General features: G+C 72.9%; 47 protein-coding genes, 1 tRNA gene and 1 pseudogene (2 of these 49 running past the window's edge). 19 read left to right on the forward strand and 30 right to left on the reverse strand.

Annotated elements, in window-relative coordinates:
- From ACZ4U4_RS00985 to topA, 3 genes are all read right to left on the reverse strand, one after another.
- Positions 1 to 214 carry the start of a DNA polymerase III subunit delta' gene (locus ACZ4U4_RS00985; RefSeq protein WP_467868028.1) on the reverse strand. The gene continues 1,028 nt to the left of window position 1, outside the view, so 214 of the gene's 1,242 nt are visible here — the first part of the coding sequence; its start codon is at positions 212 to 214; the stop codon falls past the left edge of the window.
- A 245-nt stretch (positions 215 to 459) separates the two neighbouring features.
- Positions 460 to 3,696, reverse strand: a complete 3,237-nt coding sequence (gene tmk / locus ACZ4U4_RS00990; RefSeq protein ID WP_467868030.1) for a dTMP kinase — start codon at positions 3,694 to 3,696, stop codon at positions 460 to 462.
- 186 nt (positions 3,697 to 3,882) lie between these two features.
- Complete coding sequence (topA, locus tag ACZ4U4_RS00995; RefSeq protein WP_467868032.1) at positions 3,883 to 6,747, reverse strand: type I DNA topoisomerase; 2,865 nt, start codon at positions 6,745 to 6,747, stop codon at positions 3,883 to 3,885.
- A 522-nt stretch (positions 6,748 to 7,269) separates the two neighbouring features.
- Between topA and ACZ4U4_RS01000 the strand changes: the two genes are divergently transcribed.
- Together ACZ4U4_RS01000 and ACZ4U4_RS01005 are read left to right on the forward strand one after the other, a co-directional pair.
- Positions 7,270 to 7,857, forward strand: coding sequence for a hypothetical protein (locus tag ACZ4U4_RS01000; RefSeq protein ID WP_467868915.1), 588 nt, complete (start codon positions 7,270 to 7,272; stop codon positions 7,855 to 7,857).
- A gap of 1 nt (position 7,858) precedes the next feature.
- Positions 7,859 to 8,308, forward strand: a complete 450-nt coding sequence (locus tag ACZ4U4_RS01005) for a DUF2752 domain-containing protein (protein WP_467868034.1) — start codon at positions 7,859 to 7,861, stop codon at positions 8,306 to 8,308.
- A 156-nt stretch (positions 8,309 to 8,464) separates the two neighbouring features.
- On the opposite strand, the gene ACZ4U4_RS01010 is transcribed toward ACZ4U4_RS01005, so the two are convergent.
- From ACZ4U4_RS01010 to bldG, 6 genes are all read right to left on the reverse strand, one after another.
- Complete coding sequence (locus ACZ4U4_RS01010) at positions 8,465 to 8,869, reverse strand: hypothetical protein (RefSeq protein ID WP_467868036.1); 405 nt, start codon at positions 8,867 to 8,869, stop codon at positions 8,465 to 8,467.
- Positions 8,870 to 9,168: 299 nt separating this feature from the next.
- Positions 9,169 to 10,707, reverse strand: coding sequence for a DUF7059 domain-containing protein (locus tag ACZ4U4_RS01015; protein ID WP_467868038.1), 1,539 nt, complete (start codon positions 10,705 to 10,707; stop codon positions 9,169 to 9,171).
- A gap of 120 nt (positions 10,708 to 10,827) precedes the next feature.
- Positions 10,828 to 11,412: a small secreted protein gene (locus ACZ4U4_RS01020; RefSeq protein ID WP_467868040.1), complete on the reverse strand. Its 585-nt coding sequence runs from the start codon at positions 11,410 to 11,412 to the stop codon at positions 10,828 to 10,830.
- Positions 11,413 to 11,617: 205 nt separating this feature from the next.
- Complete coding sequence (locus ACZ4U4_RS01025; protein ID WP_467868042.1) at positions 11,618 to 14,032, reverse strand: sodium-translocating pyrophosphatase; 2,415 nt, start codon at positions 14,030 to 14,032, stop codon at positions 11,618 to 11,620.
- Between the two features lie 603 nt (positions 14,033 to 14,635).
- Positions 14,636 to 15,055 carry an ATP-binding protein gene (locus ACZ4U4_RS01030; RefSeq protein WP_467868044.1) on the reverse strand — a complete coding sequence of 140 codons (420 nt, stop codon included), beginning with the start codon at positions 15,053 to 15,055 and terminating at the stop codon, positions 14,636 to 14,638.
- A gap of 109 nt (positions 15,056 to 15,164) precedes the next feature.
- Entirely contained in the window at positions 15,165 to 15,506 is a 342-nt protein-coding gene (gene bldG / locus ACZ4U4_RS01035) for an anti-sigma factor antagonist BldG (RefSeq protein WP_004571875.1), read from the reverse strand.
- An 81-nt stretch (positions 15,507 to 15,587) separates the two neighbouring features.
- On the opposite strand from bldG, the gene ACZ4U4_RS01040 reads away from it, so the two are divergent.
- Complete coding sequence (locus tag ACZ4U4_RS01040; protein WP_467868046.1) at positions 15,588 to 18,095, forward strand: DEAD/DEAH box helicase; 2,508 nt, start codon at positions 15,588 to 15,590, stop codon at positions 18,093 to 18,095.
- A gap of 215 nt (positions 18,096 to 18,310) precedes the next feature.
- Here the strand turns inward: ACZ4U4_RS01040 and ACZ4U4_RS01045 are convergent.
- From ACZ4U4_RS01045 to ssd, 7 genes and pseudogenes are all read right to left on the reverse strand, one after another.
- A pseudogene (locus ACZ4U4_RS01045) lies at positions 18,311 to 18,601 on the reverse strand (Rv3654c family TadE-like protein); the annotation flags it as partial.
- Positions 18,561 to 18,935: a TadE family type IV pilus minor pilin gene (locus ACZ4U4_RS01050; RefSeq protein ID WP_467868048.1), complete on the reverse strand. Its 375-nt coding sequence runs from the start codon at positions 18,933 to 18,935 to the stop codon at positions 18,561 to 18,563. The pseudogene ACZ4U4_RS01045 and the gene ACZ4U4_RS01050, both read right to left, overlap by 41 nt.
- 553 nt (positions 18,936 to 19,488) lie before the next feature.
- On the reverse strand, positions 19,489 to 19,674 hold the full coding sequence (locus ACZ4U4_RS01055) for a DUF4244 domain-containing protein (protein WP_391645903.1): 186 nt from the start codon (positions 19,672 to 19,674) through the stop codon (positions 19,489 to 19,491).
- A 192-nt stretch (positions 19,675 to 19,866) separates the two neighbouring features.
- Positions 19,867 to 20,670: a type II secretion system F family protein gene (locus ACZ4U4_RS01060; RefSeq protein ID WP_467868050.1), complete on the reverse strand. Its 804-nt coding sequence runs from the start codon at positions 20,668 to 20,670 to the stop codon at positions 19,867 to 19,869.
- Positions 20,667 to 21,746: a type II secretion system F family protein gene (locus ACZ4U4_RS01065; protein WP_467868052.1), complete on the reverse strand. Its 1,080-nt coding sequence runs from the start codon at positions 21,744 to 21,746 to the stop codon at positions 20,667 to 20,669. Before ACZ4U4_RS01065 ends, ACZ4U4_RS01060 begins: the two co-directional genes overlap by 4 nt.
- A complete protein-coding gene (locus ACZ4U4_RS01070; RefSeq protein WP_467868054.1) occupies positions 21,743 to 22,966 on the reverse strand; it encodes a TadA family conjugal transfer-associated ATPase in 1,224 nt (407 codons plus the stop codon). Before ACZ4U4_RS01070 ends, ACZ4U4_RS01065 begins: the two co-directional genes overlap by 4 nt.
- The gene (gene ssd, locus ACZ4U4_RS01075) at positions 22,959 to 24,104 is read right to left on the reverse strand and encodes a septum site-determining protein Ssd (protein ID WP_467868056.1); all 1,146 of its coding nucleotides are present in this window, start codon (positions 24,102 to 24,104) and stop codon (positions 22,959 to 22,961) included. Before ssd ends, ACZ4U4_RS01070 begins: the two co-directional genes overlap by 8 nt.
- A gap of 471 nt (positions 24,105 to 24,575) precedes the next feature.
- On the opposite strand from ssd, the gene ACZ4U4_RS01080 reads away from it, so the two are divergent.
- Positions 24,576 to 25,430, forward strand: a complete 855-nt coding sequence (locus ACZ4U4_RS01080; protein ID WP_467868058.1) for an HAD family hydrolase — start codon at positions 24,576 to 24,578, stop codon at positions 25,428 to 25,430.
- Between the two features lie 542 nt (positions 25,431 to 25,972).
- Here ACZ4U4_RS01080 and ACZ4U4_RS01085 read toward each other — a convergent pair.
- The gene (locus tag ACZ4U4_RS01085; RefSeq protein WP_467868060.1) at positions 25,973 to 26,830 is read right to left on the reverse strand and encodes a Fic family protein; all 858 of its coding nucleotides are present in this window, start codon (positions 26,828 to 26,830) and stop codon (positions 25,973 to 25,975) included.
- A gap of 101 nt (positions 26,831 to 26,931) precedes the next feature.
- Here ACZ4U4_RS01085 and ACZ4U4_RS01090 point away from each other — a divergent pair, with 101 nt between their 5' ends.
- The 6 genes from ACZ4U4_RS01090 (at position 26,932) to ACZ4U4_RS01115 (ending at position 33,839) form a co-directional block, all read left to right on the forward strand.
- Entirely contained in the window at positions 26,932 to 27,918 is a 987-nt protein-coding gene (locus tag ACZ4U4_RS01090; protein ID WP_467868062.1) for an ATP-binding protein, read from the forward strand.
- A gap of 514 nt (positions 27,919 to 28,432) precedes the next feature.
- Positions 28,433 to 30,400 carry an acetate--CoA ligase gene (acs, locus tag ACZ4U4_RS01095; protein WP_467868064.1) on the forward strand — a complete coding sequence of 656 codons (1,968 nt, stop codon included), beginning with the start codon at positions 28,433 to 28,435 and terminating at the stop codon, positions 30,398 to 30,400.
- Between the two features lie 263 nt (positions 30,401 to 30,663).
- Positions 30,664 to 32,058: a Na+/H+ antiporter NhaA gene (nhaA, locus tag ACZ4U4_RS01100; protein ID WP_467868065.1), complete on the forward strand. Its 1,395-nt coding sequence runs from the start codon at positions 30,664 to 30,666 to the stop codon at positions 32,056 to 32,058.
- 43 nt (positions 32,059 to 32,101) lie between these two features.
- Entirely contained in the window at positions 32,102 to 32,560 is a 459-nt protein-coding gene (locus ACZ4U4_RS01105) for a phage holin family protein (RefSeq protein ID WP_467868067.1), read from the forward strand.
- Complete coding sequence (locus ACZ4U4_RS01110) at positions 32,557 to 33,483, forward strand: alpha/beta fold hydrolase (protein WP_467868069.1); 927 nt, start codon at positions 32,557 to 32,559, stop codon at positions 33,481 to 33,483. Before ACZ4U4_RS01105 ends, ACZ4U4_RS01110 begins: the two co-directional genes overlap by 4 nt.
- Positions 33,484 to 33,626: 143 nt before the next feature.
- Complete coding sequence (locus ACZ4U4_RS01115) at positions 33,627 to 33,839, forward strand: hypothetical protein (RefSeq protein WP_384594303.1); 213 nt, start codon at positions 33,627 to 33,629, stop codon at positions 33,837 to 33,839.
- Between the two features lie 59 nt (positions 33,840 to 33,898).
- Here the strand turns inward: ACZ4U4_RS01115 and ACZ4U4_RS01120 are convergent, their stop codons facing one another.
- The 3 genes from ACZ4U4_RS01120 to nth form a co-directional block, all read right to left on the reverse strand.
- Positions 33,899 to 35,098 carry a MarP family serine protease gene (locus ACZ4U4_RS01120; protein WP_467868071.1) on the reverse strand — a complete coding sequence of 400 codons (1,200 nt, stop codon included), beginning with the start codon at positions 35,096 to 35,098 and terminating at the stop codon, positions 33,899 to 33,901.
- A 13-nt stretch (positions 35,099 to 35,111) separates the two neighbouring features.
- Positions 35,112 to 35,807: an NUDIX hydrolase gene (locus ACZ4U4_RS01125; RefSeq protein ID WP_467868916.1), complete on the reverse strand. Its 696-nt coding sequence runs from the start codon at positions 35,805 to 35,807 to the stop codon at positions 35,112 to 35,114.
- Between the two features lie 273 nt (positions 35,808 to 36,080).
- Positions 36,081 to 37,109: an endonuclease III gene (gene nth, locus ACZ4U4_RS01130; protein WP_467868073.1), complete on the reverse strand. Its 1,029-nt coding sequence runs from the start codon at positions 37,107 to 37,109 to the stop codon at positions 36,081 to 36,083.
- Positions 37,110 to 37,549: 440 nt separating this feature from the next.
- Between nth and ACZ4U4_RS01135 the strand changes: the two genes are divergently transcribed.
- Positions 37,550 to 38,224 carry a Crp/Fnr family transcriptional regulator gene (locus tag ACZ4U4_RS01135; protein ID WP_006604164.1) on the forward strand — a complete coding sequence of 225 codons (675 nt, stop codon included), beginning with the start codon at positions 37,550 to 37,552 and terminating at the stop codon, positions 38,222 to 38,224.
- A gap of 208 nt (positions 38,225 to 38,432) precedes the next feature.
- On the forward strand, positions 38,433 to 39,245 hold the full coding sequence (locus ACZ4U4_RS01140; protein ID WP_467868076.1) for a nucleotidyltransferase: 813 nt from the start codon (positions 38,433 to 38,435) through the stop codon (positions 39,243 to 39,245).
- Positions 39,246 to 39,270: 25 nt separating this feature from the next.
- On the opposite strand, the gene ACZ4U4_RS01145 is transcribed toward ACZ4U4_RS01140, so the two are convergent.
- The 4 genes from ACZ4U4_RS01145 to ACZ4U4_RS01160 all read right to left on the reverse strand — a co-directional run bounded on the left by ACZ4U4_RS01145 (position 39,271) and on the right by ACZ4U4_RS01160 (position 41,747).
- Positions 39,271 to 40,101, reverse strand: a complete 831-nt coding sequence (locus ACZ4U4_RS01145; RefSeq protein WP_467868078.1) for an MBL fold metallo-hydrolase — start codon at positions 40,099 to 40,101, stop codon at positions 39,271 to 39,273.
- On the reverse strand, positions 40,098 to 41,000 hold the full coding sequence (locus ACZ4U4_RS01150; RefSeq protein ID WP_467868080.1) for an NUDIX hydrolase: 903 nt from the start codon (positions 40,998 to 41,000) through the stop codon (positions 40,098 to 40,100). The genes ACZ4U4_RS01145 and ACZ4U4_RS01150 overlap by 4 nt, the downstream gene beginning before the upstream one ends.
- A 127-nt stretch (positions 41,001 to 41,127) precedes the next feature.
- Positions 41,128 to 41,592 carry a RidA family protein gene (locus tag ACZ4U4_RS01155; protein WP_467868082.1) on the reverse strand — a complete coding sequence of 155 codons (465 nt, stop codon included), beginning with the start codon at positions 41,590 to 41,592 and terminating at the stop codon, positions 41,128 to 41,130.
- Positions 41,589 to 41,747, reverse strand: a complete 159-nt coding sequence (locus tag ACZ4U4_RS01160; RefSeq protein WP_020129281.1) for a DUF4177 domain-containing protein — start codon at positions 41,745 to 41,747, stop codon at positions 41,589 to 41,591. The genes ACZ4U4_RS01155 and ACZ4U4_RS01160 overlap by 4 nt, the downstream gene beginning before the upstream one ends.
- A 313-nt stretch (positions 41,748 to 42,060) precedes the next feature.
- Between ACZ4U4_RS01160 and bagA the strand changes: the two genes are divergently transcribed.
- Positions 42,061 to 43,083, forward strand: a complete 1,023-nt coding sequence (gene bagA / locus ACZ4U4_RS01165; protein WP_467868084.1) for an ATPase BagA — start codon at positions 42,061 to 42,063, stop codon at positions 43,081 to 43,083.
- Complete coding sequence (gene bagB, locus ACZ4U4_RS01170) at positions 43,080 to 44,420, forward strand: ATPase BagB (protein ID WP_467868086.1); 1,341 nt, start codon at positions 43,080 to 43,082, stop codon at positions 44,418 to 44,420. Before bagA ends, bagB begins: the two co-directional genes overlap by 4 nt.
- A 171-nt stretch (positions 44,421 to 44,591) precedes the next feature.
- On the opposite strand, the gene ACZ4U4_RS01175 is transcribed toward bagB, so the two are convergent.
- Complete coding sequence (locus tag ACZ4U4_RS01175) at positions 44,592 to 44,933, reverse strand: WhiB family transcriptional regulator (RefSeq protein WP_467868087.1); 342 nt, start codon at positions 44,931 to 44,933, stop codon at positions 44,592 to 44,594.
- 397 nt (positions 44,934 to 45,330) lie between these two features.
- On the opposite strand from ACZ4U4_RS01175, the gene ACZ4U4_RS01180 reads away from it, so the two are divergent.
- Positions 45,331 to 47,523, forward strand: a complete 2,193-nt coding sequence (locus tag ACZ4U4_RS01180; RefSeq protein ID WP_467868089.1) for a transglycosylase domain-containing protein — start codon at positions 45,331 to 45,333, stop codon at positions 47,521 to 47,523.
- A 75-nt stretch (positions 47,524 to 47,598) separates the two neighbouring features.
- On the opposite strand, the gene ACZ4U4_RS01185 is transcribed toward ACZ4U4_RS01180, so the two are convergent.
- Positions 47,599 to 48,063 (reverse strand): GatB/YqeY domain-containing protein, encoded by a 465-nt coding sequence (locus tag ACZ4U4_RS01185; protein WP_467868091.1) that lies wholly within the window; start codon positions 48,061 to 48,063, stop codon positions 47,599 to 47,601.
- A 140-nt stretch (positions 48,064 to 48,203) separates the two neighbouring features.
- On the opposite strand from ACZ4U4_RS01185, the gene ACZ4U4_RS01190 reads away from it, so the two are divergent.
- Together ACZ4U4_RS01190 and ACZ4U4_RS01195 are read left to right on the forward strand one after the other, a co-directional pair.
- On the forward strand, positions 48,204 to 49,130 hold the full coding sequence (locus ACZ4U4_RS01190) for a metallophosphoesterase (RefSeq protein WP_467868093.1): 927 nt from the start codon (positions 48,204 to 48,206) through the stop codon (positions 49,128 to 49,130).
- Positions 49,131 to 49,237: 107 nt separating this feature from the next.
- Positions 49,238 to 49,311 (forward strand) — tRNA-Pro (locus ACZ4U4_RS01195).
- Between the two features lie 296 nt (positions 49,312 to 49,607).
- Here the strand turns inward: ACZ4U4_RS01195 and ACZ4U4_RS01200 are convergent.
- The 3 genes from ACZ4U4_RS01200 to ACZ4U4_RS01210 all read right to left on the reverse strand — a co-directional run bounded on the left by ACZ4U4_RS01200 (position 49,608) and on the right by ACZ4U4_RS01210 (position 53,342).
- Positions 49,608 to 50,486, reverse strand: a complete 879-nt coding sequence (locus tag ACZ4U4_RS01200; RefSeq protein WP_467868095.1) for a geranyl diphosphate 2-C-methyltransferase — start codon at positions 50,484 to 50,486, stop codon at positions 49,608 to 49,610.
- 15 nt (positions 50,487 to 50,501) lie between these two features.
- Positions 50,502 to 51,779: a family 2 encapsulin nanocompartment cargo protein terpene cyclase gene (locus ACZ4U4_RS01205; protein ID WP_467868097.1), complete on the reverse strand. Its 1,278-nt coding sequence runs from the start codon at positions 51,777 to 51,779 to the stop codon at positions 50,502 to 50,504.
- 150 nt (positions 51,780 to 51,929) lie between these two features.
- Positions 51,930 to 53,342 carry a family 2B encapsulin nanocompartment shell protein gene (locus ACZ4U4_RS01210; protein ID WP_467868099.1) on the reverse strand — a complete coding sequence of 471 codons (1,413 nt, stop codon included), beginning with the start codon at positions 53,340 to 53,342 and terminating at the stop codon, positions 51,930 to 51,932.
- A gap of 537 nt (positions 53,343 to 53,879) precedes the next feature.
- Between ACZ4U4_RS01210 and ACZ4U4_RS01215 the strand changes: the two genes are divergently transcribed.
- Entirely contained in the window at positions 53,880 to 54,548 is a 669-nt protein-coding gene (locus tag ACZ4U4_RS01215; RefSeq protein ID WP_467868101.1) for an O-methyltransferase, read from the forward strand.
- Between the two features lie 30 nt (positions 54,549 to 54,578).
- Here ACZ4U4_RS01215 and ACZ4U4_RS01220 read toward each other — a convergent pair whose 3' ends face one another.
- Positions 54,579 to 55,412: a class I SAM-dependent methyltransferase gene (locus tag ACZ4U4_RS01220; RefSeq protein WP_467868103.1), complete on the reverse strand. Its 834-nt coding sequence runs from the start codon at positions 55,410 to 55,412 to the stop codon at positions 54,579 to 54,581.
- Positions 55,413 to 55,521: 109 nt separating this feature from the next.
- On the opposite strand from ACZ4U4_RS01220, the gene ACZ4U4_RS01225 reads away from it, so the two are divergent.
- A protein-coding gene (locus ACZ4U4_RS01225; RefSeq protein WP_467868105.1) for a S9 family peptidase crosses the window boundary here: on the forward strand, positions 55,522 to 56,914 show its 5' portion. It continues 416 nt past the right edge of the window; 1,393 of the gene's 1,809 nt are visible here — the first part of the coding sequence; it begins with the start codon at positions 55,522 to 55,524; its stop codon lies beyond the right edge, outside the window.

Below are 56,914 nucleotides of genomic sequence, written 5' to 3' on the forward strand. Positions count from 1 at the left end.
GGGCCGCGGTGGAGCGGCCCGAGCCGGGCGGGCCGGTGAAGAGCCAGGCGTGCGTCATCCGGGAGGCGCCGCCGGGCACCCCGGGCTCCGGCTCACCGGGCGCGGCGGCTTCGGGGGCCCGGTCGGCGGAGACGAGGGCGTCCGCGTCCCGTGCGGCCGCGGCGAGTTCCTGCGTCACCCGCTCCTGGCCGACCACGTCGTCCCATACCGCCATCGCTGACCGCCGTCCCTCTCCCGCTCCGTGCCCGGGGCCGCCGGTCGCGGCCTCCGTCCCTGCTGGTCGTGCGCGAGCGTGCCGGGGTGCGGTGTCACCGCACGCGCCGCCGTCTCCCGCGCTCCGTCCATTGTGGTGCACCCCACCGACAATCCGGTCCGGCCGCCGGCCGCCCCGGTACGCACAACGCCCGTGGCCCGCAGCGGAGAGGCTGCGGGCCACGGGCGTTCCGGCGTCGGCGGGGGTCAGCCGCGGCGGCCCCGGCGGTCGTTGTCGTCCCGGCCGAACAGTTCGTCGGAGAGGGTCGGCAGATCGTCCAGCGGGGTCTCCTCCGCCCACTCCGGGCGGCGGCGGGTGCGCTGCGGGGGCTCGGCCGGGCGGCCGGTCTCCGGGTCCAGCTGCGGCAGCTCGCGGGTGCGCTCGGCGCCGGACTCGGCGGGCGTCGTGGGGTGCGCCCCGCCCCGCTCCTCGTCGCGGAAGAGCCAGGACGGCACCCGGTCCTCGGGCGCGGTCCCGCGCTCCTCGGGGCGGACCGCCGGGAGCACGCTGGTCTCCTCGGCGTCCGGGTCGAACGTGGCGCGCGGCAGCACCGTCGTCTCGTCCGCCGCACCGGGCACGGGGCCCGAGCCGGGCAGCGGCAGGGCGGCGGTCCGCTCGTTGTCGGAGCCCTCGGCGGAGTCCGTGGCGGAGTCCGTGGCGGAGCCGTTGCCGGAGTCGGGGCGCGCGCCCCGGTCCGGGCCGGAGCGGGAGGTGCCGCCGGACGGCTCGGCCGACGAGCCCGTCGACGTACCGCCCTCGCGCGCGGTCTGCTTCCGCAGACCGGCGACCGGCGTCTCCGTCGTCGGCGCATCGGCCGCGGCCCGCGCCTCCTCGGCCGCCTTCGCCTCCGCCGCGGCAGCCGCCTCGGCCGCCGCGATCCGGGCCTGCTCGGCGCGGAGCAGCGCCTCCTCGGCCTTGCGCTGCTTCTCCTTGCGGCGCTCCTCCGCCTCGGCGCGCAGCCGGGCCTCCTCCGCGGCGCGCAGCCGCAGCCGCTCCTGCTCCTCGGCGCGGGCCCGCTCCTCGGCCTCACGGCGCTTGCGCTCGGCCTCCGCCGCGAGCCGGGCCTCCTCGGCGCGCTGCCGGGCCTCCTCGGCCAGCCGGGCCTCCTCGCGGGCCTTGGCCTCCTCGGCCTCGCGGCGCTTGCGCTCCTCCTCCTCGGCGCGCAGCTTCGCCAGCTGCTCCTGGCGCTCGCGCTCCAGGCGCTCCTCCTCGGCCTTGCGCGCGGCCTCCTCCTCGGCCTTGCGCCGGGCCTCCTCCTCGGCCGCCTTGCGCGCCGCCTCCTGCGCCTCGACCTCGGCCGCCGACAGCGGCAGCACCTGGTCGAGGCGGTGGCGGACGACGGTGGTGACGGCCTCCGGCTCCTGGCCGGCGTCGACGACGAGGTAGCGGGCCGGGTCGGCGGCGGCCAGGGTGAGGAACCCGGCGCGGACCCGCTCGTGGAACTCCGCGGGCTCCGACTCCATCCGGTCGGGCGCCTCGGTGAACCGTTCCCGCGCGGTCTGCGGGGTGACGTCCAGCAGCACCGTCAGATGCGGCACCAGGCCGTCGGTGGCCCAGCGGGAGATCCGGGCGATCTCGGTGGGGGCGAGGTTGCGGCCGGCGCCCTGGTAGGCGACGGACGAGTCGATGTAGCGGTCGGTGATGACGACGGCGCCGCGCTCCAGGGCGGGGCGGATGACGCTGTTGACGTGCTCGGCGCGGTCGGCGGCGAACATCAGCGCCTCGGCGCGGTCCGAGAGGCCGGAGGTGGAGACGTCCAGGATGATCGAGCGCAGCCGCTTGCCGATGGCCGTCGCGCCCGGCTCCCGGGTCACCACGACCTCGTGGCCCTTGCCGCGGATCCACTCCGCGAGCGCCTCGACCTGCGTGGACTTGCCCGCGCCGTCGCCGCCCTCCAGGGCGATGAAGAAACCGGTGGGCGCGGGCGCCTGCTCCGGGTCGCCGCCGCGCAGCGCCTCCCGCAGATCGCGCCGCAGCGGCACCCCGTGGCGGTCGTCGACCTTGCCGAGCACCCAGGCGGCGACCGGCAGCAGCAACGCGCCGACCAGCATCAGCGCGAACGCGGCGCCGCCGTGGTCGAAGGCGAACGCACCGCTGCCGACCCGGTGCGGGCCGATGACCGCGGCCAGCAGCGGCGCGACGATCGCGGCGACCGCGACCGCGAGGCGGACGACGGCGTGCAGCTGCCCGGTGATCCGGGCGTGGTCGGCCTCCTCGGCCTCGTGCTCCAGCAGGACGTGGCCGGTGTTGGCGGCGATCCCGGCGCCCACCCCGGCGACCAGCGCCAGCAACGCCGCCGTCGTCGCGTCCGTCACCAGGCCCATGGCCAGCAGCGCCAGGCCCGTCGCGGCGACCGCGAGGGCCAGCAGACGGCGGCGGGAGAGCGCGGGCAGCACCCGGCGGGCGCTGCGGATTCCGATGACCGGGCCGCCGGTCAGCACCAGCACCAGGAGCGCGAAGAGGACCGGGCCGCCGCCGAGGTCGGCGGAGTGCAGCACGGCGAGGGAGACCGCGGCGGCGACGGCCGCGGCAACCGAGGCGCAGGCGAGCACCAGCAGCGGGGCGGCGCCGGTACGGCCCTTGTCCGCGCCGGTGGCCTTCGGGCGGCGCAGCCCCTCCAGCGGGGAGCGCGGCCGCGGTGTGGCACCGCCGGGCAGCTCGATGAAGTAGAGGACCGACACGGACGCGCCGAACAGGCCGGCCGCGACATAGGAGCCCAGCGCCGCCTGGTGGCTGTCGAACCACGCCACCCCGGCGCCCAGCAGCTTCCCGATGAGCGTGACGACGACGAGCGCGGCGGCGGCGAGCGGCAGCGAGACGAAGGTGGTGCGCAGCGACAGCCGCCGCAGCGCCGCCATGTTGTCGGGCAGCGGCCGGACGGCGGCGCCCTCGGGCGGCGGCGCGGGCAGCAGCCCCGGCGCCGCGCTCTCCCGCGCGACGGTCCAGAAGCGCTCGGCGACGCCGGTCAGGAACACCGTGACCAGCAGCCAGGCGAGTGCGTTCGCCCGCGTCCAGTCCAGCCAGAGCGGCGCGACGACCAGCAGGGCGACCCGTACGACGTCGGCGACGATCATCGTCCAGCGGCGGTCGAGCGGTCCGGAGGGCGCCGTCAGCGCCGACAGCGGGCCCAGCAGGACCGCCCCGAAGAGCAGGGTCGCCAGCATCCTGGCCGCGAAGACCGCGGTGACCGCGAGGGCCGCGCCCCGGTAGCCGCCGCCGAAGACGGCCTGGCCTCCCAGGGGTACGTACAGCGCCGCCTGGAGGGCGAGAAGGACGAGGACCAGCATGGACAGGGCATCGCCGATGGCCCCGACGAACTGGGCGCTCCACAGTCGCTTCAGTGGGGGGAAGCGCAACAGGGCTCGTACGGCGCGCTCGCGGGAATCCGCGGCAAGGGCGCCTGAAGTGGGGGTCTGGGCCGTTGGCTGCTCGGCACGCGTCATCCGCCCAGCCTATCGGCAGGCCGCGTTCGTGCGGGCCCCGCCCGAACAAAGGGGCGGGCCCGGCAGGCCGTCGCCCGCCTTGCCCGCCCTTGTCCTCGTACGGCGCGAGGGCCGCCCCGGGGCGCGCGGGGTGCGGCCGCGCGCCGGGTACGGAACGGGCGGCGAGCGTGCCCGCCGCCCGCCCGCTCACTCCTCGCCGGACGCCTCCGCCGCGGCGGACTTCTTCGCCGTGGTCGTCTTGGCGGCCGCCGTCTTCTTCGCGGTGGTCTTCTTCGCCGCCGTGGTCTTCTTGGCCGCGGTCTTCTTCGCCGCCGTCTTCTTCGCGGGCGCCTTCTTGGCCGCCTTCTTCGCCGGGGCCTTCTTGGCGGTCTTCTTCTTCGCCGGGCCCTTGGCGCGCTTCTCGGCCAGCAGCTCGTAGCCGCGCTCCGCCGTGATCGTCTCGACGTCGTCGTCGCGGCGCAGCGTCGCGTTGGTCTCGCCGTCGGTGACGTACGCACCGAACCTGCCGTCCTTGACCACCACCGGCTTCCCGCTGACCGGGTCGGTGCCCAGCTCCTTCAGCGGCGGCTTGGCGGCGGCCCGGCCACGCTGCTTGGGCTGGGCGTAGATCGCCAGCGCCTCCTCCAGCGTGATCGTGAACAGCTGCTCCTCGCTCTCCAGGGAGCGCGAGTCGGTGCCCTTCTTCAGGTACGGGCCGTAGCGGCCGTTCTGCGCGGTGATCTCCACGCCCTCGGCGTCCGCGCCGACCACCCGCGGCAGCGACATCAGCTTGAGCGCGTCCGCGAGGGTCACGGTGTCCAGCGACATCGACTTGAAGAGCGACGCGGTCCGCGGCTTCACCGCGTTCTTGCCGGTCTTCGGGGTGCCCTCGGGCAGGATCTCGGTGACGTACGGGCCGTACCGGCCGTCCTTGGCGACGATCTGGTGGCCGCTGACGGGGTCGGTGCCCAGCTCGAAGTCGCCGCTGGGCTTGGCCAGCAGCTCCTCGGCCAGCTCCACGGTCAGCTCGTCGGGCGCGAGGTCGTCCGGCACATCGGCGCGCTGGTGGCCCTCGGCGTCCTTCTCGCCGCGCTCGACGTACGGGCCGTAGCGGCCGACCCGCAGCTTGATGTCGTCGCTGACCGGGAACGACGAGATCTCCCGGGCGTCGATCGCGCCGAGGTCGGTGACCAGCTCCTTCAGGCCGCCGAGGTGGTCGCCGTCGCCGTTGCCGGCGTCCGAGGCGGCGCCGGAGGCGGTGTCCTCGCCGCCCTCGCCGAAGTAGAAGCGCCGCAGCCACGGCACGGACTGCGCCTCACCGCGGGCGATGCGGTCGAGGTCGCCCTCCATCCGGGCGGTGAAGTCGTAGTCGACGAGCCGCCCGAAGTGCTTCTCCAGCAGGTTGACCACGGCGAAGGAGAGGAAGGACGGGACGAGCGCGGTGCCCTTCTTGAAGACGTAGCCGCGGTCCAGGATCGTGCCGATGATCGACGCGTACGTCGACGGGCGGCCGATCTCCCGCTCCTCCAACTCCTTGACCAGCGTCGCCTCGGTGTAGCGCGCCGGAGGCTTGGTGGCGTGGCCGTCGGCGGTGATCTCCCGGGCGCCCAGCGCGTCGCCCTCGGCGACCTGCGGCAGCCGGCGCTCGCGGTCGTCCAGCTCGGCGTTGGGGTCGTCGGCGCCCTCGACGTACGCCTTGAGGAAGCCGTGGAAGGTGATGGTCTTGCCGGACGCGGTGAACTCGGCGTCCCGGCCGTCGGCGGCGCGGCCACCGATCTTGACGGTGACGGAGTTACCGGTCGCGTCCTTCATCTGGGAGGCGACGGTCCGCTTCCAGATCAGCTCGTACAGCCGGAACTGGTCGCCGGTCAGGCCCGTCTCGGCCGGGGTGCGGAAGCGGTCGCCGGAGGGGCGGATCGCCTCGTGCGCCTCCTGCGCGTTCTTGACCTTCCCGGCGTAGCTGCGCGGCTTCTGAGGCAGGTAGTCGGCGCCGTAGAGCTGCGTGACCTGCGCACGGGCGGCGGAGATCGCGGTGTCGGAGAGCGTCGTGGAGTCCGTACGCATATAGGTGATGAAGCCGTTCTCGTACAGCTTCTGGGCCACCTGCATCGTCGCCTTGGCGCCGAACCCGAGCTTGCGGCTCGCCTCCTGCTGGAGGGTGGTCGTCCGGAACGGCGCGTACGGGGAGCGGCGGTACGGCTTGGACTCGACGGAGCGCACCGCGAAGGCGGTCTCGGCGAGGGCGGCGGCCAGCGCGCGGGCGTTCGCCTCGTCGAGGTGGAGGACCGCGTCGTTCTTGAGACGGCCGTCGGCGCCGAAGTCGCGGCCCTGGGCGATACGGCGGCCGTCGACGGTGGCGAGGCGGGCGGTCAGCGTCGACGGGTCGGAGCTGTCCCCGGCCCGGCCGGTGGTGAAGGTGCCGGTCAGGTCCCAGTACTCGGCGGAGCGGAAGGCGATGCGCTCGCGCTCCCGCTCGACGACGAGGCGGGTGGCGACGGACTGCACCCGGCCCGCCGACAGCCGCGGCATGACCTTCTTCCACAGGACCGGCGAGACCTCGTAGCCGTAGAGGCGGTCGAGGATGCGGCGGGTCTCCTGGGCGTCGACGAGCTTCTTGTTCAGCTCGCGGGGGTGCGCCACGGCGTCGCGGATGGCGTCCTTGGTGATCTCGTGGAAGACCATGCGGTGGACGGGGACCTTGGGCTTGAGGATCTCCTGGAGATGCCAGGCGATGGCCTCGCCCTCGCGGTCCTCATCGGTGGCGAGGAAGAGTTCGTCGGACTCGGCCAGCAGCTGCTTGAGCTTCTTGACCTGGTCCTTCTTGTCGCTGTTGACGACGTAGATGGGCTGGAAGTCGGCGTCGACGTTCACCCCGAGGCGGGCCCACGGCTCGCCCTTGTACTTCGCCGGCACCTCCGCCGCGCCGTTGGGGAGGTCACGGATGTGCCCGACACTGGCCTCGACCACGTATCCGGGGCCGAGATAGCCCTTGATCGTCTTCGCCTTGGCGGGCGACTCGACGATGACGAGGCGGCGGCCGCCGCCCTCTGCGGTCTCGCTGGTCGGGGACAACTTGGCTCTTCTCTCCGGTCGACGCCTGGATACCTCCAGGCGATAGCGCTGGAGGCGGACACTGCGGTGTCGCTTGACGCTGCGGAGTGTGACGGTACCTCCCGCCCCCGTGTCAAACGGAAAATCCCCGCAACGCCACTCGAACGGTAACCCGACTACATGCCTTCCTGCCGCCCGGACCTCGTCCCCCGGCGGCGCCGCCGCCGTTCGGTCACGTTGTCCGCTCCCCGGTCTCCGTACGGCGGCCTACTGGCAGGATGGCCGGGTACGGCTCCTCTCACGGACCGCCCGCCGCCGGCACACGCACACTCGGGGGACAGATCACTCATGGCGAACCAGCATCCCGGACCTCCCCAGGACGGACCCAACCCGTACGCCGCACCGACCCCGCCGGTCCCGCCCGTACCGCCGGGCGCGCCGGATTCCTCGGCCCGGCCCGATCCACTGGCCAAGCCGGACCCGCTGGCGAAACCGCAGGGGGATGCGGCGGGTGCGCCGGGGGCGGCTGCGGCCCAGCCGGGTGTGCCGCCGCAGCCGGGTACGCCGCCGCAGCCCGGCGCCGCGCCGGCCGGTTCCCCGTACGGATATCCGCAGGGTGGCAGCCCCGGACAGCCCGGTTACGGGTACCCGCAGGCCGCGCCGGGGTCCGGGTACGGCTACCCGGGCGGCGCCACGCCGCCGCCCACCGCTCCCCCGCAGCCGCAGGGCACGCCGGGCTTCCCGCCGCCCGGCGGTGGTTTCGCGCCGGGGCCGCAGCCGGGTGCCGCCGGGGTCGGCTTCTCGATCGGGGACATCGCGGTCGGCGGCGACACGATCATGACGCCGTCCGGGCCGATGCCGCTGAAGGGCGCCGTCTGGACCGCCACGGACATGTCGCGCACCGAGGAGAAGATCCCCACGCACGCGATCATCCTGGGCATCATCTTCTTCTTTTTCTGCCTGCTCGGACTGCTCTTCCTGCTCATGAAGGAGCGGGTGACCACCGGCTTCGTGCAGGTCACGGTGGCCGGCGGGGGACGTCACCACGCGACGATGGTCCCGGTGCAGTCCCGGGAACAGGTCATGTACGTGCTGGGCCAGGTCAACCACGCCAGGTCGCTGAGCCTGTGACATGACCGGCCCCGCACCTCACCCCGCAGGCCCGGCCGGACCGGCCGGACCGCCGGACGGCCCCGGCATCCGCGCCACCACACTCCGCCGGGCCGCCCTGGGCCTCGGCATCGGCGCGGTGGCAGCCGGCTATCTCTGGAACACCAATCCGCACGAGCCGGGCCATCTGCTCCCCGGCTGCCCGCTCCGGTGGGCGACCGGTCTGCTCTGCCCGCTGTGCGGCGGCACCCGCCTCGCGTACGACCTGCTCCACGCCGACGTCGTGGCGGCGTTCCACGACAACGCCGCCCTGCTCGTCCTGGGCGTACCGGCCGCCGCCTACGCCGTCGGACGCTGGCTGATCACGGGACTGCGCGGCCGCCACTACCGCCTGCGCCTGTCGGGCCGCGCGGGCGCCGCGGTCCTGGGCGTCGCGATGGTGTGGATGCTCGTCCGGAACGTCGTGGGCTGACCTGGGCTGCCGTCCGGCCGGGGCGCACCGCGTCGGCCGGGGCGCGCGCCGCCTCCGGATGCGCCCCCGACGGACCCGGTACGGCCGCCGCCGCGGAGGCCGTACCCGAGGGCAGGCTTCCGCGGCGGCTCCGTACGCGTACGTATGACAGCTGCGTCAGCGCACCGTGACCGTCAGCTCGGGCGAGACGGTGGTGTTCACGGCCATCCGCAGGTGGTTGAGGCCCTTGATGCCGAGCTTCACCCGGACCGAGTAGGCGCCGGTGGAGTTCACCGGGGTCTGGGCGGGGAGCGAGACCCAGCGGGTGCCCTGCTTCTGCTGGACGGTGACCTTGGTGCCCGCCGTGATGCCGTGCGAGGTGCCCGTGATGCGGAACTCCTCCCACGCCCCGACCGCGGAGACGCTCGCCTTGGCGGTGAGCGACGCGGTGGCCGGTGCCGTCGCCGCGACGGGGGCGGGCGAGTGCAGCTGGGCGGGGGCGGCGAAGGCGGCGGCCCCTCCCCCGACGAGCAGGGAGGCGGTGATCACGCTGACGGCGGTCAAACGGAGTGCTCGGTTCATGACAGTCCTCACTGGCTGGGCCGATGGATCCGACAACCGGACGCACGGCGGAGGCCCGTCGCCTGCCCGGCGCCCCGCCCGTCCTCATCCCCAGTGAGGGTCGGGAACGGCAGCCCGGTTCCGCCGACGCCTCCCGAATTCGGCGTCTCTTCCGATATGGCCGGATCCGGTCCCTGAACGGGCGGTACCGGACGGTGGGGCGGCGGCACCGGCAGCCCCGACGGCGGAGCCGCCTCGCCTCGGGGCGCGCCGCGCCGCAGGGCGCGCCCCGAACCCGTCCGCGTCAGCCCCGTACCCCCTCAGCCCTCCGTCCCCACCGGCTCCAGGAAGCCCTGCTCCACCAGCATCCGGATCGCCTCCGGCGTCCGGTCCCGCAGCAACACCGGGTCCTCGCCCATGAGTTGGGCGATGGCGTCCAGGATCCGGCCCGCCGGGAGCGAGCCGTCGCAGACCCCGGCGAACCCGGCGCCGACCGTGTCCACCTTGGTGGCCCGCCGCATGCCCCTGTTCTGCCGCAGCACCACATGCTCCGGGTCCTCCGCGCCGGGCAGCCCGACCTGCTCCTGCACCACCTCGCCGGCCAGCCGGAAGTGCCCGGCCAGCAGCGCCGCGTCGTCCGTCCGGCGCAGATAGTCCTGGCGCGCGAAGTGCCCGACGACGGTCTCGCCCAGCGGCTGCTCCACCGGGTGCGGCCACTCCTCGACGGTGATCGACGGGGTGTCCGCACCGGACTTGCGCAGCGTGATCCAGCCGAAGCCGACGGCCTTGGTGCCGCGCGCCTCGAACTCGTCCAGCCAGGCGTCGTACCGCGCGGCGTACTCCTCGGGGGCGGTCCGGTGATCGCCGGCGTCCCGCAGCCACAGCTCGGCGTACTGGGTGATGTCCTGCACCTCGCGCTGGACCACCCAGGCGTCGCAGCCGCGCGGCACCCACGAGCGCACCCGGTCCGTCCACTCCTCGCCCTCGACGTGCTGCCAGTTGGCCAGCAGCTGGCAGTACCCGCCGTCGTTGAGATGCGCCGCGGCCTGCTGCACCAGGGTGCGGCAGAGGTCGTCGCCGCCCATCCCGCCGTCGCGGTACGTCAGCCGGGCGCCGGGCGAGATCACGAACGGCGGGTTGGAGACGATGAGGTCGAACTTCTCCTCGCCCACCGGCGCGAAGAGCGAGCCCTCGCGCAGCTCGGCGGGGGCCGCCCCGGAGAGCGCCAGCGTCAGCGCGGTGATCCGCAGCGCGCGGGGGTTGAGGTCCGTCGCCGTGACCTCGGTGGCGTGCCGGGAGGCGTGCAGCGCCTGGATGCCGGAGCCGGTGCCGAGGTCGAGCGCCCGGCCGACGGGCGTGGGGACGGTGATCCCGGCGAGCGTCGTGGACGCGCCGCCGACGCCGAGCACCAGCTCGGAGCGGTCCACCTGCCCGGCGCCGCGGATGCCGCCCGCGCCGCCGACCGCGCAGCCCAGATCGGAGACGATCCACCAGTCCTGCCCCTCGGGGCCGCCGTACGGGCGGACGTCCACCCGGGCGCGCACCTCGGCGCCGTCCTCGACGAGCCAGCCGTCGGCCAGGCAGTCCGCCACCGGCAGCGCGGCCTCGGCGCGGGCGCGGGCCACCGGGCGCTGGAGGAGGAAGAGCCGCACCAGCGTCTCCAGCGGGGTCTCGCCCCGGGTGGCGCGCAGCGCGGGCACCGTCTCGCTGCGGGCCAGCGCGGCGTAGGCGGGCGCGCCCAGCAGCTCCAGCAGGCCGTCGGCGGTGAAGTCGGCGGCGAGCAGCGCGGCGCGCATCCGGTCGGTGCGGGCGCGGCTCGCGGGGTCGCGGACATCTGTGGTGGGGAGGTGCGTACTCACGCCGTCCATTGTCGACCCCGCCACCGACAATCGGCGACGGCCCGGCGCCGCGCGCCTCACGGGCGCGGCGCCGGGCCGTGGACCGGTTCCGGGTACGGGAGCGCCCTTACGGGCCGCCGGTTACGGCTTCTTGGTCTCCTTGCCCGAGGGGGAGGCGGGCGCGCCCTGGCTCTGGCAGCCCTTCTGACCGGCCATCGCCTTGCCGACGTCGCCGGACTCCAGCTTCTTGAAGGCGGCCTCGCTCTGCTTGTTGAGCTTGTTGATGCCGTTGGAGAGGTTGCGCAGCCCGTCGGCGAACTTCAGCTTGTCGCCGGTGTCCAGACCGTCGACCTGCTTCTTGAGGTCCGCGTACCCCTTGGAGAGGGCGTTGAGTTCCTTGACCGCGTCCGTGTGGGCCGCCTCGCCGTTCTCGCTCGGCGGGGGGCCCGCCTTGTTCAGGGAGGAGGCGAGGGACTTGTAGGCGTCGGAGATCTTCTGGAAGGCCGCCGAGTCGGTCTGCTGGACCTTCTTGGAGTCCGTGGTGCCCTCGTCGGCCGTCTGCATCGCGGCGTTGGCATCCTGAATCTTCTTGAACTGGGCCTGCGCGGGGTCGCAGAACGTCTTGGCCCAGTCGTCGAGCTTCTTGCTGCTGTCGTCGCTGCACCCGGTCAGCGCGAGCATCAGTGCCGCACCGCCGGACAGCGCGGCCACAAGCTTCTTGTTCACCGGATCGGTCCCTTCCATGGCTCTCGGCCCCGGAACATACACGGCCAAAGGGCCTGGCCCGCGAGCGGGCCATCCGCTACGTACCGCAATGAAGCCATTTGCACCAAGGAAGGTGAGGTCTTCCGCACTCGGACGCGGACGGGTGGCGGACGCCCGCCCCGAGCGCCCGCCACCCGCCTGTCACGCCGTCAACGACGCGTTCCCGTCAGGACGCGGCGACCGTCTTCGCGGTCTCGGCGGCCTGCGCGGATTTCTGGGAGTTGTCTTCGTCACTCACGGCGATACCGCGGCGCTTGGAGAGGTACACCGCGCCGACGATGATCAGCAGGGCGAGCGCCGCGGCACCGATACGGACCGCGGTGTTCTGGTCGGCGCCGAAGCTGAACTTCACGACCGCCGGGGCGATCAGCAGCGCCACCAGGTTCATCACCTTCAACAGCGGGTTGATCGCCGGTCCCGCGGTGTCCTTGAAGGGGTCGCCCACGGTGTCGCCGATGATCGTCGCCTCGTGCGCCTCGCTGCCCTTGCCGCCGAAGTGCCCGTCCTCGACGAGCTTCTTGGCGTTGTCCCAGGCGCCGCCGGAGTTCGACAGGAACACCGCCATCAGCGTGCCGGTGCCGATCGCGCCGGCGAGGAACGAGCCGAGCGCACCCACGCCGAGGGCGAAGCCGACCGCGATCGGGGTGAGCACGGCGAGCAGTCCGGGGGTGGCCAGTTCGCGCAGCGCGTCCTTGGTGCAGATGTCGACGACGCGTCCGTACTCGGGCTGTTCGGTGTAGTCCATGATCCCCGGGTGCTCGCGGAACTGCCGCCGCACCTCGAAGACGACCGCACCGGCCGACCGGGACACCGCGTTGATGGCCAGTCCGGAGAAGAGGAAGACCACCGAGGCGCCGAGGACCAGCCCGACCAGGTTGTTCGGCTGCGAGATGTCCAGGCTCAGCCCCATCCCGCTCGCCGCCTTGCCGACGGCCTGCTTCGCCGTCGCCAGGGCGTCGCGGTACGAACCGAACAGCGCGGCCGCGGCCAGCACCGCCGTCGCGATGGCGATGCCCTTGGTGATCGCCTTGGTGGTGTTGCCGACGGCGTCGAGGTCGGTGAGGACCTGCGCGCCGTCGCCGGTGACATCGCCGGACATCTCGGCGATGCCCTGCGCGTTGTCCGACACCGGCCCGAACGTGTCCATGGCGACGATGACGCCGACGGTGGTGAGCAGCCCCGTACCGGCCAGCGCCACGGCGAACAGCGCCAGCATGATCGAGGCGCCGCCGAGCAGGAACGCCCCGTAGACCGCGAGGCCGATGAGGACCGCCGAGTAGACCGCCGACTCCAGGCCGATCGAGATGCCGGAGAGCACGACGGTCGCGGGGCCGGTCAGCGAGGTCTTGCCGATGTCCTGGACGGGCCGCCGGCCGGTCTCGGTGAAGTAGCCGGTGAGCTGCTGGATCAGCGCGGCGAGCACGATGCCGATGGCGACGGCCACCAGCGCGAGGATCCGCGGGTCACCGGGCCGCCCCAGGATCTCCGGGTCGGTCACGCCCGCCAGCCCCTGGTACGTCGACGGCAGGTAGGTGAACGCCGCGGCCGCCACCAGGACCAGCGAGATCGTCGCGGAGATGAAGAAGCCGCGGTTGATGGCGGTCATCCCGCTGCGGTCCGCGCGCCGCGGCGCCACGACGAAGATGCCGATCATCGCGGTGACCACACCGATCGCGGGCACCAGCAGCGGGAAGGCGAGCCCGGCGTCGCCGAACGCCGCCATGCCCAGGATGAGCGCGGCGACCAGCGTCACCGCGTACGACTCGAAGAGGTCGGCGGCCATCCCGGCGCAGTCGCCGACGTTGTCGCCCACGTTGTCGGCGATGGTCGCGGCGTTGCGCGGGTCGTCCTCCGGGATGCCCTGCTCGACCTTGCCGACGAGGTCCGCGCCGACGTCCGCGGCCTTGGTGAAGATGCCGCCGCCGACCCGCATGAACATCGCGATCAGCGCGGCACCCAGGCCGAAGCCCTCCAGCACCTTGGGCGCGTCGACCGCGTAGACCAGCACCACGCAGGACGCACCGAGCAGGCCGAGGCCGACGGTGAACATGCCGACGACGCCGCCCGTACGGAAAGCGATCTTCATCGCCTTGTGCGAGACCGCCGTAAGATCCTTTTTCCCGGCCCCGTCGTTCTCGCCCGCGGCCGGAGTGGCTTCCCGGGCCGCGGCCGCCACGCGCACATTGCTGCGTACGGCGAGCCACATGCCGATATAGCCGGTGGCCGCCGAGAATCCGGCACCGATCAAGAAAAACGCACTGCGGCCCGCCCGCTGCGTCCAATTGTCCGCGGGCAACAGCATGAGCAGGAAGAAGACCACCACGGCGAATACGCCGAGGGTGCGCAACTGCCGGGCCAGGTACGCTTTCGCGCCTTCCTGCACCGCGGCGGCGATCTTCTTCATACTGTCGGTTCCCTCGCCGGCTGCGAGCACCTGACGTACCAGCACCGCGGCGACGACCAGTGCCGCCAGCGCGATGCCGGCGATCACCAGCACGATGCCGCGGTTGCCCGCCGTCAGCGATGGTCCGGCGAGAAGGGAGGGGGAGTTCAGCGACTGAGGGGTGTATGGCCCCGCCATTCGTCCTCCTTGACGTTTGGCACATGGGCGCGCGCAAGCACGCTCAGGCGAACTGAGCAAGATGTGGACGGATTGTAGGGAGCCGCACGGCATCAAAACAGTGCGCCGGAAACGCAATTCGGCCGCAGCCGGGAAGATCAAAAGGACCGCGCCCGCAGAATTAGCCCGGACGATGGAAAGCAGCTAATTAGCTGACCACTGAACGATGATCTCAGTTTCCTACTGATCGCCGCTGCTCAAAGCCGCCACTTGCGCCCCGGGAGACGATTACGTTCCCATCAGGGCGGCCGTAAGGAACGTTTCTCCGGACGGAGATACGGGCGTCGCCCCGTGCCGAATCCAGGCTGACGTAACGTCAGATTGAGGCTGGATCGGAACGGCGGGGCCGGGGCCGCTCCGGGGGGGTGCCAGGGCGTGCGCGGGGCCCGGCGGCGCGGGGCGGCGCACATACGGCTGAACGCACGGCGAGGGCCGCTCCGGGCCCTGACGGCGCACGGAACGGGGGTACGGCAAGTACGGCAGGGCACGGGCCGAGCCGCGCTCAAGGCCCTGGGTGGGCGTCGGAAGCTCCCGAAGCGCCCGGCGGACGGCCCGGCGGGAACGCTACGGGGTGGCCGTGGCCGCGGCGGTCGGCCAGCTCATCCGGATGAGACCGCCGGTGGCGCCCGAGGTGACCTCGACGTCGTCGACCAGCCCGCTGATGACCGCGAGGCCCATCTCGTCCTCGCCGTCCGCCTCGGAGCCGTCGTCGGACGTGTGCTCCCCGGGACCGCTCGGTACGTCGTCGCCGACCTCGATCGCGAAGTTCTTCTCGTCCTCGATCAGGGCGACATGGACGGGCGCGTCGATACCGTGCGCCAGATGGAGGCCGACGGCCCGGCTGCACGCCTCTCCGACGGCGAGCCGCACCTCGTCCAGCACGGCCTCGTCCACCCCGGCGCGCCTCGCCACCGCGGCCGCGACCAGACGCGCGGTCCGGACGTGCTCGGGCAGGGCACTGAAGCGGAGTTCGACGGTGGCCATGCCATCCCCCTCGGTTTGCGGACGTGCAACGCAGGGGGCCGGACGACTTCGCCCGGTACCCCCCACACTTCTTCCTCACCCGCGCCTGCGCGCGGGCACCGCGGAGCCGTCAGTCGGTCGCTGCGACGGCCTCGTCGACCGAGGTGTGAATCGGGAACACCTTGGTCAGTCCGGTGATACGGAAGATCTTGAGAATGCGCTCCTGGTTGCAGACCAGGCGCAGCGAGCCCTCGTGGGCACGCACACGCTTGAGCCCACCCACCAGGACGCCGAGCCCGGTGGAGTCCAGGAAGTCGACACGCTCCATGTCCACCACGAGGTGGTAGCTGCCGTCGTTCACAAGCTCGACCAGCTGCTCGCGCAGCTTGGGCGCGGTGTATACATCAATCTCGCCACCGACCTCGACGACCGTACGGTCGCCAACGGTCCGGGTCGACAGGGACAGGTCCACGGATCCTCCAGCACCTTGCTATCGAGCGGTCGCCCCCCTGGGGCCTCCCCACCGAAGGTAGGGGACGGATCGGCAGCCGCGATGGCATTCAATCACTTACCAGCAGGCGTGCACGACGCCCTTTCAGCATTGTCCGTCACACCGGTGACAGACTCGGTGCCGATGGCCTCCAACCGACTCCCGACGGATGCGGGCGCAAACCCGTCCCCCGGCATCATTCTCGACCGTCTCGCCAGGGGTGCGACCCGCGCTGCACGCATCACTCATACGGAGCACCTGCCCCCGCGTCCGGGCAGCCATGCCGACTGGCCGGAACGGATCAGGCCGGAAGTGGTCGCCGCCCTCCGGGACGCCGGGATCGACCGCCCCTGGACCCATCAGGCCGTCACCGCCGAGCACGCGCTGAACGGCACCTCCATCGTCATCGCGACCGGCACCGCCTCGGGCAAGTCGCTCGCCTATCTGACGCCGGTGCTGTCCACCCTCCTGGACGGCGCCCGCCCCGCCGCGACGGGGCGGCTGCCGCGCGAACGCGGGGCGCCGCCGGTGGGCGGGCGCGGCGCCACGGCGCTCTATCTCGCCCCCACGAAGGCGCTCGCGGCCGATCAGCGGCGCGCCGTACGGGAGCTGGCCGCCCCGCTCGGCGACGCGATCCGCCCGGCGGTCTACGACGGCGACACCCCCGTGGAGGAGCGCGAATGGGTGCGCCAGTACGCGAACTACGTGCTCACCAACCCGGACATGCTGCACCGCGGCATCCTCCCCGGGCACCCGCGCTGGGCCTCCTTCCTGCGCGCGCTGCGCCATGTCGTCATCGACGAGTGCCACACCTACCGCGGCGTGTTCGGCTCGCACGTCGCCCAGGTGATCCGGCGGCTGCGGCGGCTGTGCGCCCGCTACGGCTCCGATCCGGTCTTCCTGCTCGCGTCCGCGACCGCCGCCGAACCCGCCGAGGCCGCCGGCCGGCTCACCGGGCTGCCCGTGGTGGAGATCACGGACGACTCCTCGCCGCGCGGTGAGACGGTCTTCGCGCTGTGGGAGCCGCCGCTGACCGAACTCCACGGCGAACAGGGCGCCCCCGTCCGCCGTACCGCCACCGCCGAGACCGCCGACCTCCTCACCGATCTGGCGGTCCAGGGCGTCCGCACCGTCGCCTTCGTACGGTCCCGGCGGGGCGCCGAGCTGATCGCGCTGATCGCGCAGGAGCGGCTCGCCGAGGTGGACCGGACGCTGCCCGCCCGGATCGCGGCGTACCGCGGCGGATATCTGCCCGAGGAGCGGCGGGCCCTGGAGCGGGCGCTGCACGGCGGCGAGCTGCTCGGGCTCGCCGCCACCACCGCGCTGGAGCTGGGCGTGGACGTCTCCGGTCTGGACGCCGTGCTGATCGCGGGCTACCCCGGCACCCGCGCCTCCCTGTGGCAGCAGGCGGGCCGCGCCGGGCGGTCGGGGCAGGGGGCGCTGGCGGTGCTGGTGGCCCGCGACGATCCGCTGGACACCTATCTCGTCCACCATCCCGAGGCGCTGTTCGACCAGCCGGTCGAGTCGACGGTGCTGGACCCCGACAACCCGTACGTCCTCACCCCGCATCTGTGTGCCGCGGCGGCGGAGATCCCGCTCACCGAGGCGGATTTCGCGCTCTTCGGGCCCACGGCGGCCGGGCTGATGCCGCAGCTGGAGGCGGCGAACCTGCTGCGGCGGCGCGCCCGGGCCTGGCACTGGACGCGCCGCGAGCGGGCCTGCGATCTGACCGACATCCGCGGGCAGGGCGGCTCCCCGGTGCAGATCGTCGAGACCGGTACGGGGCGGCTGCTGGGCACGGTGGACGCGGCCGCGGCCCATACGACGGTCCACGACGGCGCCGTCCACCTCCACCAGGGCCGTACGTACGTGGTCGAGCACCTCGATCTGGCGGACGACGTCGCCCTCGTCTCGGAGGCCAACCCGCCGTACTCCACGACCGCCCGGGACACCACGGCCATCTCCGTCCTCGAAACGGAGACCGAAGTGCCCTGGGGTGCGGGCAGGTTGTGCTTCGGTTCGGTCGAGGTCACCAATCAGGTGGTCTCCTTCCTGCGGCGCAAGCTCATCACCGGTGAGGTCCTGGGCGAGAGCAAGCTGGACCTGCCGCCGCGGACGCTGCGGACCCGCGCGGTGTGGTGGACGGTGACCGAGGACCAGCTCGACGCCGCCCGCGTCAATCCCGAGCAGCTCGGGGGCGCGCTGCACGCCGCCGAGCACGCCTCGATCGGTCTGCTGCCGCTCTTCGCGACCTGTGACCGCTGGGACATCGGCGGTGTCTCCGTACCGCTGCATCCCGACACCCTCCTTCCCACGGTCTTCGTCTACGACGGCCATCCGGGCGGAGCCGGCTTCGCCGAACGCGCCTTCCACACGGCCGCCGACTGGCTCGCGGCCACCCGCGACGCCATCGCCGCCTGCGAATGCGAGGCCGGCTGCCCGTCCTGCATCCAGTCCCCCAAGTGCGGCAACGGCAACGAGCCGCTGCACAAGCGCGGGGCGATCCGCCTTCTGACGGAGCTGCTGCGCGGGGCGCCGGAGGGGGCGGGGAGGACGGACGGCGGCGGGTAGCCGACACGGAATCGAGGCGCTGCGGGGTGAGGGCGTTGCCTGGCCCGCGCAGCGGGAGCCGGCGCCGCGTCGGCCTTCGCCCGGCCGCCCTCGGGAGGGTCGGCCCCGCGTGGACCGTCGTCCGGCCGTCCCTCCGTCGGCGGCCCGGCCTCCGGCGGACCGGCCCGGGAGCGGACCCGGGCCGTGAAGGGGGCGTCCCCCGCCTCGGCCGACACATCGGCGACGGCGTCGTTCAGCGCACAGCGCACCAGCCGGGCACGTTGTGCCGCCGCCACCCGGCGGGCATCGGCGCAGGCCGCCGCCGGTCCCTGCGCGGCGCGGTCGGCCGCGGCCAGCGCCGCCAGGTCCGCGGCGCCGCCCGCCCGGTGCCGGGCCACGACGGCCTGGCCCAGGGCGAGCAGGGCGGCGAACACCGCGCACAGCGCCGCGACGGCGAAGACCGTCCAGACCGTTGCCGAGCCCCGGTCACCGCACCGTGTCCTCCGCAAGGGCCACCGCCTCTCCACCGACGCGGACGGTCAGGCGCCCGAGGCCCGGTAACTCCGCCGCGACCCGCACCCGCACCAGATCGCCTTCGCGGGACACCGCCACGCGCGCATCCGCCGGCGCCGCGCCGCGGGCCGCCCGGAGCACCGCACCGTGCGGCTCCGACCGCGCCGCGGCCCGCGCTCCGGCCCGCGCGGCGTCCACACACTCGATACGGGCGCAGGCCGCCATCAGCCCCCAGATGAGCGCCGCCACGACGGCCACCAGCACCGGCAGCACCAGCGCGGCCTCCGCCGTGACGAAACCCGCGTCCTTCCCCGGCGGGCGCCGGGCACGTGCCGACCGGTGCGGCACGTACAGGAAGGGCGGGGCGTCCCGGGAGCCTGCTCCCCCGGTACGCCACCTACGCTCCGCGCCCGCGGCGTACCGGAGTTGCGCGGTCTCCCCGGCTCCTGACCTGCCGTCGGCGTCCCGGGGCTCACCCCGCGCACCACCCGCCGCTCCGGCCTCGGCTCTCCCCGCCGCTCCGGCCGCGTTCCCGAGGGCCGTACGACCACGGGCGGTCGTTCCGAAGCCGGTGCCGCCGTCCGGTCCCGGCTCCCGAGCCCGCCGGGCCGCGCCCCTCGGCGTACCTGGCTCCGGGGCGGGGGCGCGGCCACCCGGCCCGGAGGCGTCGGCGGCCGGCCTGCGCGGCGGGCGTGTGCCGCTCCCCGCCTGGCCGGCGGCGTTCGCCCGGCTCCTCCATCCCCGTCCCCATCCCCGTTCACGTTCTCGCCGGGCCGCCCGGTGACGGCCCTGTGTGCGTCGTCCGGTCGCCGCCACTCGTGGCCCGTTCGCCGCGCGCCGCGGTCCCTTCGCGGTACGCCGCATTCCTGGCGCCGCGCGTCGCCGCGTACCCCGGCGCCCCTCAGAACTGGACATCGAGCGCCCTCTCGATCAACGACCGGAGCGCCGTCTGCACCGCCGCGCTGGTCACCACCTTGTAGAGCACCGCGGCCAGTGCGCACGCGGCCAAGGTCCCCACCGCGTACTCGGCCGTGGTCATCCCCCGGTCGCGGCACCCACGTACCGCCGCTCGCCACCGTCGGAACATCTCCGTTTCCTCCTTGCGTCCATGCCTTGTCGAAAGTCGAAAGAAGCCGGTCAAAGAACCAGTTGCGGAAAAGACCGCTTGCCGAAGAGCGCAATTGGTGAAGGGGGGGCAGGGGCGATCCGCGCGCCCCGGTATCGGCTCACCCCGCCGCAGGGCCCGGCTGCGCCCAGCCGCCGCCCCCCCCCGGGGGCCTCACCGGTGCCCCAGCAGGCCCCCGGCGAGTCCCATCAGCACCGGTGCCACCCCGAGCGTCAGGAACGCCGGGAGGAAGCACGCGGCCAGTGGCAACGTCACCAGGACGCCCGCCCGTCGGACCCGTGCGGCCGTGGACCGGGCCGCCTCCGACCGCAGTTCGGCGGCGAGCCGGGCGACCGTGTCCACGGTGGGCGCCCCGGATATCCCGGCGCGTGCCATGCACCGCGCCAGCCCCGCGGCGCCGGGCAGCTCCGCCAACCGCTCCCATACGACCGCCGGTTCACCGCCCAGCCGCAGCTCCGCCGCGACGCTGCGCAGCCGCTCCCCGACCGTGCCGTCCAGCGAACGGCCGACCGCCTCCGCCGCCTCCCGTGGACCCGCGCCCGCGGCGAGGCAGGCGGCCAGCAGGTCTCCCGCCGGGGCCAGTTCGGCCCGTACCGCGTGCCGGGTCGACCGGTCGGCGTCGGTGGCGCGTTGCCGCAGTTGCCAGCGGTGGGCGGCGTACCCGGCGACAACGCCCGCCACGGCTCCGGGCACCCCGTCGACGAGCAGGAGCACGAAGCACGCCACGCCCAACGGCACCGGCCACTCCCTGAGCCGCCCGGTCCCCGGCGCCCACCGGCGACCGCGCCGCGCGGGCCGCTGCCCGCCGGGGAGCCGGTGTCCCAGGCCGCCCGCCCGGCTGCGTACGATCCGCCTCCGGCGGGTGTGCCGGAGGCAGGCCCACCACCGCTCCCCGGCGAGGAGGGTGAGCGCCACCGCAACAACCATCCACACCCTGTGGACAACTTCCGCGCTCATACCGGCGCCCCTTCCGTACGCCGGGCCTGCGGCGCCACACCCGCCGGCGGCAGGCCGTACCGGGCTCCGGCCCTTCGCCCGGCGGACCGGTCGGCCGACGCCACGCTCCGCCGACCGCCTCCCCGGCGTTCCCCGACGGGCGGCAGCGCTCCGGTGACGATGCGGGCCGTCCAGGCGACACCGGCCCACTCGAGGAGCCCGCCGATGACCAGGCAGGCCCAGCCGAACGGGGTGTGCAGCAGGACCCGTAGGGGGTCGGCGCCGAGGGCCGTCCCCATCAGCAGTCCGCAGGCGGGCAGCAGTGCGAGCATCAGCGCCGTGGCGCGCGGACCCGCCAACTGGGCGTTCAGCTCGTCCCGTTGGTCCCGTCCGGCCCGGAGTGCCGCGGCGATGCGTTCCAGACCGGTGGCCAGTCCGGCGCCGCCCTCGACCGCGACCCGCCAGCAGGCCGCGACGCCGTTCAGCCCGTCGGCCCCCGGCAAGGCCGCGGCGGCCCGGAGCGCCCGGGGCACATCGCCTCCGTACCGGGCGGCGGCCAGGATCGCGGAGCCCGCACCGCCCAGGTCCGGCACCCCGGCGGCGAGGAGCGCGCGGTTCGGCTGGCGTCCGGCGCGCAGTTCGGTCGCGACCGTCGCGCAGAGCGTGATCACCGCCGCCGCGCGCCGGTCCCGCGCCCGCGCCGCCTGCCGCGCCGCCAGGACCCGGCGCACCACGAACACCGCCCCCAGGGAGGCGAGCACCGGCAACACCGATCCCCCCACCACCCCCAGCAACAGCCCGCCGGGCAGACACCACAACTCCCGCCCCGCACCCGGCCACGACAGGCGCGCCCCCGCCCAGGGCCCGCCGCTCCACCACGCGGCGTCCGCCTCCCGCAGGCGTACCGGGAGCGGCCACGCGCCCCCGAGCCGCCCACGGGTGGCCGTCGGCGACGCGCCCGTTCCGGCTTCCGCAGCCAACCACCGGGCCCTGCGCCGCCACTCCCGCCACCGGGCCACCGCCGGCCACCCGGCCGTGCAGGCCCACCACACCACCGCTGCCACCACCACGGAGGCGAGCGCCGCGTCCCCCGTCACCGGGCCACCTCCCACACCGGCGCGCCGTCCGCCGCACGCGCCTCCACCGGGCCCCCGAGCGGCCGGACACGCTGCCCGCCCCGTTCGCAGAGCCGCATCAACCGGCCCCAGCCGTCCGCCGCCACGAAGCCGTCCGGACTCCACACGGCGGCCGGTCTGGTCACCACGAAGCCGTCGCGGTCCCGCTCCAGGACGTGGATCTCGGCGATCCGCCGCCGCCCTTCCCGGTCCCGTACGAGGTGCAGCACCACCGACAACGCGGCCGCCAACTGGCTGTGGAGGGCGGCGCGGTCCAGCCCGGCGGTGGAGCCGAGCGCCTCCAGCCGGGCGGGGACATCGCAGGCGGCGTTGGCGTGGATCGTGCACGAGCCGCCCTCGTGGCCGGTGTTGAGGGCCGCCAGCAGGTCGGTCACCTCGGCGCCGCGCACCTCCCCGACGACCAGCCGGTCCGGCCGCATCCGCAGCGCCTGGCGGACGAGGTCCCGCAGCGTCACCCGGCCGACGCCCTCCTGATTGGCCGGGCGGGTCTCCAGCCGCACCACATGGGGGTGGACCGGCCGCAGCTCCGCGGAGTCCTCGGCCAGCACGATCCGCTCGGCCGGACCGACCAGCCCGAGCAGCGCGCACAGCAGTGTCGTCTTACCGCTGCCCGTGCCGCCGCTGACCAGGAAGGACACCCGGGCCGCCAGCAGCGCCCGCAGCAGCGCGTCACCGCCCGGCGGCACCGTACCGGCCGCCACCAGCTCGGCCAGACCGAAGACCCGCGGCCGCAGGACCCGGAGCGACAGGCAGGTGCCCGCCACCGCCACCGGGGGCAGCACCGCGTGCAGCCGGGTGCCGTCCGGCAGCCGGGCGTCCACCCAGGGCCGGGCGTCGTCGAGGCGCCGCCCGGCCACCGCCGCCAGCCGTTGGGCGAGCCGCCGCACCTCGGACGCGTCCCGGAAGCGCACCGGCGTCCGCTCCAATCCGCCGCCGCGGTCCACCCACACCTCGTCCGGGCCGGTGACCAGGACGTCCGTCACCTCGGGCGCGGCCAGCAGCGGCTCCAGCGGGCCGCTGCCCACCATCTCGGACCGCAGCGCCGCCACCACGCCCAGCACCTCGGCGTCCCCCAGGACCCGGCCCTCCTCGCGCAGGGCGAGCGCCACCCGTGCCGCCGTGGGCTCCGCCCCCGCCTCCGCGAGCCGCCGCCGTACCGCGTCCAGCAGTACGTCACTCATCTCCGTCCCTCCCCGCGTCCCGCAGCGGCCCCGGCGCCCCGCCCGCCTCCGGCAACGCCCGCTCCCAGAACGCGGCGCAGAAACGGGCGAGCGGTCCACGGGCACGCACCCCGGGCGGAACGCCCCTTGCCGTGCCGTCAACGGGCTCGGGATCCCATGGCAGTTCGCCCAGCAACGGCAGGTCCACAAGGGCGGCGATCTCCTCGTCGTCCAGCCCCGGCGCCGCACCGGGTACGCCCCGGACGACGACCCGCAGGTCCCGCGGCACCCCGGCCGTACCGGCCACCACCCGCCGGGCGGCGGCGACGGCGCGCAACTCCGCGGGCACCACCAACAGCCCCAGATCCACCTGGTCGAGCGCCTCCGCCACCGCCTCGTCGACCCGGCGCGGCAGGTCCACCACCACGACCCCGCCGCGTCGGCGGGCCGCCGACAGCACCGCCCGCATCGCCGCGGGCGCGATCGCCACCTCGGCGCCGCGGTCCCAGCTGAGCACCCGTAAGGAGTGCGCCCGGGGCAGCGAACCGGCCAACGCGCCGGAGGCGACCCGGCCGCGGGACTCGCGGAACGCCGGCCAGCGCAGCCCCTCCTCCCGCTCGCATCCGAGGAGTACGTCGAGACCGCCGCCCAGCGGATCGGCGTCCACCAGCATCGTGCGCAGGCCCTTGCGCGCCGCCGTCACCGCGAGGGCGCAGGCCAGGGTGGACGCCCCGGCGCCGCCGCGACCGCCGAGGACGCCGACGGTGAGCGCGGCGGGCCCGGGGCCCTCGACCGCGTCGGCGATCCGGTCGGCGAGCCACCGCTCCCCCTCGGGCAGCGTGATCACCCGCTCCGCGCCCAGGGCCACGGCCAGCCGCCAGACCTCGGCCCGATCCGCGTCCCGTGCGACGAGGACGACGCCGTCGCGGCGCCCCGCCCCGCGCAGCCGCGCCGCGCTCTCCTCCCCGATGACCACCAATGGCGCCTGCGGCCACGCCCCGCGCGAGGGCAGATCCGGCCGGGACTGCGGCACCACGCCCGCCGCGGCGCAGAGCCGCACGAGGTCGTCCAGCAACTGCTCATCCTCGGTGACGAGAAGCGGTCCCGGACGTTCCTCATCCGTTACGCCTGCCTCGCCGGCCATCCTGGATCCAGGCATGTTCCATCCCCCTTGTCGCATCGCGTACCGCTCTTCCGCGCTGTCGCGGACTTTTAGCGTGGGGCGATCGGGAAATCCGCGGGGATCTTGGTCAAAACCTGTGGACAACTCCGCGTTGTGAATATCCCCGTCACCTATCCCGGCGACCGTGCGCCCGCCTCGCGGCGGATTGGCGAGCATCCGCAGAGCATCCCGGTAGATACGAAGAGTGACCGGTGCGGCGCATCGACCGTGAGGGCGCGGCGGTGCGAAGGAGAGGGAGAAAACAGCGCCGCGTCCCGGCCGGATGCCGAGAAATGCATCCGGACATGCGACGACCCCCGCCGGGGGGGAGAGCGGGGGTCGTCTTCCTCGGCCGACTCGGGGGGGGGAGGAGCCGGACCGGGTTAGCACGGTCGCGAACGATCCGTGACTTCCATGGTGTACCCGAGAGCCTTCTCAAGCAAACCCACGCGCAGCCCTTACCCCCGAATGGAGGGAGCCTATGCTCGGCCTGTGGAAAACCCCTCCGTGCGCCACTCGATGCCCCGTACCGCCGCCTTCTTCGACCTCGACAAGACGGTCATTGCAAAGTCCAGCACGCTGACGTTCAGCAAGTCCTTCTACCGCGGTGGCCTGATCAATCGCCGGGCCGCGCTGCGTACCGCATATGCACAGTTCCTGTTCCTTGCGGGCGGCGCGGACCACGACCAGATGGAACGGCTGCGCGCCTATCTCTCCTCGCTGTGCCGCGGCTGGGACGTCGCGCAGGTCCGCGAGATCGTCGCCGAAACACTCCACGATCTGATCGACCCGATCATCTACGACGAGGCCGTCTCCCTGATCCAGGAGCACCATGCGGCCGGCCGTGACGTCGTGATCGTGTCCACCTCGGGCGCGGAGGTCGTCGAGCCGATCGGCGAACTGCTGGGCGCCGACCGGGTGGTGGCGACGCGGATGGCCGTCGGCGACGACGGCCGGTTCACCGGCGAGATCGACTACTACGCCTACGGGCCCACCAAGGCGGAGGCGGTGCGGGAGTTGGCCGCGACCGAGGGGTACGACCTCACGCGGTCGTTCGCGTACAGCGATTCGGCCACGGACATCCCCATGCTGGAGGCCGTCGGCCGGCCCTTCGCCGTCAACCCGGACCGGGCGCTGCGCCGGGAGGCGGCCGCCCGGGAGTGGCCGGTACTGTCGTTCAGCCGCCCGGTGCCGCTGACCCGGCCGCTGCCCGCACTCCCCTCCCGCCCGGTGCTCGTCCTGGCCGCGGCGGTGGGAGCGGCGGCGATCGGCGCGAGCCTGGTGCGGTACGCGGCGCGGCGGCGCCGGAGTTACGTGGCCTGAGCGACGGGGCGCCGAGGGCGGAAACCCCGAGACGCCCCCCTCCGGGCCCGGAAATTCCCCCGACGCCTTCGCCGCCGACCCCCGGAGATCTCCCGGAAAGGCGGAGCCGGGCCGGTGGAATCCCCCGGCGGCGGGGCATCGTATATCCGACGGACCGCCATCCGCTTTACCCGCATTGCCCGTTATTGAAGGCAAAAGTAAAGATCTGAGGTGAAGAGTTCCCCTTGTCCGGGGGCTGGGGTACAAAGGAATCACGGCCCGCGAGACCAAGGACGTCCGAGAGGATCACCTGAAACGCAGCAAGGCCCACGGACCGATGCATGAATGCCGCGCACCCACGCGACGCCGACCCGTCGAATACGGGCCAGCCGCACCAGGCGACGGACAGAGTTCTCCGGCCTGATGGGCAGAGAAAGTGCACGCATGGTCACGCGGCGGACGTGCCAGCGGCGGTACGTATCAGCACCACGTACCGCCGCAACTCCTGTCCGGGCCCGGCCCCGCGCCGGTAATCCCGGCACCGGAAAGACCGTCGGCGCACCTCAGGCGGCGCCGCGCTGCAGCGCCTCGCAGACCGCCGTGGACTCCCGCACGCCCAGTTCCACCGCGCGCCCGCAGTGCGCGATCCAGGCGGCCACCCCGTCGGGCGTACCGGAGACGTACCCCTCCAACGCGGCCACATAGGCGGCCCGCCCCTGTTCAGCGTGGCCGACCTCGGCCGGGCAGATGGACTTGGGGTCGAGGCCGCTGCCGATCAGCACGAGGCGCTCCGCGGCGCGCGCGACCAGGCCGTTGTGCGAGCCGAAGGGGCGCAGCGCCAGCAGTTCGCCGTGGACCACGGCGGCGGTCACCAGCGCGGGCGCCTCGCTCCCCGCGAGCAGCAGCCGCGCCAGGCCGTCCAGCCGTCCCGCGACCTCGTCCGCGCCGGGCAGTTCCAGTTCGATCAGCGGCTCGTCGACACCTTCCCCGGCCAGCCGCGGGCGCCCGACGGTCTCGTCCGCGCCGCCGCCACCGGCCGCCACCAGGTGCAGCCGCGCCAGCACCCGCAGCGGCGACTGCCGCCACACGCTGAGCAGTTGGCCCGCCTCGGCGGTGAGCCGCAGCGCCGCGCCGACCGTCGCCGGTTCACCGTCCGCGCTGAAGTCGGTGCGCCGCCGGACCTCCTCCAGCGCCCAGTCGGCCCCGGCCAGCGCGGCGGAGCCACGCGATCCGCGCAGCGCCGCCTCGGAGGTGACCTCCACACTGCGGCGGCGCATGATCCGGTGCCCGTAGAGCCGGTCCACGCCCTTGCGCACGGAGTCCACCGCGTCTTCGACGCCCGGGAGCGACGCGAGAGCCGACAGCGGATCGGCGCCCGCCTGCGGGGTTTTTGGGGCCGTACCCCGGGTGTCTGCAGCCATGGGTACGACCCTACGCACCAGGTGGCCACGCCCCCCGATGGAGTGGTGTTCTTCACGTGGACTTCTCACTGAGCGCGATAAACAGATTACTGTTGGTGAACATGAAGATCGCTTTCGTAGGAAAGGGCGGCAGCGGCAAGACCACCCTGTCCTCCCTGTTCATCCGCCATCTCGCGGCCGCCCGCGTCCCCGTGATCGCGGTGGATGCCGACATCAACCAGCATCTGGGAGCCGCCCTGGGCCTGGACGACGCGACCGCCGCCGCGCTGCCCGCGATGGGCGCCCATCTCCCGCTGATCAAGGAGTATCTGCGCGGCAGCAACCCGCGGATCTCCTCCGCCGAGACGATGATCAAGACGACGCCCCCCGGTGACGGCTCGCAACTGCTGCGCGTCGGCGGTGACAACCCCGTCTACGACGCCTGCGCCCGCACGGTGCCCCTCGACGACTCCTCGGTGCGGCTGATGGCCACCGGCCCGTTCACCGAGTCCGACCTGGGTGTCGCCTGCTACCACTCCAAGGTCGGCGCGGTCGAGCTGTGCCTGAACCACCTCGTGGACGGCCGCGAGGAGTACGTCGTCGTCGACATGACCGCCGGCTCGGACTCCTTCGCCTCCGGGATGTTCACCCGCTTCGACATGACCTTCCTGGTCGCCGAGCCGACCCGGAAGGGCATCGCCGTCTACCGCCAGTACAAGGAGTACGCGCGGGACTTCGACGTCAGCCTGAAGGTGGTGGGCAACAAGGTGCAGGGCCCCGACGACCTCGCGTTCCTGCGCGCGGAGGTGGGCGACGACCTGCTGGTGACGGTCGGCCACTCGGACTGGGTGCGCGCCATGGAGAAGGGCCGCCCCGCCCCCTTCACCGAGTTGGAGGACGTCAACCGCCGCGCTCTCAAGACCCTGCACGGCGCCGCCGACGCCACGTACGCACAGCGCGACTGGCAGCGCTACACCCGCCAGATGGTCCACTTCCACCTGCGGAACGCGGAGAGCTGGGGCAACGCGAAGACCGGTGCGGACCTCGCCGCGCAGGTCGACCCGGCATTCCTTCTCTCCGAGGGTGCGGCGACCCCGCAGCCGGTCTGATCCGCCGCCGGCGGTGGCAACCGCGTCACCGCCGGCCGCACCCATTTCCGCCCTTTTCCCGGCCCGGTCGTACGCGTACGGCGGTTTTACCGGAAGAAACTCTTCAGGGCCGGAACTCACCGAAACAGGCGCGGGAAAAGCAAGCGGGCGCCCCTTTCATTCACCCGTAAGAGCGAATACGTAGTTCACTTGCGCGAAAACACTTCTCTTGCGCTTTGCGTGACATTACGCTCCGCTTGCTGAACACGGAGAGTGGCCGAGCCCCGCCGGGCGGCGGACGGTTCGCTCGCTCTCCACCGGAGGCATTTCCCTGTCGGTGAGGCCCGGGCGTACGTCCTGGACGACGCCTGCGGGCGGTTCTGCACCGTACGCGCCGAAGCCGCTCCGATGCCGGTCTGACCTGCAAACTTTACAGGTCTACACCAATTTTTCCCGGCAACCCTTGTCAGGGCGTACCGCGGGCTGATGAGCTATGAGCCGGGACACACCGCACGCCCTGGGAATGGGAGATGTCGTGAGCAACGAGAGCAGTCTGGCCAATCTTCTCAAGGAGGAACGGCGGTTCGCACCCCCCGCCGAGCTGGCCGCGCACGCCAACGTCACGGCAGCGGCGTACGAGCAGGCGGCGTCGGACCGGCTGGCTTTCTGGGCGGAGCAGGCCAAGCGCCTGAGCTGGCAGACGCCGCCCACCCAGACGCTCGACTGGTCGAACGCACCCTTCGCGAAGTGGTTCGCCGACGGCAAGCTCAACGTCGCGTACAACTGCGTGGACCGGCACGTGGAGAACGGCCTGGGCGACCGCGTCGCGCTGCACTTCGAGGGCGAGCCCGGCGACAGCCGCGCGATCACCTACGCCGAGTTGCAGCGTGAGGTCTCCAAGGCGGCCAACGCCCTGACCGAGCTGGGCGTCGTGGCCGGCGACCGGGTCGCGCTGTACATGCCGATGATCCCGGAGACGGTCATCGCGATGCTGGCCTGCGCCCGCCTGGGTGCCCCGCACTCCGTCGTCTTCGGCGGATTCTCCGCGGACGCGCTGGCCACCCGTATCCAGGACGCCGACGCCCGCGTCGTGATCACCGCCGACGGCGGCTACCGCCGCGGCAAGCCGTCCGCCCTCAAGCCCGCCGTCGACGAGGCGCTGGCCAAGCCCGGCACGGAGAACGTCCGCCACGTCCTCGTCGTCCGCCGCACCGGCCAGGAGACCGCCTGGACCGAGGGGCGCGACCTGTGGTGGGACGAGACCGTCGACCGCCAGAGCGAGACGCACACGCCCGAGGCGTTCGACGCCGAGCACCCGCTCTTCATCCTCTACACCTCCGGCACCACCGGTAAGCCCAAGGGCATCCTGCACACCACCGGCGGCTACCTCACCCAGGTGGCCTACACCCACCACGCCGTCTTCGACCTCAAGCCGGAGACCGACGTCTTCTGGTGCACCGCCGACGTCGGCTGGGTGACGGGCCACTCGTACATCACCTACGGTCCGCTCGCCAACGGCGCGACGGAGGTGCTGTACGAGGGCACGCCGGACACCCCGCACCAGGGCCGCTGGTGGGAGATCGTCCAGAAGTACGGCGTCTCGATCCTCTACACCGCGCCCACCGCGATCCGCGCCTGCATGAAGTGGGGCGACGACATCCCCGCCAAGTTCGACCTGTCGTCGCTGCGCGTCCTGGGCTCGGTCGGTGAGCCGATCAACCCCGAGGCGTGGATGTGGTACCGCAAGCACATCGGCGCCGACCAGGCCCCGATCGTCGACACCTGGTGGCAGACCGAGACCGGCGGGATGATGCTCAGCCCGCTGCCGGGCGTCACCACCACCAAGCCCGGCTCGGCGCAGCGGCCGCTGCCCGGCATCTCCGCGACCGTCGTGGACGACGACGGCCACGAGGTGCCCGACGGCGCCGGCGGCTACCTCGTGCTGACCGAGCCGTGGCCGTCGATGCTCCGCACCATCTGGGGCGACGACCAGCGCTACCTCGACACGTACTGGTCGCGCTTCGAGGGCAAGTACTTCGCGGGCGACGGCGCCAAGAAGGACGAGGACGGCGACATCTGGCTGCTGGGCCGGGTCGACGACGTCATGCTCGTCTCGGGCCACAACATCTCCACCACCGAGGTGGAGTCGGCGCTGGTCTCGCACCCGAAGGTCGCCGAGGCCGCGGTGGTGGGCGCCACCGACCCGCAGACCACCCAGGCGATCTGCGCCTTCGTGATCCTGCGCGGTTCGGCGGACGCGGAGGACGAAGGGCTGGTGGAGGAGTTGCGGGCGCATGTCGCGCAGCAACTCGGGCCGATCGCCAAGCCGAAGCGGATCATGCCGGTCGCGGAGCTGCCCAAGACCCGCTCCGGCAAGATCATGCGCCGGCTGCTGCGGGACGTCGCCGAGAACCGCGACCTCGGTGATGTGAGCACGCTCACCGACTCCTCCGTCATGGACCTCATCCAGGCGAAGCTGCCCGGCGCGGCCAGCGACGACTGACCCCGGTGCGGCGAGGGCCGCACCCGGCCCGCAGGGGCACCGGCGAGACGGCCGGTGCCCCTGCGACGTTCCCACCCCTCCGACGGTGACCCGCAAGCCTCCCGATATATCCGTAAAGTGAGAAGCGCCCCGCGGCACCTTGCACCCGCCCGGTACAGTGGGAGCGGCGTCAAGAAAACGCCAAGATCTCAGGGTGCGCCGGGAAGTCTGGTCGGCAACTGCCACAGCCGTACTCAGCTGCCGAAATCCGGAGGTCAGCCCCCGTGAGCGCACCCCAGAATCGCCGTTCCCTCTTCCTCGGCCGTCTGCCGCTGCCGGAACGGAACTTCCTCACCAACGCGCTCCGCACCGAGACGGTCGGCGGTGTCCTCCTTCTCGTCGCCGCCATCGCCGCGCTGATCTGGGCAAACGCCTTCGGAGACAGCTACGAGGCGGTCCGCGGCTTCCATCTAGGCCCCGCCTCGCTCGGCCTCAACCTCTCCCTGGAGCACTGGGCGGCCAACGGCCTGCTCGCGATCTTCTTCTTCGTCGCCGGTATCGAGCTGAAACGCGAACTCGTCGCCGGTGAGCTGCGCGATCCCAAGGCCGCCGCGCTCCCGGTGATCGCCGCGCTCTGCGGTATGGCGATGCCCGCCATCGTCGACCTCGTGGTCAGCGGCATAGGCCACGGCTCGCTCGACGGCTGGGCGGTCCCCACCGCCACCGACATCGCCTTCGCGCTGGCCGTCCTCGCCGTCATCGGCACGTCCCTGCCGTCCGCGCTGCGCGCCTTCCTGCTCACCCTGGCCGTCGTCGACGACCTCTTCGCCATCCTGATCATCGCGGTCTTCTTCACCTCGCAGATCAACTTCCTGGCGCTCGGCCTCGCCGTCGTCGGCCTGGGCGTCTTCTACCTGCTGCTGCGCAAGGGCGTCCGCGGCTGGTACATCTACGTGCCGCTGGGCCTGGTCATCTGGGCGCTGATGGAGAACAGCGGCGTGCACGCCACCATCGCGGGCGTCGCGATGGGCCTGATGCTGCGCTGCGCCCCCCGCGAGGGCGAGACCCACTCCCCCGGCGAGCACATCGAGCACCTGGTCCGCCCGCTCTCCGCGGGCCTGGCCGTGCCGCTCTTCGCGCTCTTCTCCGCCGGGGTGGCCGTCTCGGGCGACGCCATCCGCGAGGTCTTCACCCGCCCCGAGACCCTCGGCGTGGTCCTCGGTCTCGTCGTCGGCAAGACCCTCGGCATCTTCGGCGGTACGTGGCTGACCGCCCGCTTCACCCGCGCCCGGCTCAACCCCGACCTCAAGTGGCCCGACCTCTTCGCCGTCGCCACCCTCGCCGGTATCGGCTTCACGGTCTCCCTGCTCATCGGCGAGCTGGCCTTCGGCGACAACCCGGCGCTCGCCGAGGAGATCAAGGCATCCGTCCTGCTCGGCTCGCTGATCGCCGCCGGCTGCGCCACCCTCCTGCTCAAACTCCGCAACAACAAGTACCGCGCCCTCCTCGCCGAGGAGGAGCGCGACGAGGACCAGGACGGCATCCCCGACGTCTACGAGGAGGGCGACCCGGCGTACCACCTGCGGATGGCCGCGATGCTGGAGGCGAAGGCCGCGGAACACCGGCGGCTTGCCGAAGTGGCCTCCGGCGCCGAGCCCGGGGACGATGGTCCGGCATGATCTGAGAGGCTTTGCCTACGCAGCAGACATAAGGGAGACGGCGATGAGTTCAGCCGACGACGGCGCAGACCGCAGCCTCGGCCAGATGGTGGCGACGGCCACCGCCGAGTTGTCCGCACTCGTGCACGACGAGATCGCACTGGCCAAGGCCGAGCTGCGACTGGACGCGAAGCGGGCGGGCATCGGCGGCGCCGCCTTCATCGTCGCCGGCGTGCTGATCCTCTTCGCCCTGCCGGTGCTGAGCTTCGCGGCGGCGTACGGCATCCACAACCTCGGCCTCGGACTGGCCTGGTCCTTCCTCATCGTCGGCGGCGCCTTCATCGTCATCGCGCTGCTGCTGGCCCTGATCGCACTGGCCAAGGTGAAGAAGATCAAGAAGCCGGAGAAGACGATCGCCTCCGCCAAGCAGACCGCGGCCGTCCTCCAGAACGCCAAGCCGCACCCCCGCCCGGAGCCCGCGGACCACCCGGTCCTGGAGTCCGTGACACGCACCTCGACATGACGGTCCCCGACAGCACCGCACCGGTCGTACGCCCCGACGGACCCTGGACCCACCGGGACGTCGCGGCGAACGGCGCCCGTTTCCACATCGCGGAGATGGGCGACGGCCCGCTGGTGCTGCTGCTGCACGGCTTCCCGCAGTTCTGGTGGGCCTGGCGGCACCAGCTGCCGGCGCTCGCCGAGGCGGGCTACCGGGCCGTCGCGATGGACCTGCGCGGCGTCGGCGGCAGCGACCGCACCCCGCGCGGCTACGACCCGGCCAACCTCGCCCTCGACGTCACCGGCGTCATCCGCTCCCTGGGTGAGCCGGACGCCGCGCTCGTCGGCCACGACCTGGGCGGCTACCTCGCCTGGACGGCGGCGGCGATGCGGCCGAAGCTGGTGCGCCGCCTCGCCGTCGCCTCGATGCCGCATCCGCGGCTGTGGCGCCGCGCGATGCTCGCCGACGCCCGGCAGAGCAGGCGCAGCGCCCACATCTGGAGCTTCCAGCGGCCCTGGCTGCCCGAGCGGGCGCTCGTCGCCGACGACGCCGCCCGGGTCGGCGAGATGCTCCACGACTGGTCGGGCCCGCAGCCCCCGGACGAGGAAACCGTCACCGTCTACCGGCGGGCCATGGGCATCCCCTCGACGGCCCACTGCTCCATCGAGCCGTACCGCTGGATGGTCCGCTCGCTGGCCCGCCCCGACGGCCTGCAGTTCAACCGCCGGATGAAGCTGCCGGTACGCGTCCCGACGCTGCATCTGCACGGCTCGCTCGACCCGGTGATGCGCACCCGCACCGCCGCGGGCTCCGGCGCGTACGTCGAGGCCCCGTACCGCTGGCGGCTCTTCGACGGGCTCGGCCACTTCCCCCACGAGGAGGACCCGGTGGCGTTCTCCACGGAGCTGGTCAACTGGCTCCAGGACCCCGAGCCGGACCGCTGACCGAGCCCGCCCCGCGCCCCGGAAGCGGCCCGGCGAACCGGGGACGAACACGGCGGTGACAGGTGGCCAAGTGCCCGGCGCATAGGCCGATTGGCGGGCCGCCCGGCGGTTACGGACCTCGGGCCACGGGCAGAGTCGAGGGTATGGGCTGGACGCACGACTACCGTGACGTGGCACGCAACCGCCGCAGCAGTGCCGCTGCCGTGGGTACGCGGGACAGGGGCACTCCCGACCTCCGGGCCGGCGGGCCCGCGGGTCCCCCGCACCCGGACTCCGCGCACCCGATGGGCATCCCCCGCATCCTGCGCCGCAGAGCGCGGTGGATGTCCGCCCGGCTGCGCCATCCCCGCGGCTGAAACACCGACGGCGGGCACCGCACGGAGCCCGTGCCGGTACCCGCCGCCTTCCGGGTGGTTCAGATCGCGCACCCCTGGGTGTCGACGGGCCGGGTGGCCTGCTGACCCTTGACGACGTCCTGGCGGACCTCGTCGGCGGTGAGCGCATAGCCGGTCTGCGCGTCGTCCAGGGACTTGGCGAACACCACGCCGTACACCTCGCCGCGCGGGGTGAGCAGCGGGCCGCCGGAGTTGCCCTGCCGCACCGTCGCGTACAGGGAGTACACATCGCGGGCGACGGTGCCCCGGTGGTAGATGTCCGGGCCGTTGGCCTGGATACGGCCGCGGATCCGGGCCGAGCGGACGTCGTAGCCGCCGTTCTCCGGGAAGCCCGCGACGATGGCGCTGTGGCCGCTCTGCGCGTCGGTGCCGGTGAACTTCAGCGCGGGCGCCCGCAGCGCCGGGACGTCGAGGACCGCGATGTCCCGCTCCCAGTCGTAGAGCACGACCTTGGCGTCGTACGTGGTGCCCTCGCCGCCCACCTGCACGGTCGGCTCGGAGACGCCGCCGACGACGTGGGCGTTGGTCATCACGCGGTGCGGCGCGAAGACGAAGCCGCTGCCCTCCAGGACCTTGCCGCAGCTGGGCGCCGTGCCGACGACCTTGACGATGCTCTGCCGGGCGCGCCCCGCGACGGGGCTGTGCGCCAGCTTCGGGTCGGGCGCCGGGACGGAGGTGATCGGCTCGTTGGAGAACGGCGTGAAGACCTGCGGGAAGCCGTTCTGCGCGAGCACCGAGGAGAAGTCCGTGAACCACGTCGTCGCCTGCTGCGGCATCACCCGCGAGACGCCCAGCAGCACCTTGGAGTTGCGGACCTCCTTGCCCAGCGTCGGCAGCGACGTACCGGCCAGCGCGGAACCGATCAGCCAGGCCACCAGCAGCATCGCCACGACGTTGACGAGCGCGCCGCCGGTGGCGTCCAGCGCCCGCGCCGGTGACCATGTGATGTGGCGGCGCAGCTTGTTGCCCAGATGGGTGGTGAGCGCCTGGCCGACCGAGGCGCAGATGATGACGATGGCGACGGCGGCGATGGCCGCGAAGGTGCCGGGGGTGGCGTCGTCGGTGACCTCGTTCCAGATGACGGGGAGTACGTAGACCGCGATCAGGCCACCGCCGAGGAAGCCGAGCACGGACAGGATGCCGACGACGAAGCCTTGCCGATAGCCGACGATCGCGAACCACACGGCGGCGACCAGCAACAGGATGTCCAGGACGTTCACGCCGGACACCGTCTCACGCGCTCCGGTCGAGCGGGACCTGCTTCGTGCGGTCCCACGGAATCTCCCACCCCGCGTAGTGCAGCAGGCGGTCGATGACCCCGGCGGTGAAACCCCAGACCAGGGCCGACTCGACCCGGAACGCCGGACCGGTGTGCCCTCGCGGATGGCGGGCCGTCACCCGGTGGGCCGGGTCCGTGAGATCCGCCACGGGAACCGTGAACACCCGGGCGGTCTCCGCCTGGTCGACCGCGCCGACCGGGCTGGGCTCGCGCCACCAGCCGAGCACCGGCGTCACCACGAAGCCGCTGACCGGGATGTAGAGCCGCGGCAGCACGCCGAAGACCTGCACGCCCGCCGGGTCGAGCCCGGTCTCCTCCTGCGCCTCCCGCAGCGCGGCCCGCACCGGACCGCTGCCCTCCGGGTCGCCGTCCTCCGGGTCGAGCGCGCCCCCGGGGAACGAGGGCTGCCCGGCGTGCGAGCGCAGCGTCCCGGCGCGCTCCATCAGCAGCAGCTCGGGCCCGCGGGCGCCCTGCCCGAAGAGGACCAGCACCGCGGACTGGCGGCCGCCGTTCTCGGGTGGCAGGAAGCGGCTGAGCTGGTGCGGTTCGACGGTCTGCGCCGCCCGGACGACCGGGTCCAGCCACTCCGGCAGCCCCTCGGTGCTCACCCGCGCCTGCGGGAGCCGCCCGGCGCCGGGGGCCTCGGGCACGGCGGGCGGCGCGCCGGTGGTGGCGGGCGGCGCGCCGGGCCCGGCCGTGGCCGCCGGGCCGTCGCCGGGCGGGGTCCGGCCGCTCTCCGGGGCCGCCGCGGGCCGCCCTTCCCCGGCCCGGTCGCCGGTCCGTTCGCCGTACTGCTCCCGTGCACTCGTCATACGCGCCCCCTCAAGGCCCTGGTTCGGTGTGCGGCGCCCGGAGGCGGGCCGCGCGGCCCGCCTTCGGGGCCGCCGGTGCGGCCCGTACCGCCGGTGCGGCGGTGGCCGGTGTCATGAGGCCGGGGCCCCCAGCGGGGGCGCGGGCCGGCCGGGGAATCCGGCGGGTGGGTTGAGCCGCTGCCCCGGCTGTCCGCCCAGCTCGTACTTGAGCAGCTTCTTCGCCTTCTCCGGGTCGGTCTCGCCCTCGCCGTACGACGGGCAGAGCGGGGCGATGCCGCAGGCGCCGCAGGCGGGCTTGCGGGAGTGGCAGACGCGGCGGCCGTGGAAGACGACGCGGTGCGACAGCATCGTCCACTCGCTCTTGGGGAAGAGCGCGGCGACGTCCGCCTCGACCTTCTCCGGGTCCTCCTGGGTGGTCCAGCCGAAGCGGCGCGCCAGCCGGCCGAAGTGGGTGTCGACGGTGATGCCGGGGACGCCGAACGCGTTGCCGAGGACGACATTGGCGGTCTTGCGGCCGACGCCGGGCAGCGTGACCAGGTCCTCCAGGCGGCCGGGCACCTCACCGCCGAAGCGGTCCCGCAGCGCCGCCGACAGGCCGAGCAGCGACCGTGCCTTGGCCCGGAAGAAGCCCGTCGGCCGGATCAGCTCCTCCAGCCGCTCCGGGTCCATCGCCGCCATGTCCTCCGGGGTGGGGCAGGCGGCGAAGAGCGCCGGGGTGGTCTGGTTGACCCGCAGGTCGGTGGTCTGCGCGGAGAGCACCGTCGCGACCAGCAGCTCGAAGGGGTTGGTGAAGTCCAGCTCCGGATGGGCGTACGGATACAGCTCCGCCAGCTCCCGGTTGATCCGCCGCGCCCGGCGCACCAGCGCGACCCGCGATTCGGGCTTACGGGCAGGGGCCTTGGCGGCGGCCGCCTTCTTCGCGGCGGCGGTCTTCTTGGCGGCGGTCTTCTTCGCCACGCCCGCCCCGGCGGCCGTCTTCTTGGCCGCCGCCTTCTTGGCCGCCGTCTTCTCGGCGGACGCACCTGCCGCGGCCTTCTTGGCGGCCGCCTTCTTGACCGCCGCCCGCGACGTGCCCGCCTCCGCGCCGTTCCGCCCGGCCGGGGGTGCGGTCGTTTCCGTCGTCTTCGCTGGGTGTTTCACGCCGCCCTCTTCCGTACCGACTCGTGCCGTGCCGACTTCCGTACCGGGTCCACCGCCGGGCGCCTCGCGAGAGGCGCGGCGCCGGGGGTCGGCGGCGTCCGCGCCGCCTGCCGCGCGTGCCTGGACGGGACCGGCGATTTGGTGCTTACGTTCACTTCCGGGGCGCCCACGGGCGGCCGTTCGCCCAGAGCGGAATCGCGTTCGGCGGTCACTCGCTCAGCCCCCCTCGTCCCGTGCTCTCACCGGCGTGTTGGACACTCGGCCAGACTACGACCACCCACCGACATCCGACTCGATCACCGGTTTTCACCACCCCGATCGGCCCCCTGGCGTAGGGCTCGGGCCATCGGTCCGGCAAACTTGTGATTGATCGCACTGTTTTGCATTCCGGCATGATGGGGACCACAGTCCCCCGGAGCATGTCGACAAGGAGAGATCTCGTGGACGACGTTCTGCGGCGCGCACCGCTCTTCGCGGCGCTCGACGATGAGCAGGCGGCGGAGCTGCGCGCCTCGATGGGAGAGGTCACGCTCGCTCGCGGCGACGCCCTGTTCCACGAAGGGGACCCCGGCGACCGCCTGTACGTGGTCACCGAGGGCAAGGTGAAGCTGCACCGCACCTCCCCCGACGGCCGCGAGAACATGCTCGCCGTCCTCGGCCCCGGCGAGCTGATCGGTGAGCTGTCGCTCTTCGACCCGGGCCCGCGTACCGCCACCGCCTCCGCCCTCACCGAGGTCAAGCTCCTCGGCCTGGGCCACGGCGACCTCCAGCCGTGGCTGAACGCCCGGCCCGAGGTGGCCACCGCCCTGCTGCGCGCCGTCGCCCGGCGCCTGCGCAAGACCAACGACCAGATGTCCGACCTGGTCTTCTCGGACGTCCCCGGCCGGGTCGCCCGCGCCCTGCTGGACCTGTCGCGCCGCTTCGGCGTGCAGTCCGAGGAGGGCATCCACGTGGTGCACGACCTGACGCAGGAGGAGCTGGCCCAGCTGGTGGGCGCCTCCCGCGAGACGGTCAACAAGGCCCTCGCCGACTTCGCGGGCCGCGGCTGGCTGCGTCTGGAGGCCCGTGCGGTGATCCTCCTCGACGTCGAGCGGCTGGCGAAGCGCTCCCGCTGACCCCCGGGCGCCGTCCCCGCGGCGGCGCCCCGCTCCCGGCCCGTACGGCGCCGCGGACCCGCGCGCCGCGCCCAGGGCTGCCCGGGGCCGGGAAAACCGCCTGAGCGGCCGTATATGGCGCCTGAGTGGGCATGTACGCGTCCAGCCTCGCGCGTCCGGCCGCCAAAACCGGTGGCCCGCCCGCCGGACGCGTCGTCATGCTGACGCCATGACCGACGCCACGGGCCCGGGGCTCGACCAGGACGGCCACTTCCTGCGGGAGGGCGCGCTCTCCCGGATCACCGAAGCGTTCGCCCCCGTGGCGGCGGCCGCGCGCGAGCGGAGCGCCGCGCGCTTCGGCGACCGGCTGCACAGTGCATACCTCTACGGCAGCATCCCGCGCGGCACCGCCGTCCCCGGGGTCTCCGACCTCGATCTGCTGCTCGCGCTCCACACCCCGCCCACCCCGGACGACCACGCCACGGCCGACGCGCTGGGCGCGGAACTCGACGCGGAGTTCCCGCAGATCGACGGCGCCGGGGTCCTGATCGAGGGCGTGCCACGGCTGCTGAGCGAGCGGGAGCGGTACGACCTGGGCTGGTTCGTGGCCTGCCTGTGCACCCCGCTCACCGGCCCCGACCTGGGCGAACAACTGCCCCGCTACCGTCCGACCCCGCTGCTGGCCCGGGAGACCAACGGGGACCTCTTCCGCGAACTGCCCGGGATGCGCGAGCGCGCCGCGGCGGCGCGTACGGAGGCGGAGCGGCAGCGGCTGATCCGCGGCATGAGCCGGCGTCTGGTGCGTACCGGCTTCACGCTGGTGATGCCGCGGTGGGGCGGCTGGACCAGCGATCTGACCGAGATGGCCGAGGTGTTCGGCCGCTACTACCCGGCGCGCGCCGAGCAGATGCGCGCCGCGGCCCGCGCCGCCCGCGCCCCGGCGGAGCACCCCGCGCTCCTCGATGAACTGCTGGCCGATCTCGCGCCCTGGCTGGCCGGCGAGTACCTGGCCGTCCACGGTCCGAAGGCGCCCCGCCCCTGAGCGGCCCGGCGCGCCCCCGGACGCCTCAGATCAGCCCGTGCTCCCCCAGGTACTCCAGCTGCGCCCGTACGGACAGTTCGGCGGCTGGCCACAGGGAGCGGTCGACATCGGCGTAGACCGCGGCGACGACCTCGGACGCCGTGCGGTGGCCGTTCTCCACCGCGGTCTCCACCTGGGCGAGCCGGTGGGCGCGGTGCGCCAGATAGAACTCCATCGCGCCCTGGGCGTCGTCGAGCACCGGGCCGTGCCCGGGGAGCACCGTCGTCACCCCGTCGTCGACGGTCAGCGAGCGCAGGCGGCGCAGCGAGTCCAGGTACTCGCCGAGGCGCCCGTCGGGGTGGGCGACCATCGTGGTGCCGCGGCCCAGGACGGTGTCGCCGGTCAGGACGGCGGCGTCGGCGGGCAGATGGAAGGAGAGCGAGTCGGCGGTGTGCCCCGGGGTGGGCACGACGCGCAGCTCCAGCCCGCCGGTGGTGATCACATCACCGGCGCCCAGCCCCTCGTCCCCCAGGCGCAGCGCCGGGTCCAGGGCGCGGACGGCCGTGCCGGTCAGCTCGGCGAAACGGGCGGCGCCCTCGGCGTGGTCGGGGTGCCCATGGGTGAGCAGGGTCAGCGCGACGCGCTTGCCGGCCTGCTCGGCGGCGTCGACGACGGCCCGCAGATGGCCCTCGTCGAGCGGCCCGGGGTCGACGACGACGGCCAGCGGGGAGTCCGGTTCGGCGAGGAGCCAGGTGTTGGTGCCGTCCAGGGTCATCGCCGACGGGTTGGGCGCCAGGACGCACCGGGCGCGGTCGGTGGCCGGCCCGGAGACCACCGCGCCCCGGGGCTGCCCGGGGAGCGTTGCCGCGTCGGTCATGCCCGGCCCCCTTCCGAAGCGTCGCCCGGAGCGTTCTCCCCCGGTGCGATGTGCTTGGTGAACTCCTCGTGCCCCGGCCAGCTCAGCTCGATCTCGCCGTCGCGCAGCCGCGCGCGGGCCAGCACCGGCGTCAGATCGCGCCGCCCGGCCGCCGCCAGGGCCGCAGCGGCGGACCCGTACGGCTCCAGGGCGCGCAGGGTGGCGAGGGTCGGCGGCATCATCAGCAGCTCGCCGCGGTCGTATCCGGCGACGGCATCGGCCGGGCGGGTCCACACGGTGCGGTCCGCCTCCGTGGAGGCGTTGCGGGTGCGCTGCCCCTCGGGGAGCGCGGCGACGAAGAACCACGTGTCGTAGCGGCGCGGTTCGAACTCGGGGGTGATCCAGCGCGCCCAGGCGCCGAGCAGGTCGGAGCGGAGCACCAGCCCGTGGCGGTCGAGGAAGTCGGCGAAGGAGAGTTCGTGGGCGACGAGGGCGGCGCGGTCGGCCTCCCAGGCGCCGCCGGTGGTGTCCGCGACGACGGTCGTCGCGGACGGGCCCGCGAGCAGCACCCCGGACTCCTCGAACGTCTCGCGCACCGCGGCGCAGACGACGGATTGCGCCGCGGCCTCGTCGACGCCCAGCCGCGCGGCCCACTCGGCGCGCGACGGCCCGGCCCAGGCGACCGGCCGCTCGTCGCGCGGGTCCACGGAGCCACCCGGATAGGCGTACGCGCCTCCGGCGAAGGCCATGGAGGCGCGTCTGCGCAGCATATGGACGGCGGGACCGCCGTCGCCGTCCCGCAGCAGCAGGACGGTCGCGGCGCGCCGGGGCTCGGCGGGGGTCAGCTCGCCGTTCACGAGCGCCCGGATGAGGCCCGGCCACTCCGGCGGGTACCACTGGCCATTGGTCGTCGACGACATGGCCGGATGCTATGCGCTCACGCGCGGATGTTCGAGGGGCTCTTTTCGGCGCCCCGGGTGCGCGTACGCCCGGCCGCGCCCGGATCCCGCCGGAGCGACCGGGCGTACGGACGACCGGACGTGCGGACTACTCCGCGATCTCGACCTGGATCTCGACCTCGACGGGCGCGTCGAGCGGCAGCACCGCCACGCCCACCGCGGACCGGGCGTGCACGCCCTTGTCGCCGAGGATCTCGCCGAGCAGCTCGCTGGCGCCGTTGATGACACCGGGCTGGCCGGTGAAGTCGGGTGCGGAGGCGACGAAGCCGACGACCTTCACGACGCGCTGGATCCGGTCCAGGTCGCCGATGACGGACTTCACGGCGGCGAGCGCGTTGAGCGCGCAGGTCGCGGCCAGTTCCTTGGCCGCCTCCGGGGCGACGCCGGCGCCGACCTTGCCGGTGGCGGGCAGGGCACCCTCCACCATGGGCAGCTGGCCGGAGGTGAAGACGTACTTCCCGGAGCGCACCGCGGGCTGGTAGGCGGCCAGCGGCGGCACCACCTCGGGGAGCTTCAGCCCCAGCTCCGCGATCCTCGCCTCGACGGCGCTCACGCCTTGGCCCGCTTCAGGTAGGCCACCAGCTGCTCGGGGTTGTTCGGGCCCGGAACGACCTGGACCAGCTCCCAGCCGTCCTCGCCCCAGGTGTCCAGAATCTGCTTCGTCGCGTGTACGAGAAGCGGCACGGTCGCATATTCCCACTTGGTCATGGGGCGAGCGTAATGCCTGCCGGGACGGCTCCGGACGCCGCCGCCCCCGCCGTCGCGGCGACGGTTGCTCCCCGCCGGGAAGCGCGGGTCAGACGGCCGGAGTACGCGGTTCCGGCCCGGCCTCCCAAGGGCTGCCCCGGACACCCCGGCGGCCCGCCCATGAATTCCACAGCCATGTCCGGACAGCGCCGGGAATGCCCGCCGGGAGCGCCCTTCCCGTGCCTGGTGGGCCATCCCGTAGGGGGCCGTCTCCGGGACGGATCCGGGGTCGTCCCGTGCGTAGCCGCGGCGGGGACTGGTTAGGCTCCTTGACGTGAGCAGGCTCCATGTCGTCAGCGGCAAGGGCGGCACCGGAAAGACCACGGTCGCCGCTGCCCTCGCCCTTGCCCTGGCCACCGAGGGACGCCGGACCCTCCTGGTCGAGGTCGAGGGCCGCCAGGGCATCGCCCAGGTCTTCGAGACCGAGGCGCTGCCGTACGAGGAACGCAAGATCGCCGTGGCGCCCGGCCCGGACGGCGCCGCGGCCGGTGACACCGCCCGCGGCGGGCGCCGCCCCGGCGAGGTGCACGCCCTCGCCATCGACGCCGAGCGCGCACTGCTGGACTACCTCCAGATGTTCTACAAGCTCGGCAGCGCCGGCCGGGCCCTGAAGAAGCTCGGCGCGATCGACTTCGCCACCACCATCGCCCCCGGCCTGCGGGACGTCCTGCTGACCGGCAAGGCGTGCGAGGCGGTGCGCCGCAAGGACAAGCAGGGCCGGTACGTCTACGACGCGGTGGTGATGGACGCCCCGCCCACCGGCCGCATCACCCGCTTCCTGAACGTCAACGACGAGGTGGCGGGCCTGGCCAAGATGGGCCCGATCCACCATCAGGCCCAGGCGGTCATGCGGGTCCTCAAGTCCCCCGAGACCGCGGTGCACATGGTCACGCTCCTGGAGGAGATGCCGGTCCAGGAGACCGCCGACGGCATCGCGGAGCTGCGCGCCGCCGGGCTCCCGGTCGGCGGCATCGTCATCAACATGACCCGTCCCGCCGTGTTCGGCACCGGCGATCTCGACATCGCCGCCCGCGGCGCCCGTGCGGGCGTGGCCAAGGCGCTGTCCCAGGCGGGGCTGGGCGGGGCACGCCGCGGCGGGCTGGCCGAGCGGCTGATCGACCCGCTGCTGGAGCAGGCCCGCGAGCACGCCGAGCGCGTCGATCTGGAGCGCGCCGAGCACGCCGAGCTGACCGCGCTCGGCCTGCCCACCTACGAGCTGGAGCTGCTTCCCGAGGGAGTGGATCTCGCCGGTCTCTACCGCCTGGCGAGGGAGCTGCGGAGACAGGGGCCCATATGACCGCCGACGACCCGACGCTGGACACCCCGGCCCCGTGGCTGGAGGTGGACGCGCTGCTCGACGACCCCGGCACCCGCATCGTGGTGTGCTGCGGCTCCGGTGGCGTCGGCAAGACCACCACGGCCGCCGCGCTGGGCGTGCGGGCAGCGGAGCGCGGGCGCCGGGCCGTCGTCCTGACCATCGACCCGGCCCGCCGGCTCGCCCAGTCCATGGGCATCTCCGAGCTGGACAACGTCCCCCGCCAGGTCAAGGGCGTCGACGGCGCGGCCGGCGGCGAGCTGCACGCGATGATGCTGGACATGAAGCGCACCTTCGACGAGATCGTCGAGGGCCATGCGGACGCCGACCGCGCCCGGGCCATCCTGGACAACCCCTTCTACCAGTCCCTGTCGGCCGGTTTCGCGGGCACGCAGGAGTACATGGCCATGGAGAAGCTCGGCCAGCTCCGCGCCCGGGACGAGTGGGATCTGATCATCGTCGACACCCCGCCCAGCCGCTCCGCGCTGGACTTCCTGGACGCGCCCAAGCGCCTCGGATCGTTCCTGGACGGCAAGTTCATCCGGGTGCTGATGGCCCCGGCGAAGGTCGGCGGCCGGGCCGGGATGAAGTTCCTCAACGTCGGCATGTCGATGATGACCGGCACCCTCAGCAAGCTGATGGGCGGTCAACTGCTACGTGACGTCCAGACGTTCGTCGCCGCCATGGACACGATGTTCGGCGGCTTCCGCACCCGCGCGGACGCCACCTACCGGCTGCTCCAGGCGCCCGGCACGGCATTCCTGGTGGTGGCGGCGCCGGAGCGGGATGCGCTGCGGGAGGCGGCGTACTTCGTCGAGCGGCTGGCCGCCGAGCGGATGCCGCTGGCCGGGCTGGTGCTGAACCGCGTGCACGGCAGCGGGGCGGCGAAGCTGAGCGCGGAGCGGGCGCTGGCCGCCGCCGAGACGCTGACCGACCGCGCCGCGGAGGAGGCCGACGCCTTCGCCGGGAGCGCCCCGGACGAGGCGGAAAATCTTGCGCCGGACGGCATTGTGGATCACGGCGACGGGAAGGCTGCTTCCGGTACCGCCGACGGCCCCTCTCCCGCCCCGGCGGCGCCGGCCGGTCACCCCCCGGTCTCCGCCGAGCAACTCGCCGCCGGTCTCCTGCGTCTGCACGCCGAGCGCATGCAGGTGCTCGACCGTGAACGCCGTACGCGGGATCGTTTCACCACTCTGCATCCGGAGGTTCCGGTCGCCGAGATCGCCGCGCTCCCCGGTGACGTCCACGACCTCGACGGTCTGCGTCTGATCGGCGCCCGCCTCGCCCTCGACCCCACCCACGCCGACGCATCCGACTGACACCGCTCCCCCGGTAAGCACTCCCCGGCTCGTCCCACCCGCCTTTCGTGCGCGTGGCATTGACGCCGTACGGGCACGACGGATACGGCAGACCTGCTGCCGGCACAGCGAACTCACGGCCCCGCTCGCGCGCTGACGCATCGCCGGTCCGGTGGCCGTGCGGACTCCGGGTCAGCTGACCGCCGCGTAGGTGTCGTACGTCTCGTCCTCGCACTCCACGGTCAGCATGCCGGTGGAGCGCTCGTACTCCGTGCGCGCCGTCTCCAGCAGGCGCCGCCATGACGTCACGGTCGGACGGCGGCGGAGCAGCGCGCGGCGTTCGCGCTCGGTCATGCCGCCCCAGACGCCGAACTCCACCCGGTTGTCCAGCGCATCGGCAAGGCATTCGGTGCGTACCGGACATCCGGTGCACACGGCCTTGGCGCGGTTCTGGGCCGCCCCCTGGACGAAGAGCTCGTCCGGATCGGTGGTGCGGCAGGCTGCTTGTGCGTTCCAGTCGGTTACCCAGCTCATGCTGGCGCCGTCCTCTCCCGAAATCGAGGCTCCCCCACGGCGGCAAGCGGCATATTCACCGTTGCCAGTTGAGGACGTTACGGAAGGCAGGCAGGGCGCAACACCCCCTTCGGGCCCAATCTTGAATGGTCCTAACGGACTATGCGTACGCGGCAGATCACCCAACGGAGTGAGCGAGCGGCATACGTCGCTTTTCTCGCATCGCAGGGCAGGTCGCCGGGGGCATACCGGAAATCCGGCGACACGAGCGGATGTTCGGGACGCGGCCCCACGCGCGGATGGACCGGAAGGGGGAGGACGGGCGCGCTGGGGCGGAAAGCTCCGCTGTGACAGATGTGAAACAGCGTAGGCGAACAGTTGCGCCCCTGTCCGGCGATTGAGAACGTAGGGTGCCCTCATGGGTAAGAAGCGCGACGGCAGGGGTCTGAGCAAGACCCAGCAGGCCGCGAAATTCCTGGGTGTCAGCGTGCTGGCCGGAGCCGTTCTCGCGGGTCTCGCCCTTCCCGCCGCCGGAGCACTGGGCCTCACGGCCAAGGGCACCGTCGAAGGGTTCGACGAGATCCCCGCGGACCTCAAGGCGCCACCGCTGAGCGAACGGACCATCATCCAGGACGCCAACGGCACCGAGATCGCCAAGATCTACTCCCGTGACCGCACGGTCGTGGATCTCAAGAACATGTCGCCGTACATCCAGAAGGCGATCGTCGCGATCGAGGACGCGCGCTTCTACGAGCACGGCGCGGTCGACATGAAGGGCATCCTGCGCGCGGTCAACAAGAACGCGCAGTCCGGCGGCGTCTCGCAGGGCGCCTCGACGCTGACGCAGCAGTACGTGAAGAACGTCTTCATCGAGGAAGCCGGGGACGACCCCACCAAGGTCGCGCAGGCCACGCAGCAGACCATCGGCCGCAAGATCAAGGAACTGAAGTATGCGATGCAGGTGGAGAAGGAGCTCGGCAAACGCAAGATCCTGCAGAACTACCTGAACATCACCTTCTTCGGGCAGCAGGCGTACGGCGTCGAGGCCGCCAGCCAGCGGTACTTCAGCAAGTCCGCCAAGGACCTCAGCCTCGGCGAGGCGGCCCTGCTCGCCGGCCTCGTCCAGTCCCCGACGCACTACGACCCGCTCAGCCACCGCGACGAGGCCACTCGCCGCCGTAACACCGTGCTCCAGCGGATGGCCGACCTGAAGGACATCACGCAGGCCGAGGCCGACGCGGCGGCGAAGGAGCCGATCAAGCTGGCCGTCAGCCGCCCCAAGAGCGGCTGCATCACCGCGACCGACGGCGCCGGCTTCTTCTGCGACTACGTCCGCAACGTCTTCCTCAACGACAAGACGTTCGGCAAGACCGCCAAGGCGCGCGCGAAGCGGTGGAACCAGGGCGGTCTGACCATCCGCACCACCCTGGACCCGCAGACCCAGAAGTCCGTCCAGGCGTCGATAGGCGGCCATGTCCACAGCGACGACCAGGTCGCCAGCGCCGCGACGATCGTGGAGCCCGGCACCGGCAAGATCCTCGGCATGGGCCAGTCCCGCCCCTACGGATTCGGCAAGAACGAGACGGTGCTGAACCTCTCCGTCAACCACGACATGGGCGGCGGCGCCGGCTACCAGCCCGGTTCGACGTTCAAGCCGCTGGTCGCCGCCGCCGCGCTGGACCAGGGCATGAGCCCGTACCAGGAGTACTCCTCGCCGTACCGGATGCAGTACCCGAGCCCGGTGCAGACCTGCAACGGCGAATGGCAGGGCCACGACTCGACGCAGAACGAGAACAAGTCGGAGGTCGGCCCGTACGCCATGAAGGAGGCGACCGCGAAGTCGGTCAACACCTACTTCGTGCAGATGATCAGCGACATGGGTATCTGCCCGGCGGTCAAGATGATCGACAAGCTCGGCATCCAGCGCGCCGACGGCAAGCCGATCCAGGAAGTGCCGTCGATGACCCTCGGCGTGCAGGAGATGTCGCCGCTGACCATGGCCGCGGCGTACGCCGCCTTCGCCAACAACGGCACCTACTGCACGCCCGTCGCCATCGCCTCGATCACCGACGCGGCCGGCAAGCCGATGGACGTCCCGCGGAGCGACTGCAAGCCGGCGATGTCCGAGAACACCGCCAAGACGATAAACGCCCTGCTCAAGGGCGTGGTCGAGGACGGTACGGGCAAGGAGGCCGGGCTCGGCGGCCGGGACAGCGCGGGTAAGACCGGCACCAGCGACAGCCGCTACGCCGCCTGGTTCGTGGGCTACACCCCGAACATGGCCGGTGCCGTCTGGGTCGGCGACCCGATGCACAAGCGGAAGATGTTCAACATCACCATCGGCGGCACCTTCCACGAGAAGGTCTACGGCGCCGACACCCCCGGCCCCATCTGGCGGGACGCGATGAACGGCGCCCTCGCCGGGCGTCCGGCGCCGGGTCTGCCGACCGTCCAGATCGACGACCCCGGCGACGACAAGGCGGCGGACGACGGCAAGGGCAAGCCCGGGAAGGGCAAGGGCAAGCCGGGGAAGCCGGGCAACCACGGCAACAAGCCGGGCGGCGGCTGGCACCTCCCCGGCGACATACTGGACCGCCTCAAGCACCACTGAGGCCACCCGCCGAGCACGCCGAAGGGGCGCCTTCCCAGCAGGGAGGGCGCCCCTTCGGCGTAGGCGGTCGGCGTCTCAGCCGGCCAGCAGCTTCTTGACGACCGCGGCGACCCGGCCGCCCTCGGCCCGGCCCGCCACCTTCGGGTTGACGATCTTCATGACGGCGCCCATGGCCTTCGGGCCCTCGACACCGGCGCCGGTGGCCTCGGCGACGGCGGCCGCCACCAGGCTCTCCAGCTCCTCGTCGGTCAGCTGCTTGGGCAGGTAGTCGGCGAGGATCTCGCCCTCGGCCCGCTCGCGCTCGGCCGACTCGGCCCGGCCGCCCTTGTCGAACGCCTCGGCGGCCTCGCGGCGCTTCTTCGCCTCCCGGCCGATGATCTTCTCGACCTCGGCGTCGGACAGCTCGCGCGCCTCGGTGCCCGCGACCTCCTCCTTGTGGATGGCGGTCAGCGTGAGACGGAGGGTGGCGGAGCGCAGCTCGTCGCGCGCCTTGATCGCGACGGTGAGGTCGTCCTGCAGTCTGGACTTGAGCGTGGTCATGCCGTCGAGTATGCCCGCCCCCACCGGCAACCGTCGCGCCTTTTCCCCGCCCGATGGCCCGCCGCCACCCCCGTGAACAGCCGGAACGCCCGGCCTTCACCCCTGCCGCCACGGCCTGGGCACTCTGCGACGATGGAACCATGCGCGCGCGATACGGAGTTCCCCTGTCCCTGACCGCAGTCGGCGCGGCCGGCCTGGCCTACGCCGCCGGCTTCGAGGTCCGCTCGTTCCGCCTGCGGCGCGTCACCGTGCCCGTACTGCCCCGGGGCATGCGGCCGTTGCGCGTCCTGCAGGTCTCCGACATCCACATGGTCGGCGGCCAGCGCAAGAAGCAGCGCTGGCTGCAGTCGCTCGCCGGGCTGCGCCCCGACTTCGTGATCAACACCGGGGACAACCTCTCCGACCCCGAGGGCGTCCCCGAGGCCCTCGACGCCCTCGGCCCCCTGATGGAGTTCCCCGGCGCCTACGTCTTCGGCTCCAACGACTACTACGGCCCCAAGCTGCGCAACCCGGCCCGCTACCTGTTCGAGAAGGTCCAGGGCCGCCACGGCCTCAACGGCAACGCCCCCGCCGTCGGCGTCGTCCACAACCCGTGGGAGGAGCTGCGCGACGCGTTCGACGCGGCCGGCTGGGTCGGCCTGTCCAACACCCGCGGCCGCCTCAAGCTGGAGGGTGTGGAGATCGCCCTGACCGGCCTGGACGATCCGCACATCAAGCGCGACCGCTACGCCGAGGTGGCCGGCGGCCCGGAATCCGGCGCCGACTTCTCCCTCGCCGTCGTCCACGCGCCGTACCTGCGCTCCCTGGACGCCTTCACCGCCGACGGCTACCCGCTGATCCTCGCCGGGCACACCCACGGCGGCCAGCTCTGCATCCCCTTCTACGGGGCGCTGGTCACCAACTGCGATCTCGACACCGAGCGCGTGAAGGGCCTGTCCACCCACACCACCGAGGGCCGGACCTCCTTCCTCCACGTCTCCGCAGGCTGCGGCACCAACCGCTACACCCCGGTCCGCTTCGCCTGCCCGCCCGAGGCCACCCTCCTCACCCTCACCGCCAAGGAGTGACCCGCCGCGGGGCGCCCGACGAACCCCAGGTGGGGCGCCCCGCACCGGTCCCCCGGAACCGGATTTCACCTCTGGGGATCAGTCCGCTAAAGTAGAGCTCGTTGCTTCGGGGTGTAGCGCAGCTTGGCAGCGCGCTTCGTTCGGGACGAAGAGGTCGTGGGTTCAAATCCCGCCACCCCGACTGAAGGAACACAGGTAAGAGGCGCCTACCGGATTCGGTAGGCGCCTCTCCTGCGTTTGGGGTGAGCAACTGCGCGACCGGGGCTTCTGCTTCACCGGGATTCGCCGGGGAGCAGTTCTGTGAGGTGACTCACATGGCGTTCTTTTCCGGGTGTGCCGTTCGTCTTCGGGGCGTTTTCTTCGCTGTCGGATGGCGGCGGTCGCGGTGAAGGGGCGGGGCGGCGATGCGGTGCGGGCCCGGCCCCGTCGGATGACGGGACCGGGCCCCACGCCGGGCCATCGGCGTGTGGTGGCGGGTCAGACGCGGTCCGCCGCGATCAGGACGTACTGGAACGAGCCGTCCTCGTAGGAGTTGATGAAGGCGTCCTCGATGCCGGTGACGAGGGAGGACGTGGCGCGGAGCTTCCAGTAGGGGAGGGTGGCGGGGGTGAGGTCGATGACGGCCTGGGGGACGAGGCGGTTGTCGGCCATGGCGCGGAGGTATTCGCGGCGGGAGTGGATGTTGCACTCGAAGTGCGCGTTGATCTGCGAGACCCACTTCGAGGGCTGGCCGTAGCGCGGGTTCCAGCAGCCGGTGATCGTGACGTAGCGGCCGCCGACGCCGAGGATGCGGGAGTGCTCGGCGAAGAGGTCGTGCAGGTCGACGTACATGCTCGACTCGTTGTTCCACGAGGCGGCGGCCCGGCCGGTCTCGAAGGGGGTGTCGAGCATGTTGCAGACGCGGGCGCGGACGTGGTCCTCGATGCCGAGTTCCCGGGCGCGGTTGTTGGCGAAGTCGGCCTGCTTGGCGGAGAGCGTGACGCCCTCGACGTTGCAGCCGAACCGCTGGTGGGCCATGACCATGGAGCCGCCGCGACCGCAGCCGGCGTCCACCAGGGTGTCACCGCCCTTGATCGCGCCGAGGTTCTCCAGAAGGACGTCGGCCTGGGCCGATTCCAGCCGGTGGAGTTCGGCGATCAGCTTCTTCTCGTAATCGCTGTCGGCGGCGTCGCCCAGCGCGGCGTGGTCGACAGCGCCGATTCCGTAGTGGTGGTGGTAAAGCCCGTCGACATCGCCGAGGCGCAGGTTCACGGGCCTGGCCTCCTGGTCCCAGTAGCGGGCGATGTCTCCCTGGTAGGGCGAGGCCGCGCCGGGGATGAACACAGAGGTGCCGGTGGTGAGCTCGGTGCTGGTCACAGAGAAATCCACTTCTTACCAGAAATCGGGCAGGCTGTATCGGTAGGTGTTGGTCTGGTGCCAGTAGTGGTTGCCGTCGACCCATACGGCGACCCCGCGCAGGAAGCGGAGCACGGTCGGTACGGGGCAGGCGGCGGCCAGGGCGGCGGCTTCGGATTCGAAGGCGTGCATGAGGTCGTTGTGGACCTCGACCGCCTTCAGATAGGCGTCCCGGTCCAAGACGCCCTCCCGCTCGGCGATCACCACGGGCAGATTGAGGTGACGGCCGGGGCTGTTGAGTTCCTTGGTGTACGAGTAGAGGTCGTTGACGATCGTGGTGGCGTTCCCGGCGAGCGCGATCACCCGCTGCATGGCGGGCAGCGCGTGCAGATCGGCCGGGAGTTCGTAGCCGCCGACGGTGTCGGTGATGGTGGGGCAGGGGCGGAAGTTGTTGAACTGACGCATCGCCAGGTACTCCCACACCTCCGGCACGTGGTCCTCCTGCGCCCAGGCTGCCTCGGCGAGATAGCCGAGGTGCAGGCGGGCCATGTCGTGCCGGTACCGGTCGGCCTGGGAGGCGCTGGACTGGCGGACGAAGTACTCCATGGCGGAGCGGTAGGCGCGCCGGGGGGCGTCCGACTGGAGCGAGGCGAGCCACGCCGGTTCGTACTCGCCGGTGGTGTGCAGCGGGTCGAGGGCGGTGTGGGCGAGGAGGAGGCGGCTGCCGAGGCCGATGGGCGAGCCGCCGTGGTCCTCGCAGTAGCAGTCGTCGACGGCGTTCTCGGCGACCATCAGCCGGGTGGCGATCATCAGGTGGTCGACGGTGGGCGCGTCCGGGTGGCAGGCGACCATGTAGCGGCCGACGGAGAACCCGTCGAACTGGTCCTCCCACTCCGGCGGGTACGCCTGGACCTCGTCGACCGCCCACCGCTTGATCCGTTCGCTGACCTCCGCCACCCGCGCCGGGTCGGGCTCCGGCACCGGGTGGTGGTAGAGCCCGGGGATCGGCGAGCCCGGGGCGGGCGTCCCCGAGGCGGCGGGCTCCTCCGGTGCGGCCGGCTCCTCCTTGCGCCGCGGCCGCAGGCTCGTGGTGCCGAGGCCGGTGGGACCGCGCAGGATCCTTTCGACAGCGGGCCGTTCCACCGCGGCGGCGCCCTCCCGCACGGCGCCGCCGGGCGCCGCCGGGCGGACGGTCCGGGCGAACGAGGGCGGGCCGGGCAGCGCGGACCGGGCGCCCGCGGCGGGGCGGGTCCCGGCGCGGGCCGCAGCGGCGGGAAGGCCCGGCTGCAGGGAAGAAGGCCCGGGATCGGACATCCGTAGCTCCTTGGTGAGATGAGGTGGGCTGCCCCGGATCCCGGGCGTGCTCGCCCGCCCGGGAAGATCCGGGCCGTCGTGGCCGATGCGGCCGCCGTCCGCCCGCGGGCCCGGGCGGATGCGGGCCCGGGCGGACGCGGCGGACACGCCCTAGCTGCGCCGGTGGGCGATCTGCACGTTCTCCAGCACACCGAGCGCGTCGGGGACGAGGATCGCGGCGGAGTAGTAGGTGGAGACCAGGTACGAGATGATCGCCTGCTCGTTGATGCCCATGAACCGGACGGACAGGCCCGGCTCGTACTCCTCCGGCAGGCCCGTCTGGTGGAGACCGATGACACCCTGGTTCTCCTCACCGGTGCGCATGGCGAGGATGGAGCTGGTGTTCTCCTTGGAGATGGGGATCTTGCTGCACGGCAGGATCGGAACGCCGCGCCAGGCCGGGACCTGCTGACCACCGAGGTCGACGTGGTCCGGGTAGAGGCCGCGGGCGTTGAACTCGCGCCCGATCGCGGCGATCGCCCGGGGGTGGGCGAAGAGGAACTTCGTGCCGCGGCGGCGGGAGAGCAGGTCGTCGAGGTCGTCCGGGGTGGGCAGACCGGAGTGGCTCTGGATCCGCTGCTTGAAGGCGGCGTTGTGCAGCAGCCCGAACTCGCGGTTGTTGACCAGCTCGTGCTCCTGGCGCTCGCGCAGCGCCTCGATGGTGAGCCGGAGCTGTTCCTCGGTCTGGTTCATCGGGCCGTTGTAGAGGTCGGCGACCCGGGTGTGGACCCGCAGGACCGTCTGCGCGACGGAGAGTTCGTACTCGCGGGGGTTCATCTCGTAGTCGACGAAGGTGCCCGGGAGTTCGGGCTCGCCGGTGTGGCCCGCCGACATCGCGATCTCGGCCTCGCCGTGCTTGTTCTGCCGCTGGTGGGGCAGGGAGCGGACCTGCTCGACGTGGTCCCGGAGCTTCGGCGCGGTGTCCATGACCGCGTCGAAGTCGGCGCGGGAGAGGGTGAGGAGGGTACCGGCGGTCTCCGCGGTGGCGGTGGTCTCCCAGGTGGCGTCGCCGTCCAGAAGCGCCTGCTCACCGAAGTGGCCGCCGTCGGCGATGATGTTGACCGGGACGTCGCTGCCGTACTTGCCCTCGGCGGCCTGGCTGATCCGGCCGTGGGCGACGAGGTGGATGCGCTCGGCGGGGGCGCCGCGCTCGACCAGCACCTCGCCGGCGCGGAAGTCGCGCTGGACGCAGCGGTCGGCGATGGCCTTCAGCACCTGGTCGTCGTCGAAGCCGCGCAGCACGGCCAGTTCGCCCAGCTCGCGGGGGATGACGCGGACGTCGGAGCCGTCCTGGACGAACTCGATGTAGCCGTCCCCGACGGTGTAGGTGAGTCGGCGGTTCACCCGGTAGGCGCCGCCCTTCGCCTCGACCCAGGGCAGCATCCGCAGCAGCCAGCGGGAGGTGATCTCCTGCATCTGCGGGGCGGACTTGGTCGTGGTGGCGAGATTGCGGGCAGCCGCAGTGCTCAGGCTGGACTGCTCGGAGGGGGCCGGCAGGGCCTCCTGGCCGGTCTCAACGGTCATCTGGCGAGCTCTCCTTCGCAGGGGGTGGCGGCGTGCGCGGGCCACCGAGAAAAGGTGGAAAGAGGATGGGGGCGCGGGGAAATTGCGGTAAGCGGACGGATTTCAGAATTCCGTCCGACTCCCGGGGACCAGTAAAGGCGCAGGACTCCCAGCTCACGCAAATAAGAGCGCCGGTGTTACCTCGATGCGGTGACGTTGGGCGACTTGAGGTTTGGCAGGCGAGTCACATGTTTTCGGACTTCCCGATAGGGAGCAGGTCAGTCCTGCAGAAAAACGCCCGGAGGAATCGCTCTTCTGCTATCCGGCGGAAGCGCTTTGATGACCTGTCGTATAACGACGGAGGCGCTCGGGCGTCACCTTGAGCGCGTCCCCACGGCGGCGCCCCCTCAGGGCGCCATCGGAGTTCTCCGTACGGAAAAGACGCTCGCCGGGCTGCGGTCGCCCGCGGGCCCTCTCCCCTCGGCGAAGTATCCCCCTGACACCGCGAACCGCGGCCGGTACGTTCCTCGCAGACGCCGACGAGACGAGGGAAGGCCCATGTCCGAGCACCAGTGGAACGCCGTCGAAAGCTACTTCGCCCCGCTGCTCGCCCCGCACGACGACGCCCTCGACGCGGCGGTGCGCGCCAGCGAAGCCGCCGGGCTGCCCCCGATCGCCGTCTCCCCCACCGAGGGCAAGCTGCTGCACCTCCTCGCGCAGACCCAGGGCGCACGCCGGATCCTGGAGCTGGGCACCCTCGGCGGCTACAGCACCATCTGGCTGGGGCGCGCGCTCCCCGCCGGCGGGCGGCTGATCTCCCTGGAGGCGGACGTGGCCCACGCCGAGGTGGCGCGCGCCAACCTCGACCGGGCGGGGCTGTCCGGGGTGGCCGAGGTGCGGGTGGGCCCGGCGCTCGACTCGCTGGCGGCGCTGGCGGGCGACGGCGCGGAGCCGTTCGACCTGGTCTTCATCGACGCGGACAAGCCCAACAACCCGCACTATCTGGAGTGGGCGCTGCGGCTCACCCGCCCCGGCTCCCTGATCATCTGCGACAACGTCGTCCGCGACGGCAAGGTCGCCAACCCGGCCAGCCCCGAGCCCGCGATCCGGGGCACCCGCCGCTGCCTGGAGATGATGGCCGAGCACCCGAGGCTGTCGGCGACCGCGATCCAGACGGTCGGCAGCAAGGGGTACGACGGCTTCGCGCTGGCCCGGGTCGTCGCGTAGGGGATTTCCCGGAGGGGCGCCCCTGGCCGGTCAGGCGGGACGGGTGGCCTTGAGGGAGTACATCAGCGGGATGCGCGGGCGGTCGGCGGGCAGGCGGTAGAAGCCGTCGGCGCCGCGTTCCAGTGCGCCGAAGCGCTGGAAGAGCGTCATGTCGTGCTCGTGGAGGAACTCGATGCGCAGCCCCGTCGCGGCGACCGCGCTGACCACGTCACCGATCGGGTGCTGCCATTCGACGGCACGGTTGTTGACCGTCGGGGCGCCGAAGTCCGTGTACGTACCGGACGCCTCCTCCACCCATGCCTCGCGGCTGAAGTAGTCGTGGGTGACGTGGGAGCCCGTGGAGTCGTCCAGCGCGTCGCACAGGGGGTGGAACTCGGCGAGGTAGAGGAAGCCGCCGGGGGCGACGAGGGAGGCGGCCGTCTCGGCCCAACGCTCCACCTCGGGAAGCCAGTTGAGGGCGCCGATGCCGGTGTAGACGATGTCGTAGGCGTCGTCGGGCACCGCCTCCGCCGCGTCGTACACATCGGCGGCGACGAACGAGGCGCGGTCGGTGCCGTAGCCGAGGTCGGCGGCGGTCTCGCGGGCGGCGTCGACGGCCGGCTCGGAGAAGTCCAGGCCGACGACGCGGGAGGCGCCGCGGTGCAGCCACGAGAGGGTGTCCTGCCCGAAGTGGCACTGGAGGTGCAGCAGGGAGCGGCCGGTGACCTCGCCGACCTCCGCCGCCTCGAAGGGGCGAATCGCGTCCCGGCTGCGCCGGAACCCCTCGTGGTCGTAGTAGTCGCTCTCCAGGTGGAGCGGGACCCGCTCGTCCCACCGTGCGCGGTTGGCCTCGCGCCAGTCGTCGGGGCCGGTGTGTGGTCGCATGCCTCGAAGCTATCCACCGGTGTGGACGGTCGCCACACCATTTGCGGGCGCCGGTGCGCCGGGAGCCGCCCCGGAAGGCCCGTGCGCCGTTTCCGGCGTATCGGGTTTGATGGGGAGCATGACTGATGCTGAGGCCATGCCCACCTGGGAGAAGCGATTCCGCGCACCGCGCGTCTCCCTGCCCGACTGGGCGGAGGACGCCCCCGACCGCTCGCTGTTCGTCTCCAACGCGACCGGCACCTTCGAGCTGTACGCCTGGGACCGGAAGACCGGTCACCAGCGTCAGGCCACGGACCGGCCGAACGGCACCACGGACGGCACGCTGTCGCCCGACGGCGAGTGGATCTGGTGGTTCTCGGACACCGACGGCGACGAATTCGGGGTGTGGCTGCGGCAGCCCTTCGGCGGCGGCGCGGACGAACCGGCCGCCCCCGGCCTCGCCCCCTCCTACCCCGCCGGGCTCGCCATCGGCCGGGACGGCTCCGCCGTCGTCGGCCGCTCCACGGACGAGGAGGGCTCGACGATCCATGTCGTCCGGCCCGGCCAGGAGCCGGTGGAGATCTACCGCCACCAGGAGTCGGCCGGGGTCGGTGACTACTCCCACGACGGTGCGCTGATCGCCATCGAGCACACCGAGCACGGTGACGCGATGCACTCGGCGATCCGCGTCGTCCGCCCGGACGGTTCGACCGTCGCCGAGCTGGACGACACCAAGGGCGGCACCGAGGAGCTGGGGCTGTCCGTGATGGGCTTCGCGCCGGTCGCCGGCGACACCCGGCTGCTCGTCGGCCACCAGCGGCGCGGCCGGTGGGAGCCGATGATCTGGGACCCGCTGACCGGCGTCGAGACCGCCCTCGACATCGACCTCCCCGGGGACGTCGGCGCCGACTGGTACCCGGACGGCTCGGCCCTGCTGATCGAGCACGAGTACCAGGCCCGCAGCGAGCTGTGGCGCCACGGCCTCGGCGCGGACGGGGCCGGGCTGACGCCGGTGGACACCCCGGCGGGCACGGTCTCGGGCGCCACGGCGCGGCCCGACGGCACCGTGGAGTACCTCTGGTCGTCCGCCGCCCGGCCGCCGGAGGTCCGCTCCACCGGCGGTGCGGTCGTCCTCGACCCGCCTGGCATGAAGGCCCCGGCCTCGGTCGAGGTCACCGACGCCTGGGTGGAGGGGCCGGGCGGCCGGATCCACGCCCTGGTCCAGCGGCCCGCGGGCGACGGCCCGTTCCCCACCGTCTTCGACATCCACGGCGGCCCCACCTGGCACGACAGCGACGCCTTCGCCTCCGCGCCCGCCGCCTGGGTGGACCACGGCTTCGCGGTCGTCCGCGTCAACTACCGCGGCTCGACGGGCTACGGCCGCGCCTGGACGGACGCCCTCAAGCACCGCGTCGGGCTGATCGAGCTGGAGGACATCGCCGCGGTCCGCGAATGGGCCGTCTCCTCCGGCCTCGCGGACCCGGAGCGGCTGGTCCTCTCCGGCGGCTCGTGGGGCGGCTACC

It is taken from the genome of Streptomyces sp. NPDC029159, assembly GCF_055564055.1.

What these genes read in the sequence shown, in the direction of transcription:
- tmk (WP_467868030.1), bottom strand. Translation starts at nt 3,696, where the DNA reads ATGACGCGTGCCGAGCAGCCAACGGCCCAGACCCCCACTTCAGGCGCC.
- ACZ4U4_RS01005 (WP_467868034.1), top strand. Translation starts at nt 7,859, where the DNA reads ATGACCGGCCCCGCACCTCACCCCGCAGGCCCGGCCGGACCGGCCGGA.
- ACZ4U4_RS01010 (WP_467868036.1), bottom strand. Translation starts at nt 8,869, where the DNA reads ATGAACCGAGCACTCCGTTTGACCGCCGTCAGCGTGATCACCGCCTCC.
- ACZ4U4_RS01025 (WP_467868042.1), bottom strand. Translation starts at nt 14,032, where the DNA reads ATGGCGGGGCCATACACCCCTCAGTCGCTGAACTCCCCCTCCCTTCTC.
- ACZ4U4_RS01030 (WP_467868044.1), bottom strand. Translation starts at nt 15,055, where the DNA reads ATGGCCACCGTCGAACTCCGCTTCAGTGCCCTGCCCGAGCACGTCCGG.
- ACZ4U4_RS01040 (WP_467868046.1), top strand. Translation starts at nt 15,588, where the DNA reads ATGGCATTCAATCACTTACCAGCAGGCGTGCACGACGCCCTTTCAGCA.
- ACZ4U4_RS01055 (WP_391645903.1), bottom strand. Translation starts at nt 19,674, where the DNA reads ATGTTCCGACGGTGGCGAGCGGCGGTACGTGGGTGCCGCGACCGGGGG.
- ACZ4U4_RS01060 (WP_467868050.1), bottom strand. Translation starts at nt 20,670, where the DNA reads ATGAGCGCGGAAGTTGTCCACAGGGTGTGGATGGTTGTTGCGGTGGCG.
- ACZ4U4_RS01070 (WP_467868054.1), bottom strand. Translation starts at nt 22,966, where the DNA reads ATGAGTGACGTACTGCTGGACGCGGTACGGCGGCGGCTCGCGGAGGCG.
- ssd (WP_467868056.1), bottom strand. Translation starts at nt 24,104, where the DNA reads ATGCCTGGATCCAGGATGGCCGGCGAGGCAGGCGTAACGGATGAGGAA.
- ACZ4U4_RS01080 (WP_467868058.1), top strand. Translation starts at nt 24,576, where the DNA reads ATGGAGGGAGCCTATGCTCGGCCTGTGGAAAACCCCTCCGTGCGCCAC.
- ACZ4U4_RS01085 (WP_467868060.1), bottom strand. Translation starts at nt 26,830, where the DNA reads ATGGCTGCAGACACCCGGGGTACGGCCCCAAAAACCCCGCAGGCGGGC.
- ACZ4U4_RS01090 (WP_467868062.1), top strand. Translation starts at nt 26,932, where the DNA reads ATGAAGATCGCTTTCGTAGGAAAGGGCGGCAGCGGCAAGACCACCCTG.
- ACZ4U4_RS01105 (WP_467868067.1), top strand. Translation starts at nt 32,102, where the DNA reads ATGAGTTCAGCCGACGACGGCGCAGACCGCAGCCTCGGCCAGATGGTG.
- ACZ4U4_RS01110 (WP_467868069.1), top strand. Translation starts at nt 32,557, where the DNA reads ATGACGGTCCCCGACAGCACCGCACCGGTCGTACGCCCCGACGGACCC.
- ACZ4U4_RS01115 (WP_384594303.1), top strand. Translation starts at nt 33,627, where the DNA reads ATGGGCTGGACGCACGACTACCGTGACGTGGCACGCAACCGCCGCAGC.
- ACZ4U4_RS01140 (WP_467868076.1), top strand. Translation starts at nt 38,433, where the DNA reads ATGACCGACGCCACGGGCCCGGGGCTCGACCAGGACGGCCACTTCCTG.
- ACZ4U4_RS01145 (WP_467868078.1), bottom strand. Translation starts at nt 40,101, where the DNA reads ATGACCGACGCGGCAACGCTCCCCGGGCAGCCCCGGGGCGCGGTGGTC.
- ACZ4U4_RS01150 (WP_467868080.1), bottom strand. Translation starts at nt 41,000, where the DNA reads ATGTCGTCGACGACCAATGGCCAGTGGTACCCGCCGGAGTGGCCGGGC.
- ACZ4U4_RS01160 (WP_020129281.1), bottom strand. Translation starts at nt 41,747, where the DNA reads ATGACCAAGTGGGAATATGCGACCGTGCCGCTTCTCGTACACGCGACG.
- bagB (WP_467868086.1), top strand. Translation starts at nt 43,080, where the DNA reads ATGACCGCCGACGACCCGACGCTGGACACCCCGGCCCCGTGGCTGGAG.
- ACZ4U4_RS01175 (WP_467868087.1), bottom strand. Translation starts at nt 44,933, where the DNA reads ATGAGCTGGGTAACCGACTGGAACGCACAAGCAGCCTGCCGCACCACC.
- ACZ4U4_RS01180 (WP_467868089.1), top strand. Translation starts at nt 45,331, where the DNA reads ATGGGTAAGAAGCGCGACGGCAGGGGTCTGAGCAAGACCCAGCAGGCC.
- ACZ4U4_RS01185 (WP_467868091.1), bottom strand. Translation starts at nt 48,063, where the DNA reads ATGACCACGCTCAAGTCCAGACTGCAGGACGACCTCACCGTCGCGATC.
- ACZ4U4_RS01190 (WP_467868093.1), top strand. Translation starts at nt 48,204, where the DNA reads ATGCGCGCGCGATACGGAGTTCCCCTGTCCCTGACCGCAGTCGGCGCG.
- ACZ4U4_RS01205 (WP_467868097.1), bottom strand. Translation starts at nt 51,779, where the DNA reads ATGTCCGATCCCGGGCCTTCTTCCCTGCAGCCGGGCCTTCCCGCCGCT.
- ACZ4U4_RS01210 (WP_467868099.1), bottom strand. Translation starts at nt 53,342, where the DNA reads ATGACCGTTGAGACCGGCCAGGAGGCCCTGCCGGCCCCCTCCGAGCAG.
- ACZ4U4_RS01215 (WP_467868101.1), top strand. Translation starts at nt 53,880, where the DNA reads ATGTCCGAGCACCAGTGGAACGCCGTCGAAAGCTACTTCGCCCCGCTG.
- ACZ4U4_RS01220 (WP_467868103.1), bottom strand. Translation starts at nt 55,412, where the DNA reads ATGCGACCACACACCGGCCCCGACGACTGGCGCGAGGCCAACCGCGCA.